This window comes from Methylobacterium sp. WSM2598 (genome assembly GCF_000379105.1).
Lineage (GTDB): Bacteria > Pseudomonadota > Alphaproteobacteria > Rhizobiales > Beijerinckiaceae > Methylobacterium.
This window is the reverse complement of record NZ_KB900609.1, coordinates 790,024-836,529: the sequence shown is the minus strand read 5'-3', so window position 1 is coordinate 836,529 and position 46,506 is coordinate 790,024. Positions and strand designations below refer to the sequence as shown.

At 67.3% G+C, this 46,506-nt stretch carries 38 protein-coding genes and 5 pseudogenes; 15 read left to right on the top strand and 28 right to left on the bottom strand.

Annotated features, from left to right (window positions below; all coding sequences use genetic code 11):
• Window positions 1–321: 321 nt before the first annotated feature.
• The 4 genes from MET2598_RS40700 (at window position 322) to MET2598_RS0104045 (ending at window position 2,381) form a co-directional block, all read left to right on the top strand.
• Entirely contained in the window at window positions 322–480 is a 159-nt protein-coding gene (locus tag MET2598_RS40700) for a hypothetical protein (RefSeq protein WP_018259947.1), read from the top strand.
• Window positions 477–773, top strand: coding sequence for a hypothetical protein (locus MET2598_RS35915; RefSeq protein WP_018259946.1), 297 nt, complete (start codon window positions 477–479; stop codon window positions 771–773). The genes MET2598_RS40700 and MET2598_RS35915 overlap by 4 nt, the downstream gene beginning before the upstream one ends.
• A gap of 139 nt (window positions 774–912) precedes the next feature.
• On the top strand, window positions 913–1,398 hold the full coding sequence (locus tag MET2598_RS40695; protein ID WP_157182081.1) for a hypothetical protein: 486 nt from the start codon (window positions 913–915) through the stop codon (window positions 1,396–1,398).
• A gap of 173 nt (window positions 1,399–1,571) precedes the next feature.
• Complete coding sequence (locus MET2598_RS0104045) at window positions 1,572–2,381, top strand: IS5-like element ISMtsp14 family transposase (protein WP_018259945.1); 810 nt, start codon at window positions 1,572–1,574, stop codon at window positions 2,379–2,381.
• 282 nt (window positions 2,382–2,663) lie between these two features.
• On the opposite strand, the gene MET2598_RS40690 is transcribed toward MET2598_RS0104045, so the two are convergent.
• The 13 genes from MET2598_RS40690 to MET2598_RS35910 all read right to left on the bottom strand — a co-directional run bounded on the left by MET2598_RS40690 (window position 2,664) and on the right by MET2598_RS35910 (window position 17,296).
• Complete coding sequence (locus MET2598_RS40690) at window positions 2,664–2,846, bottom strand: hypothetical protein (RefSeq protein WP_157182080.1); 183 nt, start codon at window positions 2,844–2,846, stop codon at window positions 2,664–2,666.
• Between the two features lie 690 nt (window positions 2,847–3,536).
• A complete protein-coding gene (locus MET2598_RS0104040; protein ID WP_018259944.1) occupies window positions 3,537–6,179 on the bottom strand; it encodes a hypothetical protein in 2,643 nt (880 codons plus the stop codon).
• Window positions 6,166–7,095 carry a hypothetical protein gene (locus MET2598_RS0104035; RefSeq protein WP_020493636.1) on the bottom strand — a complete coding sequence of 310 codons (930 nt, stop codon included), beginning with the start codon at window positions 7,093–7,095 and terminating at the stop codon, window positions 6,166–6,168. The genes MET2598_RS0104040 and MET2598_RS0104035 overlap by 14 nt, the downstream gene beginning before the upstream one ends.
• A gap of 309 nt (window positions 7,096–7,404) precedes the next feature.
• Window positions 7,405–7,698, bottom strand: coding sequence for a hypothetical protein (locus MET2598_RS40685; RefSeq protein WP_157182079.1), 294 nt, complete (start codon window positions 7,696–7,698; stop codon window positions 7,405–7,407).
• Between the two features lie 850 nt (window positions 7,699–8,548).
• Window positions 8,549–9,097, bottom strand: a complete 549-nt coding sequence (locus tag MET2598_RS0104025) for a peroxiredoxin (protein WP_018259942.1) — start codon at window positions 9,095–9,097, stop codon at window positions 8,549–8,551.
• 49 nt (window positions 9,098–9,146) lie between these two features.
• Complete coding sequence (locus tag MET2598_RS0104020; protein WP_018259941.1) at window positions 9,147–9,803, bottom strand: ABC transporter ATP-binding protein; 657 nt, start codon at window positions 9,801–9,803, stop codon at window positions 9,147–9,149.
• Window positions 9,790–10,560: an ABC transporter ATP-binding protein gene (locus MET2598_RS0104015; RefSeq protein ID WP_018259940.1), complete on the bottom strand. Its 771-nt coding sequence runs from the start codon at window positions 10,558–10,560 to the stop codon at window positions 9,790–9,792. The genes MET2598_RS0104020 and MET2598_RS0104015 overlap by 14 nt, the downstream gene beginning before the upstream one ends.
• Window positions 10,557–11,489, bottom strand: a complete 933-nt coding sequence (locus MET2598_RS0104010) for a branched-chain amino acid ABC transporter permease (RefSeq protein WP_018259939.1) — start codon at window positions 11,487–11,489, stop codon at window positions 10,557–10,559. Before MET2598_RS0104010 ends, MET2598_RS0104015 begins: the two co-directional genes overlap by 4 nt.
• Window positions 11,486–12,418: a branched-chain amino acid ABC transporter permease gene (locus tag MET2598_RS0104005; RefSeq protein WP_018259938.1), complete on the bottom strand. Its 933-nt coding sequence runs from the start codon at window positions 12,416–12,418 to the stop codon at window positions 11,486–11,488. Before MET2598_RS0104005 ends, MET2598_RS0104010 begins: the two co-directional genes overlap by 4 nt.
• 7 nt (window positions 12,419–12,425) lie before the next feature.
• Window positions 12,426–13,760 (bottom strand): ABC transporter substrate-binding protein, encoded by a 1,335-nt coding sequence (locus MET2598_RS0104000; protein ID WP_018259937.1) that lies wholly within the window; start codon window positions 13,758–13,760, stop codon window positions 12,426–12,428.
• A gap of 65 nt (window positions 13,761–13,825) precedes the next feature.
• The gene (gene citF / locus MET2598_RS0103995; protein WP_018259936.1) at window positions 13,826–15,355 is read right to left on the bottom strand and encodes a citrate lyase subunit alpha; all 1,530 of its coding nucleotides are present in this window, start codon (window positions 15,353–15,355) and stop codon (window positions 13,826–13,828) included.
• A 410-nt stretch (window positions 15,356–15,765) separates the two neighbouring features.
• Window positions 15,766–16,212, bottom strand: a complete 447-nt coding sequence (locus MET2598_RS0103990) for a hypothetical protein (RefSeq protein WP_018259935.1) — start codon at window positions 16,210–16,212, stop codon at window positions 15,766–15,768.
• Between the two features lie 154 nt (window positions 16,213–16,366).
• Complete coding sequence (locus MET2598_RS35910) at window positions 16,367–17,296, bottom strand: LysR family transcriptional regulator (protein WP_018259934.1); 930 nt, start codon at window positions 17,294–17,296, stop codon at window positions 16,367–16,369.
• Between the two features lie 187 nt (window positions 17,297–17,483).
• On the opposite strand from MET2598_RS35910, the gene MET2598_RS0103980 reads away from it, so the two are divergent.
• The 3 genes from MET2598_RS0103980 (at window position 17,484) to MET2598_RS0103970 (ending at window position 21,538) form a co-directional block, all read left to right on the top strand.
• A complete protein-coding gene (locus MET2598_RS0103980; protein WP_026190496.1) occupies window positions 17,484–18,926 on the top strand; it encodes an aldehyde dehydrogenase family protein in 1,443 nt (480 codons plus the stop codon).
• A 21-nt stretch (window positions 18,927–18,947) separates the two neighbouring features.
• Entirely contained in the window at window positions 18,948–19,694 is a 747-nt protein-coding gene (locus MET2598_RS0103975) for an SDR family oxidoreductase (RefSeq protein WP_026190495.1), read from the top strand.
• Window positions 19,695–20,026: 332 nt separating this feature from the next.
• Window positions 20,027–21,538 (top strand): fumarate hydratase, encoded by a 1,512-nt coding sequence (locus tag MET2598_RS0103970; protein WP_018259931.1) that lies wholly within the window; start codon window positions 20,027–20,029, stop codon window positions 21,536–21,538.
• 201 nt (window positions 21,539–21,739) lie between these two features.
• Here the strand turns inward: MET2598_RS0103970 and MET2598_RS35905 are convergent, their stop codons facing one another.
• Together MET2598_RS35905 and MET2598_RS35900 are read right to left on the bottom strand one after the other, a co-directional pair.
• On the bottom strand, window positions 21,740–22,327 hold the full coding sequence (locus tag MET2598_RS35905; protein WP_018259930.1) for a glutathione S-transferase family protein: 588 nt from the start codon (window positions 22,325–22,327) through the stop codon (window positions 21,740–21,742).
• Window positions 22,328–22,341: 14 nt separating this feature from the next.
• Window positions 22,342–22,908 carry an ABC transporter substrate-binding protein gene (locus MET2598_RS35900; RefSeq protein ID WP_442919002.1) on the bottom strand — a complete coding sequence of 189 codons (567 nt, stop codon included), beginning with the start codon at window positions 22,906–22,908 and terminating at the stop codon, window positions 22,342–22,344.
• Between the two features lie 95 nt (window positions 22,909–23,003).
• Between MET2598_RS35900 and MET2598_RS38560 the strand changes: the two are divergent.
• Window positions 23,004–24,174 (top strand): annotated as a pseudogene (locus tag MET2598_RS38560) (IS3 family transposase).
• Here the strand turns inward: MET2598_RS38560 and MET2598_RS35895 are convergent.
• Window positions 24,157–24,792: an ABC transporter substrate-binding protein gene (locus MET2598_RS35895; RefSeq protein WP_018259926.1), complete on the bottom strand. Its 636-nt coding sequence runs from the start codon at window positions 24,790–24,792 to the stop codon at window positions 24,157–24,159. The pseudogene MET2598_RS38560 and the gene MET2598_RS35895 overlap by 18 nt on opposite strands.
• A 407-nt stretch (window positions 24,793–25,199) precedes the next feature.
• On the opposite strand from MET2598_RS35895, the gene MET2598_RS0103935 reads away from it, so the two are divergent.
• The gene (locus MET2598_RS0103935; RefSeq protein ID WP_018259925.1) at window positions 25,200–26,402 is read left to right on the top strand and encodes an iron-containing alcohol dehydrogenase; all 1,203 of its coding nucleotides are present in this window, start codon (window positions 25,200–25,202) and stop codon (window positions 26,400–26,402) included.
• A 1,004-nt stretch (window positions 26,403–27,406) separates the two neighbouring features.
• Complete coding sequence (locus MET2598_RS0103930; protein WP_012333655.1) at window positions 27,407–28,600, top strand: oxidoreductase; 1,194 nt, start codon at window positions 27,407–27,409, stop codon at window positions 28,598–28,600.
• Window positions 28,601–28,661: 61 nt separating this feature from the next.
• Here the strand turns inward: MET2598_RS0103930 and MET2598_RS0103925 are convergent, their stop codons facing one another.
• The gene (locus tag MET2598_RS0103925; RefSeq protein ID WP_026190492.1) at window positions 28,662–29,882 is read right to left on the bottom strand and encodes an ABC transporter substrate-binding protein; all 1,221 of its coding nucleotides are present in this window, start codon (window positions 29,880–29,882) and stop codon (window positions 28,662–28,664) included.
• A gap of 562 nt (window positions 29,883–30,444) precedes the next feature.
• Window positions 30,445–31,203 carry a class II aldolase/adducin family protein gene (locus MET2598_RS35890; protein ID WP_269083036.1) on the bottom strand — a complete coding sequence of 253 codons (759 nt, stop codon included), beginning with the start codon at window positions 31,201–31,203 and terminating at the stop codon, window positions 30,445–30,447.
• A gap of 693 nt (window positions 31,204–31,896) precedes the next feature.
• On the opposite strand from MET2598_RS35890, the gene MET2598_RS0103915 reads away from it, so the two are divergent.
• Complete coding sequence (locus tag MET2598_RS0103915) at window positions 31,897–32,802, top strand: LysR family transcriptional regulator (RefSeq protein ID WP_018259921.1); 906 nt, start codon at window positions 31,897–31,899, stop codon at window positions 32,800–32,802.
• A 217-nt stretch (window positions 32,803–33,019) separates the two neighbouring features.
• Here MET2598_RS0103915 and MET2598_RS0103910 read toward each other — a convergent pair whose 3' ends face one another.
• From MET2598_RS0103910 to MET2598_RS42595, 9 genes and pseudogenes are all read right to left on the bottom strand, one after another.
• The gene (locus MET2598_RS0103910; RefSeq protein WP_012333659.1) at window positions 33,020–33,349 is read right to left on the bottom strand and encodes a cytochrome C oxidase subunit IV family protein; all 330 of its coding nucleotides are present in this window, start codon (window positions 33,347–33,349) and stop codon (window positions 33,020–33,022) included.
• 9 nt (window positions 33,350–33,358) lie between these two features.
• Window positions 33,359–34,057 (bottom strand): heme-copper oxidase subunit III family protein, encoded by a 699-nt coding sequence (locus MET2598_RS0103905; RefSeq protein ID WP_442919001.1) that lies wholly within the window; start codon window positions 34,055–34,057, stop codon window positions 33,359–33,361.
• 42 nt (window positions 34,058–34,099) lie between these two features.
• Complete coding sequence (locus MET2598_RS0103900; protein ID WP_018259919.1) at window positions 34,100–34,903, bottom strand: cytochrome c oxidase subunit 3; 804 nt, start codon at window positions 34,901–34,903, stop codon at window positions 34,100–34,102.
• Complete coding sequence (gene ctaD, locus MET2598_RS0103895; RefSeq protein WP_018259918.1) at window positions 34,900–36,669, bottom strand: cytochrome c oxidase subunit I; 1,770 nt, start codon at window positions 36,667–36,669, stop codon at window positions 34,900–34,902. Before ctaD ends, MET2598_RS0103900 begins: the two co-directional genes overlap by 4 nt.
• A gap of 11 nt (window positions 36,670–36,680) precedes the next feature.
• Window positions 36,681–37,529 carry a cytochrome c oxidase subunit II gene (locus MET2598_RS0103890; RefSeq protein ID WP_198293052.1) on the bottom strand — a complete coding sequence of 283 codons (849 nt, stop codon included), beginning with the start codon at window positions 37,527–37,529 and terminating at the stop codon, window positions 36,681–36,683.
• A 128-nt stretch (window positions 37,530–37,657) separates the two neighbouring features.
• Window positions 37,658–38,449 (bottom strand): DUF2189 domain-containing protein, encoded by a 792-nt coding sequence (locus MET2598_RS0103885; RefSeq protein ID WP_236728660.1) that lies wholly within the window; start codon window positions 38,447–38,449, stop codon window positions 37,658–37,660.
• A 462-nt stretch (window positions 38,450–38,911) separates the two neighbouring features.
• Window positions 38,912–39,109, bottom strand: coding sequence for a hypothetical protein (locus MET2598_RS0103880; RefSeq protein ID WP_018259917.1), 198 nt, complete (start codon window positions 39,107–39,109; stop codon window positions 38,912–38,914).
• Between the two features lie 445 nt (window positions 39,110–39,554).
• A pseudogene (locus MET2598_RS42600) lies at window positions 39,555–39,806 on the bottom strand (integrase core domain-containing protein); the annotation flags it as partial.
• Window positions 39,807–39,815: 9 nt separating this feature from the next.
• Window positions 39,816–40,439: pseudogene (locus tag MET2598_RS42595) on the bottom strand (cache domain-containing protein); the annotation flags it as partial.
• A 563-nt stretch (window positions 40,440–41,002) separates the two neighbouring features.
• Here MET2598_RS42595 and MET2598_RS0103870 point away from each other — a divergent pair.
• Together MET2598_RS0103870 and MET2598_RS0103865 are read left to right on the top strand one after the other, a co-directional pair.
• On the top strand, window positions 41,003–43,999 hold the full coding sequence (locus tag MET2598_RS0103870) for an EAL domain-containing protein (protein WP_018259915.1): 2,997 nt from the start codon (window positions 41,003–41,005) through the stop codon (window positions 43,997–43,999).
• Between the two features lie 68 nt (window positions 44,000–44,067).
• Window positions 44,068–44,652, top strand: coding sequence for an Hsp20/alpha crystallin family protein (locus MET2598_RS0103865; protein WP_012333667.1), 585 nt, complete (start codon window positions 44,068–44,070; stop codon window positions 44,650–44,652).
• A gap of 479 nt (window positions 44,653–45,131) precedes the next feature.
• On the opposite strand, the gene MET2598_RS0103860 is transcribed toward MET2598_RS0103865, so the two are convergent.
• The gene (locus MET2598_RS0103860; protein WP_236728659.1) at window positions 45,132–45,914 is read right to left on the bottom strand and encodes a DUF6629 family protein; all 783 of its coding nucleotides are present in this window, start codon (window positions 45,912–45,914) and stop codon (window positions 45,132–45,134) included.
• 95 nt (window positions 45,915–46,009) lie between these two features.
• On the opposite strand from MET2598_RS0103860, the pseudogene MET2598_RS38555 reads away from it, so the two are divergent.
• Together MET2598_RS38555 and MET2598_RS42505 are read left to right on the top strand one after the other, a co-directional pair.
• Window positions 46,010–46,198: pseudogene (locus tag MET2598_RS38555) on the top strand (ATP-binding protein); the annotation flags it as partial.
• 46 nt (window positions 46,199–46,244) lie between these two features.
• Window positions 46,245–46,506: pseudogene (locus MET2598_RS42505) on the top strand (hypothetical protein); the annotation flags it as partial.

Sequence of the window (46,506 nt, the reverse complement as noted above, 5' to 3'; positions counted from 1 at the left end):
CTGGTCCAAGATCGCATCAGGGATGCGGGGCGCTTTGCGTCGTGCCATCGGGAACCTCCTTCGGGTTCACTATGGCCGCCCCACACGAAATTCCTGACAGTCCCGGTGGGTGATCGCGATCCTCGGCACCGGCCCACTCCTCACCGCCCTGCGGGCGTGAGGGCACGCGGCACCGCGCGCGCCATCACCGCTGCATCGCGACACACCCAACCGCGTTCTCACACAGCCTCGACCCTGAGCAGCCCTCCAGCCGCGTTCCTGGCCGCAGGCCGCACCCGAGGACGTAATCGCTGCGCAATGGGACCCGTCTGCATCAGAGCCATGGACTCCCGCTGGCTCACCTACGGCGCCGTTAGCTCGACGGCCGCCGTCGCCGTGCTCGGCCTGTACCGCCTCGGCCTCCCGAACCCCGTCCTGCTCGTGTCGGTGTCGGGCCTCATAGCCGGCGGCATCGTCATGCTGATCAAGGACCGCCTGTGACCCAACGTCAACCGCGCCGCGCCTACGACGAGCAGGGCCGCGAGATCCCGCCGCCCACGCTGGCGGACCTCCGCGCCGAGGGCGACCGCACGGCGTTCGTCCACTGCGACGCCACCGGCTGCGGCCACGAGGCGACGATCAGCACGGACCAGTTCCCCGCCGAGATGCCGTTCCCGGACATCGCCCTGCCCCTGCGCTGCGCTGCGTGCGGGTCGAAGGAGGTCGGCGTCATGCGCGACGTCGTCGGGATCTACGCCCGCCCGCGCGAGCGCACCGGCTGGGGCATGACCTGATCAGGCCCGCTGCCGAGGCGGTACGGCGCTATCGAGCGGGATTTGTTGCAGCCATCTGATCACACGATAGACAAAACTAACGGAAAGCCTCACTCTGATACAGACCCGCAAAGGCGAAGGGTTGCAGGGGAGGATTAAGATGGTGCTCAGGACCGTCAGTGTTTTAGCTGGATTTCTAATTGCAAGCAACGCTCTTGCTGCCGAACTTCCGAGGGAAGGGAATGATAGTTATACTACGAATTATGTGAATATGTACTCGAATGTTATAAAACTCGGCGAGCGTACCGTTTCGATATATGAGAGCAACGGCGTTACGCGCAACGACAGTGGCGGACCAATGTTCAATGACATGGCCACACGCTGTCTTGGTATGCGCGAGGTTGTGGATGGGGTAGTCCTAAATCGCGGCAGTTGCATCGACATGGATAAAGAGGGCGATCAGATCTTCACGACGTACGAGTCGAAAGGGCCAAATGGAATTCACACTTTTGTTGGAGGAACGGGCAAATACACTGGCATTTCAGGGACTGCAGAATTTAACTACAATCCACTTAAAAGCCCTGAAAACGCACGAGGTATGGTGATCGTCCCCCATAAATCAAATTGGAAGCTGCCTGTGAAGTAGGGCGCGCGTATACGAAGCAAAAAGCCTCGCCGCGGCCGGAGCCGGGCGGGCCGAAGACGTCCCCACATGATCAAGGGCATCGTGCACCCGCACGCCCGGGGCGATCAAGCGCCGCCCTCCTGCGGGCCTAGAGCGTGTTATGAACCTACGATGTAGCGTGAGCGTTGAAGGGCATGAGCACCGATCGCGCCGCCTACCCGTCCGCCGTGTCCGATGAGGAGTGGGCGCTGGTGGCGCCCTACCTGGCGCTGCTGCGCGAGGACTCGGGCCAGCGTGACCACGATCTGCGCGAGGTGTTCAACGGCTTGCGTTACATCGTCAAGACCGGCGCGCCGTGGCGGTTCCTGCCCCACGACCTGCCGCCGTGGGCAGCGGTCTACCAGCAGACCCAGCGCTGGTTGGCCGCCGAGTGCTTCGCCGATGTGGCCGGCGACCTGCGTGCTGTGCTGCGGCAGGCGGCCGGGCGTGAGCCGGAGCCCTCGGCGGTGATCCTGGACAGCCGGACCCAGCGCTCCTCGCCCGAGAGCGGCGAGCGGGCCGGCTACGACGGGGCCAAGCGCATGCGCGGGTCGAAGGTGCATCTGGCGGTCGACACGCCCGGTCACGGGGTGGCGCTGCACGTCACGCCGGCGGATGGCGATGACCGCAGTCAGGTCGGCACGCTGACCTGCGTGGTCCAGGCGGAGACGGACGGGGGCGTGGAGAAGGCATTCGTCGACCAGGGCTACACAGGTGAGAAGGCAGCGACCGCAGCGCAGGCGAACGGGATCGCGTTGGAGGTGGTCAAGGCCCCGGAGGCCAAGCGCGGCTTCGTGTTGCTGCCGCGGCGTTGGGTGGTGGAGCGCTCGCTCGCCTGGGCGGTGCGCTGCCGCCGGCTGGTCAAGGACTACGAGCGTTATGCGAGCACACTGGCTGGAATGTACATGGTCGCCTTCGTCTGTGACATGCTCAGCAAGCTCGGACGCATAGTAGAAAGTTCATAACACGCTCTAGGCCTAGTGATAGTTGCCTATCAAAACCCCCGATTCAACCCTTGTGATCCGGGTTCCCGCGCTCCGAGGCACCGTGTCGCGAGGGTGTACCTATACGGACATGCTGCCATGCAACAAAAGCCAATTCACGTCCTCGCCGCGGGGCAGAGGAGTGGCGTCAGACCAATCCAATTGCTAAGGGGCCAAAGGTGAAATACCCATGGCCCCTCGGCCTCATCGATCACGAAACGCCTTAGTTCTCGTGATCACACGAGACAAATTATGTGTCACTGATTAAGTGCTAATAATGGCATCTTCCATAGTAACTTTCAAATATTCAAGTGGATCTTCGCCTATCTTTCCTCTTTTTGATGCTTTGTGAGACGTCCCACCAGTTACGGTTTCGAGCTCCCCATCTGAAAGGGCATCAACTTCGTGTTGCTTTTCGACTATGGTTTTTGGCTTGTTTGTCGGCATGTTAGATCTCCAGATCTGTGTGCCGGATGCCGTCATCTCATCTCGCGATAAGTATATAGGCCGTGCAGTTCATAGCATGTCTGACCCAACATATATGTGCTCGATCGCACAACGAGCGTGATGTGCACCTCAGCCATTAGTAGCGTCTCTCTGAGGTATACCCTAATGATCGCCCGACCGCGGGGTCGCGGACGGTTTGACGGATCAGAATAGGGTCGCGGGCCCAGCCTCCGGGCCGAGGTGCGGAGCCTACGCCTACGGCCACGCTCACACGGTAGGATCGATCATAATAGGGCTTCGGGACCGGCCGCCGGCTCGAGGTCGAACCGCGATGCGGCCCCGGCGCGGCTGAATGGCGAGACACCAGCATTGTCTAGTTGGGTAGACAACAAAACGCCGGCCATGTCGCCGGCCTCGGCGGTTCCCGTTGCTCGCTCCGCCCTCTCGGCCGGCAAGCTCGGCCTGCGGCTTGGCGTCAGCTAAGATTTTTCTCGACGTGAGGATGCGCGGACGTGCCGATTTCCCGCCCGGTGAGGCCCGATCCGACCGCCCGCGGAGGCCCCGCCGCCGGCCCAATGATTCATGTCACATGCGGGGGGTAGGGGGAGCGTGGCTGCTTTCACACGGTAGGATCGATCATATACATAGTTCTCTTATGATCGATCCTACCGTGTGACTTTGGCCGTGATCCTAGCTCATGGGGCCTCGTTCCGCGGCCAAGCTCGTATCGGCCAAGCTCAACGCGGCACCGCCGCGCGCATCCGGGCCAGGATCGCCGGCACGGTCGGGCCTGCCGCTCGCGGGCTCCGGGCTCGCCGGCCGCTCCGCCTCGATCACCTCGACCTTCGCCATCGGCCCCACTCTCGTTTCCAGCCAAGCTCTGATGTCCTTCACCACCGCCGGATCGTAGGCGCCGCATCTCCACTTCTGCCGGGCGCCTTGGTGTTGATACTTGAACAATAATACCCTGGGTACTTTCTTGGTAATTGCCGATATAAGATCGTCCTGAGATGGTTTTCTTACGTGCATCCAGTCTTTAGCCGACTGATTATCTTTCCACACATTAGGCCATGCTCTTGACATATCTGATGGGCTTGTCAGAACAACGCCGTCCGCCAGCATCTCGGTGTCCGCCTCCGGCGGTTCCCAATACACCACCTCATCAAAAATAATCGGTAAGCATAGATCGGCGAGTATATCGATGTTGAGAGGTTCACCTTCTGTTCTGTTGACGCCTCTCGCTCGCCCTATGGCCTGTAAGACTTCGGCGTCGCAGATAAGCGCGCGAAACATCTCGGCGACTCGGTTCGGGTGCATCGCGCACTCGACGCCGACGAAGCCGCCTCCGGCCAGCCGCAGCTTTCGGATTTGTCGCCCGTAGTTCGATCCGGCGCGCTCCGCATCGTCCTGGGGCTCGGCCTCGGTCCCCGCATCGGGCTCGTCCTCGGGCTCTCTCTTGGCCTCTTGCACAATGTCAGGGTCGGGCTCCGGCACCCGGCCGGTCAAGGCTGCGGCGAACGCTTCGACCGCGTGCGGCATCGGCATCGGCCGCCCGACCACGATCAAGCCTCTAACGTGCTTATAACTATCGGTGCCGGAGATGTTGTTGAAATGCTCCACGGAAATTTCGCTCGGAAGACCACGGCTTTTCAGCCAGTCCGCCATATGCTTCTGAGCAATAACAAGTAAAGGCTTCCTACCTAGCTCAACGAATCTGTTTCGAATATATCGTTCGATGTAGATGCGGTTTAAATTTCGCTTTATTTTTGTCTTCGTCTCGATCCTCTTCTTTTCACTCCTCTCCTCATCTATCTTCTTATGCTCTTCTGGGTCTTCCGATCGCTCGTCTTCGTCGTCATCTGCTTTTACGTTCGCCTTGTCTTCAAGCTTGCTCTTGGCGACCGGGGCGTCGAGAACCGCCCTGTAGCGGACGTGCGGGGTCGCGGCCTCGATCCGCACGGGGTTGGCGGCCTGCGGGAAGAACCCGCGCAGCACCTCGCCGGGCGGCATGGTGGCGTCGAGGATGATGGCGGGCACCTGCCACTTGGGCCGGATCTCGCGCAGGCCGCGGACCTTGACCGCCAGGGCGCCGCCGCGCTTGGCGCTCTGGCGCACCACCTCCACCCACCCCGTCACCTCGTGCCCGGCCCGCACGGCGGCCCGGAGGGCGCTCCACAGGCTGATCGCGCGCCGCGCGGTCCTGGCGTGCGGCACCGCCTTGCCGGCCGCCTCCACGGCCAGCGGCGACATGCCCGGGACCAGCTTGGGCGCGAACTCCTCGAACAGCTCCCACTCGCGCGAGAGGGCGTCCGTCAACCGCTCCTCGGTGAAGCCGTGGCGGGCGAGGATGTCGAGGCGCAGGTAGCTCGGCGCGCCGTGCGCCTCGGCCTGCTCCCGCATGGCCCTAGCGATCGCCTGCCGGTCCGGTTCCACGTCGTTGTGCAGAGTGTCATCCGCAACCCTGCCCGGCTTAGGCTTCGTGAGCGGCAGATATTCCGCCAACGTGTCAAGCGCAATGCCGCTATCACCAACCTTCAACCCCGCTTCCCAGAAGCTCTCATCGATCACAATAAGGTCAACTTCTTTGATCATCTCCATAGCCATGAACAGGTATTCATGAGAAACGATCCAGACTTGGGGCTTTGCTTTCTTCTGCTTCTGATACGCACAAGTCTCATAGAACTCGCATGTAATCGCGTCCTTTCCCTTCGGCTTATGTCGGCAGCAAGCCTCTTCGACACTCTTGACGTTCATCTCGATGGCGAGGCGCACCGCGTCGGGCTTGCGGCACATGGTGCCGGCCGGGGCGTCGGCGGTCGCGGGCTGCCCGGGGTCCTCCGCCTCCCGGCCTCGGAACACCCGGGCGGAAATGCCTTCGGCCGCGAAGTCCTCGGCGATGTGGTCCCCCAGCCGGTGCCGCGGCACGAAGTACATGATCGCGCGCGGCTTCTCGCCGGCCCCGATGCGGGCCCGCAGGTGGGCCGCGATCTCGCGGATGGCGATCGAGGTCTTGCCGACGCCCGTGGTCACCGCGATCGGCGTCACGGGCGGGTCGCCGCGCATCTGCGGGTCGGCCCGGCGCCACCCGTCCGCGCGGGCCAGCGCGGCGCGGATCTCCCGCGTGACGTGATCCCGGGCCACGGCGACGGGCACAGGCGGGGCGGTCGGGGGCGGCTCGGCCCGCGGGTCGTCGAGCTGGTCCCGCAGGCGGTCCTGTGCCTTGCCCCAGGATCGGGCCGCCTCCGCGTCTAGGCGGTCGGTCGGGTCCAGGTACTTCCCGGCCGGGCCCTCCGGGTTGTCTCTGCACTCGGCCGTGAACTCATCCAGGGTCATCCCGGCGCGCACCGCGAGGCTGGCGGCCTTCTGGAATACTTCCGATCGCGACCCGACCGGGGCGGGGCTCGCCAGGACGCGCCGCACCTTGGTAATGCCGTGGCTGTTGCGGAGGAACGCGGCCCATGGGTTCGCGCCGTCCGCGATGCCGGTCCCGGCCGCCAAGCAGGCCGTGGACGGCCGATCGGGCTTCGCCGGGTCCGGGAGCCCGCCGAAGCTCCTCGGCGCTGTAGACGCCCCCTGTGACCTTCAGGATCGGGGTCGGGCAGGGCTCGGGGCTGCGGCCCCGCTCGTACACCTTGGCCGGTGTCGGGTAGTTCGGCGTGCCGGCAACCCGGAAGGGCTGTGTCTGATTGCCGGTTGCGGTGTCGGTGCCGACACGGGCCCGGATGGTGGCGCCGAGGGCTTGTGCCTCGGGGCCGGCCATCGCCTTGTCGAGGAACACCCATAGGTGGCGGTTCTCGCCGCTTGAGGCGACTTCCAAGCTCGGCGCGATCGGGAGCGGCGCCGCCAACCCCTTGGCGTTGTCGGTGTCGGCGTCGATGACGAAGGCAAACACGGCCCGGGTCGCGGGGGTCTTGCCGCGCTCCCCGCCGCGCACCTTGGTCGGATCGACCGTGCGCGGTTCGATGTAGACGTTGTTCCGGGCCCTGGCCTGCCGGATCGCCTCCGCGGCCATGCCCTCAACGTCGCCGATCGCGAACCGGCGCGGAAACATGGACCCATCCGCGCCATAGATCGCCAACTGCAACAGCCCTGGACGATCGGCGCCGGCCAGCGCGCGGGTCGCCGCGTCGTGAACGATCGCGACGAACTCGCGGACCTGGGCCGGGTCGAGGGCGTCGCCGGGGTCCGGCCGCGGCAACGGGGGGTAATTCGAGCGCGAGGCTGCTCCCCGCTTCGCGGGGCCGCTCATTGCGTAGCAGCCTCCTGCTGCGTGGTATGAAACAGATCGGCCTTGGGGGCGTGCCTCTGAATGTAATTAGTACCCAGCTCGTCGATCACTGCCGCAAGCTCGCGGCTGATCCGAAACGAACGAAGCAAGCGGAGGCGACTTGGCTCAACAGGGTTGCCAGCGACCGCGACGACGACCAGGCGCGGTTGTAACGCTGCCTCGTGAGAGTTATACGGAGGCATGGCACAATTCCGTACTTTAGGCCTCTGCCGTGGTAGTATATGACGAGGCATTTACTATTAACGCTGAAATTTATCTTGAAAGATCACTTTATTTCTGACGCATCTGGCAAATGGAGCACTTGTCGTGCGACATGGGCCGGCACAGTATGTTTTTTCCGAATTTTGTTGTCTTGAGTTTGCCCTCTTTTGCTGCCCGAAGGATTGTGTTCATCGAGAGTTCGGCCATGAAGGCGATTTCGTCGAGGGTAAGGGGACGCCCGTCGGCCAGCTTAGCGAGGATCGCAGCCCTGTTGAGCGGGGCAGTGCCGCGCGTCCTGATTTTAGGGGCGTGAGATGACGGTCCGCTGGTCGGATTTTGGGTTGTAACCGCTTGATAATTCATGGCCGTTTTTCTCCATGGTCGGAGAAAATTCATAGAAAAATCAATGCAGCTGGGCGGACTCTGGCTCCGTTAGTCGTGGTTCGAATCCACGTCCCCCAGCCAATCGATATCACCCGCGATCTCAAGAGGTTGGCGGGTTTTTGTTGTCTGATCCTGTTCCACAACGTGTTGCTGGGGGCTGCGACGCGGACCCTGAATTGACAATGGGTTACACGCGGGTGCAGGCTTTTCCGCGCAACACGGATGCAACACGAAACGGGCTTTTGTCGCGCGCGAGCAGGGGACGTCCGCCAAGCAGGGCAGGGCTGCCCAATATGTATTTCACTGCCTCAGGAGCACTCTGAAACCGCGAGCTTGGCGTGGCTTCAAGCCGGAGCGTAAGCTTTAGGAGCCCTCCGAATCTGGGGAGGATGCTTAAACTACCTCTACTTCCTCGATCTTCCCTGTTGCGGCCGGGCGTCGCGGCGCGCCCTCCTTGGCCCCCGGCGATGCTGAATCAACAAGGGAGGGTGCGCAGCACGTCACCCGCTGAGATGAGTATGGCCACCGCTCATGGTGGTTTGGTGAGCAAGTTGGTATGCGAGAGTGGGACCGCTTAGGCCTACAAATTTTCAATCTGTAGGTCCTGGGTTCGAGTCCCAGCGCGCTCACCAATAAAGTCAGGCACTTAGGAATGGTTTCCGGCTCCGCATGAAGGCCCGTTGTTGAACCGGGTAGCTGTACGGATAACCGTGAACCGCCGGCGGATCGCGGGGCGGCAATCCTGCCCAGAGTGCATTCTCGCCCACCTTGCCGGGGAAAGTACCTCTGCATGGGCGAGAGCGGGGAGCCCCTCGCCTGATACGCCGGCTCAGCGGCCGCCCGGCTCCGCGCCGCGCGCTCGCAGGTAGGCGAGCATGGTACCCGCGTCGGAGACCTGGAGGCCGACGCCCGGCGGGTCGTCGCGAAAGCCCGGCTCCACGAACATCTTCCTGATCGCGCCGTCCACGACGTGCATGGAGTAGCGCCAGCTGCGCAAGCCCATGCCCTGTGCCCCGCGCCTCACCAGCATGCCCATCAGGCGCGTGAAGTCGCTGTTGCCGTCCGGCAGCATGAACACCTTCTCGATGTTCCGGCTGCGCGCCCACTGGAACATCACGAAGGCGTCGTTAACCGCGAGACAGATCACTTGGTCGATGCCCAGCGCCGCGAAGTCGTCGGCGTGGCGCTCGTAGCCCGGCAGGTGCTCGTCCGAGCAGGCCGGCGTGAAGGCGCCGGGCAGCGCGAAGAGGACGATGTTGCGGCCCCCGAACACCTCGGTGGTGGTGAGGGCCTTCCACTCGAAGGGGTTCGGTCCGGGCAGCGCGTCGTTGCGCACGCGGGTGTGGAAAATGACGTCCGGGACGGTGGCGGGCGGCATGGGACTTGAGGCCTCGCGGGGATGCGGGAGAAGAAGCAAAGGATCGGCGTCAGGCCACCGACACCTCGCCGCGCTCGATCTGGATGGTGCTGTCGACGAGCGCCCGCAGAAGGTCGGGGCTGCTCTCCGTGATGAGGATCGCGACGTCGGGGAGGGCCGCGCGCAACCGCGCCAGCGCCTCGGCGTAGCGTAGCGCCAGCGCCGGGGCGAGGCCCTGGAAGGGCTCGTCGAGCAGCACCGCGCGCGTACCCACCATCAGGGCGCGGCCGAGCGCCACCATCTTGCCCTGCCCGCCCGACAGGCCCGCGGCCTTGCGCGGCCCGAAATCCCTGAGTTCGGGCAGGAGCGTGTAGACGGCGTCCAGCCGCCGCACGATCTCGGGCCGGGGCAGGCCGAGTACCTGGGCGGGCAGCAGCATGTTGTCGCGCACGGTGAAGCTGCCGAAGAGCTTGCGCTCCTCGGGCGCGTAGCCGATGCCGAGCCGCGCCCGGTGGTGAGCCGGGACCGCGGTGGCGTCCTGCCCGTCGAGGACGACCCGCCCGGCCCGCATCGGCAGCAGGCCCATCAGGGTGCGCAGAGTCGTGGTCTTGCCCGCCCCGTTGCGTCCGATCAGGGCGACGCGCCCGCCCGGCGGGATCGTGAAGGAGACGCCGCGCAGCACCGGCACCCCGGCGATCTCGACCGCGGCCTGCTCAAGCCGGAGCATGCCCACCTCCCGCCGGCACGATCCCGATCACGGTGCGCTGCACCTCCGGGTCGTTGAGGATCACCTGCGGCGGTCCGAGCGCCGCGATGCGCCCCTGGCCCCACACCGCCACCCGGTCGGCGAAGCGGCCGACCACCTCCATGTCGTGCTCGACGAACACCGCCGTCACGCCGGCCCCGCGCAGCACCCGCACCAGGGTCTCGACGATCCCCATCTTCTCGGCTGCCGCGACGCCGCTCGTCGGCTCGTCCATCATGATCAGCCGCGGGCGCAGGGCGACCGCCATCGCGATGTCGACGAGCTTGCGCGTGCCCTCGTTGAGGGCGTCGGCCCGCACCCCGGCGAGGTCCGAGAGGCCGAAGCGCTCGATCAGGTCGGCCGCCTCGTCCCGGATGCCGGGGCGCAGGAGCGGCGCGAACAGCGGCAGCGTCCCCGACCGGGAGGCCACCGCGAGCGCCACGTTCTGCAGCACCGTGTGCTCGGCGAAGAGCTGCGGCAGCTGGAAGCTGCGGACGACGCCGAGACCCACGATCCGCCGCGGCGAGAGGCCGAGGATCGGCTGTCCCTCGAAAGCGATGCTCCCGCCCTGCGGCTTGAGGTAGCCGGTCGTCATGTTGATGAAGGTGGTCTTGCCCGCCCCGTTCGGGCCGATGATGGCCAGGAACTCGCCGGCCTCGACGTCGAGGTCGATGCCGTCGGCGGCCTTGAGGCCCCCGAAAGCGAGGCGCAGGCCTTTGGCCGAGAGAAGATGGGTCATGCCGCCCTCCTGCGCCGCGCGATCAGGCCCCACAGGCCGCCGGGCGCGAACACGATCACGGCGAGCAGCACCACGCCGAGCACCGCCTGCCACGCGTTGGCGACGAGGGCCGCGGCGTAGACGCGGGTGAGTTCGTAGGCCGCCGCCCCGAGGAAGGGGCCGATCACGCTGCCCGCCCCGCCCAGGATCGCGATGAAGACGAGTTCGCCCGACGTGGTCCAGTAGGCGAGCGCGGGCGTGACGTGGCGGGTGGTGAGCGCGATGAGCGCGCCGCCGCACCCCGCCATCACGGCGGAGGCCGCGTAGGCGATCAGCAGCACACGCTTCGGGGACACGCCCATGAAGTCGAGGCGGGTCTCGCGGGTCTTGATGCCGGCGAGCGCCTCGCCCCAGGGGGAGTGCTGCGCCACCCGCACCAGGGCGCCGAAGCCGAGCGCGAGGACGAGGGCGAGACCGAGCACCGCCCATTCCCCCGCCTCGCCGGAGAGGCGCTGGCCGAGGAAGGTGGTGGGGCCGAGCCGGATGCCGTCCGCCCCGTGCGTGATCGCGTAGAACTTTTCCAGCACCGAGTAGAACACCATGCTCAAGGCGAGGTTGAGCATGCCGAAGAAGATCTCGCGGTAGCGCACCACGAACAGGCCGATCAGGAGGCCGACGAGACCGGCGACGATCGCGGCGAGCGGCACCAGGAGCAGCGCCTCCGGCACGACGGTGCCCGCGAAGGCCACCGTGTAGGCCGCGAGCGCAAGGTAGAGGGCGTGGCCGAAGCTCACCTGTCCGGCGCGCAACAGGAGCAGGATGCCGAGCACCGCGAGCCCCTTGGCGAGCGCGATGGTGAGCACGAAGCGCAGCCAGGGCACCGCGTAGGCGAGGCCGAGCACCAGGGCGGCGCCGAGGAGCGCCAGGAGGGTTTCGCCGCGCCGGCTCATATCCGCCTCGTCTCCGCCACGCCGAACAGGCCCTGCGGCCGCACCAGCAACACCGCCACCATGATGGCGTAGGGCACCACCACCTCGAATTCCGGGGCGACGTAGACCGCGAAGGAGCGGCCGAGCCCGATCAGCAGGGCCGCCACGGCCGCCCCCTCGATCTGGCCGAGGCCGGCCGTCGCCACCACCGCGAAGGAGAGCACGATGGTCGAGGCCCCGACCCCCGGCACCAGGGAGACGGTGGGGGCGGCGAGCGCGCCGCCGAGCGCAGCGAGGATCGTGCCCACCGTGAAGGTGAGGAGCGTCACCTTCGCGGCGTCGATGCCGAGCGCCCGCGCGGCCTCCCGGTCCACCGTGACCGCCACCACCATGCGCCCGATCAGCGTGTAGCGCAGCACGAAGGCCAGGATAGCCAGCGTCGCCAGCGCCACGCCCGGCAGGACGTAGAGCTGGTAGGCCGTGAAGGGGATCGCGTCGGCCCCGAAGGGCACGTCGACGGTGCCGAGCCACTTCAGCGGCGCGTCGAACACCACCGGCTGCACCCCGAAGACGAGCTTCTGCAGGTCTTCGAGGATCATGAACAGCGCGAAGGTGACGAGGAGCTGCAGCACCGGCTCCTGGTCCTGCATCCGGCGCAGCAGCAGCCGCTCGATCAGCGGCCCGAGCACGATCCCGACCAGGATCGCGGCCGCGAGCAGCACCGGCAGCCCCGCCCAGGGCGGGGCGCCGAGCGAAGTGAGGAAGAGCCCGAGCGCCGCCGCCACGTAGCCGCCGATGGCGTAGAGGCTGCCGTGGGCGACGTTGAGCACCCTCAGCACCCCGAAGACGAGGTTGAGCCCCACCGCCACCATGAACACGGCGGCGGCGTAGGACAGCCCGTCGAGGAGGGCGAGGCCGACGAGGAGGCCGTTCTCGGAGAGCCAGGACATCGCTGGCCTACTTGAAGGCCAGCGCCTGCGGCACCTTGGCCACTACGTCGGGGGTCAGGGTCTTGAGCCAGTCCGCGCTTTTCTGGCCGACCGGCGTGGTGACGGTGTCGGCCGGGAACACCACCATGTCGGTGAGCACCGGGAACGGGTAGCGGTCGGAATGCAGCGTCGTGCCGATGAGCTGGTTCTCCAGCCCCTGCCCGTCCTCGCGGATGCGCACGCTCGCGGTCGGCGAGGGGAATTCGAGGCCCTTGAAGGCGGCGGCGAGTTCGGCGTCGGTGGGCCAGCCGCCGCCCTTGGCGGCGAGCGCCTTCTCGAGGCCGGCCTTCATGGCGGAGACGGCCTGCGCCATGTGGAAGCACGGATAGATCGGGTAGGCGTTGAAGCGGGTGCGGTAGCTCTCGGTGAAGCGCTTCAGGCGCTCCGGATCGCTCGGCGAGGGGTGCAGGAACCAGTGGTCGCCGCGGGCGCCGACGATCTGGCCGGCGGGCAGCGCCTTGCCGACCCGCTGCAGCGAGGATTCGGCGAGCGGCATCACGAAGGTCGAGCGCTCGAACAGCTTGCGGTCCGAGGCCTGCCGGATGAGGGCGTCGAGGTCGCCGCCCCAGGAGGTGGACAGCACGACCTCCGGCCGCAGGGCCAGCACGCGGGTGATCTCGGTCGAGAAGTCCGTGGCGCCGAAGCGCGGGAAGAGTTCGGCCGCGACCTTCACCCCCGGCTTCAGGGTGTTCATCGCCGTGCGGAAGATGTCCCAGGAATCGCGGCCCCAGGCATAGTCCTGGTTGATGACGGCGATCGACTTGAAGTCGGGCTTCACCTTCAGGAGGTAGAGGAGCGCGGACAGGATCTCCGGCGTCGCGTTGGCCTGGGTGCGGAAGGCGAAATTGTAGCGGTTGTCCTCGAAGATGCGCTGGGTGCCGCAATCCCACAGCAGGGTCGGCCGCTTCAGTTCGTCGGCGAGCGGCGCGCAGGCGATGCAGTCCGCCGACGAGATCGCCGCGAAGACGACGTGCACGCCCTCGCTCTGCACGAGGCGGCGGTACTCGCCGACCACGTGGTCGACGCCCGGGCCCTCGTCCACAAAGATCGGCCGCACCTTGATCCCGGCGATGCCGCCGGCCGCGTTGATCTCGTCGAACAGCATCTCGGCCGTCTGCCGGCCGGGCACGCCGAACACGCTCGCGGGGCCCGACAGGTAGGTGGCGATGCCGACCTTGATCTCGGCGGGCGGGGCGCCCTGCGCCTGCACGCTGCGGCCCGCGAGAACGAGGCCGCCCGCACCGATCGCCCCGAGCGCCGCCCGCCGCGTCAGCGACGCGCGCGCGTTGTCGCTACCCACCATCGCATCCTCCCTCTCGTCTTGTCTTTCACGCGGCGGTCCTCGGGACCGCCGTCGCCCACGCTATGTCAGTTGCGGCGCTGGCGCACGACGTCAGTCACCGTGCCGTCGCGGTATTCCACCAGCGCCACGATCCGCCCCTGCGGATCGACCTGCGGGCGCGGCGCCCCCTTCGTCCTGTCCGCCGCGAGGTCGCGCAACCGCGCGATGTCCACGAGGGGCAGGCCCGCGGCGGCGAGGCGCTCAGAGAGGTCCGCGCGCCGCGGGTTGACCGCCACGCCCGCCTCCGTGACGACGGCGTCCACCGTCTCGCCCGGCGTCGTCACGCACTCGACCGCGTCGACGATCTTCGGCGCGCCGCCCGCGGCGAGCTTGGTCGTGACGAGGGCGAGCTTGGCGCCGGCCGCCGTGTCGGCATGGCCGCCCGATCCGCCGATGATCGCGCCGCCGTTCACCGCCGTGACGTTGACGTTGAAGGCGAGGTCGATCTCGGCCGCGCCCATCACCATGCAGTCGAGGTGGTTGACGAGCGCCCCCTTCGAGGCCGGGTTGGCGTAGAGCGAGGCCGACATCGCCACGTGACCCCTGTCCTCCCGGTAGGAGGCGACCGCCGCGAGGTCGAAGCACTGCACGTCGAACAGCGTGCGGAAAAGGCCCTGTCGGAACATTGACACGATGCCCTGATGCACCCCGCCCGCCGCGAAGCTGCCGACCACGCCCTTGTCGCGCATGATCGCTGCGACGTCCTGCGCGACGGCGAGCGAGATCCCGCCCGCCCCGGTCTGGAACGAGAAGCCGTCGACGAGCAGGCCCGCGGCGTCGATGACCTTCGCGGCCGTCGCCGCGATGGAGAGCCCGACCGGATCCTCGGTGACGCGGGTCGTGCCCGACACGATCTTGGAGGCGTCCCCGATAGAGTCGACCGGCACGACGTAGTCGACGAGGTCCTGGGCGATGTCGATCGACGCGAGCGGATAGGGCGAGAGCGCGTCGGTGATCGCCACCACGCGGCCGGCGTGGCGGGCATCGACCATCGGGTAGCCGAGCGGCCCGCAGGCGGAGGGGCCATCGACCCCGTTGAGGTTGCCGTAGACGTCCGCGGCCGGCGCCGCCACGAAGGCGACGTCGATGGGGAGTTCGCCCGCCTCGATCGCGCGCGCCCGGCCGCCATGGGTCTGGAGGACCGCCGGGTTCGGCAATTCGCCCGCCGCGATCGCCTCGGCCACCGGACCGGTGACGTAGTTCGTCGCAAGGCGGGTGACGACGCCGCTGCGGATGTGCGCGACGAGGGGCGCGTGCACCGGAAACAGCGAACTCGCCGCCACCTGGATGTCGCGAAGGCCCAGGGCCGCGATCTCCTGCATCACCGCGCGCAGCACGTCGTCGCCGTTGCGCAGGTGGTGGTGGAACGAGACGGTCGCCCCGTCCTTCAGGCCGCAGGCGCGGATCGCCTCGCGGATCGAGGGCAGCACCTTGCCCTCGCCGGGGTGCTGGGCGCGGATGCGGGCGGCCGCGCGCAGGCTGTCGCGCGGGGCCGCGAAGGCGCCGCGGAACGGCCTGACCTTGCCGTAGCCTGCGATGAAGGAGGGTATCGACATCGGCTGATCCGTGCGGACGCGCGCGCTCGGAGCGCGGGAAGATCGAGGCTTGAGGGCGCCGCGTCCGGTGCGCTCGGAGCGCGGAACCTCCGCGCCGAATAGACGCGAGGGCGGGCCATCCGTCCAATACGCGGATCGGCGGCGCGCGATAACGACGGCTTATCAACCATCGCGGGGGCGGACGCCGATCGCGTGGCGATCAGGGGGCGCACCGCGGTCGAAGCTCGCCCGTCATGGCCGTTCCAATCGTGGCTTTCGCCCCTTCTCGGACCTTGAGAGCGTCTGCTTCCGGGGCATCGCGCTGAGGGCTGGAGCATCGTCCGACGAAGTGGATGCCGGCTCGGCGTAGAAAATGCCGCAACATCAACAACCTCGAGCAGGGTTCGGTTGCGGCTCGATCGAACCCCGCTCTAGAACTGGCCCACCGCCTCCGCGATGGCGCGGAACGGCAGCGGCTTCTGCAAACGGGCGGGGTCGGCCAAGTCCCCCGGGATCACGGCGGGATCGTACCCGGTCAGGAAGGGGGGCACGCCGCGCGCCTTGAGGACGTGTGCGGTCTCGCAGCTGGTCGCCGGCTGCGGTGCGTCCGTCTCCAGGATGCTCTCGCCCTCCTTGAGCGGGAACTCCAGGCGGCAGCGCGCACCCTCAGGGCCGATGGTGATCGTGCCGCGGCCGCTCAGTCCATAGGGGATGCGAGCCTCGATCAGCGCGCTGCCGAAGCCCCGGCGCGTCGAGGGATCTCGCGGCGGCGCCCCTTCCTCGATCCAGTCCAGGGCCAGCCACGGCCTGCTTTTCGATGGGCGTCGAACCGACTGATCCGGGATCCGCTGTGATCGAGCGGATCCCGGATCGGGCATGGATCATCGTGTCGCGAAATCGGGAGGTCCGCTTCCGGGCTCGGTGATCAGGGCGGCTCCCCACCCTCGGCAGCCCATCGCACGGTCGGGCTGAGCGGGTCCAGATCCCGACGCAATGTCCGACGACCCGGCCACCGCTGCATCGGCCGCCGCGCTACGTCCGCGCCGCGGCGACGATCTCGGCCGAGAGGGGATCGCGCATCGCCTCCTCCAGGCAGCGGATGAAGTTGCGCACCGCGGCGGTCATCAGGAGGTCGGGTCCGCGCACCAGGGCGAGGGAGGCCGTGGGGGCTGGCTCGGCGAGCCGCAGGTAGACGACGCCGGGCGCCCGGATCTGCCGCATCGAGGCGGGCACGAGGGCGACCCCGACGCCGGCCGCCACGAGGTTCACGGTCGAGGCCATCTGCGGGGCCTCCTGGACGATGCGCGGGCTGAAGCCCGCCCGGCCGCAGGCCGCCACGATGGCGTCGTAGAGGAGCCGCCCGTTCGCCCGCGGGTAGACGATGAATCGGTCGGCCGCGAGATCCGCGAGGTCGATGCGCCCCGCCCCGGCGAGGCGGTGCTTGGCCGGGAGCGCCGCCCAGAGCGGCTCCTCCGGGAGCGCCGTGCGGCGCAGGCCCTCGGTCTCGTCCTCCGCGGCGCGGATGAAGGCGAGCTGGATCACGCCCTCGCGCAGGCCGCGCAGGAGGACCGTGGTGACCTGCTCCTGCAGCGCGAGGTCCATGCCCGGATAGGCGTCGCGGAAACGCCCGATGGTGCCGGTCACGATCGGGTTGAACGAGGCCGAGGAGGTGAAGCCGATGCGCAGTTGCCCGAGTTCGCCCTTGGCGGCGCGCTTGGCCGCTGCGGCCCCCTCGTCGGCGGCGGCCAGCGCCGCCCGGGCATAGGGCAGGAAGGCGCGCCCCGCCTCCGTCAGTTCCACCCCGCGGGTCAGCCGGCGGAACAGCGGCGTGCCGAGTTCCTCCTCCAGCTGGCGGATCTGCTGGCTGAGCGCCGGCTCGGCGATGCCGAGCCGCTGGGCGGCCCGGGTGAAGTGGAGGTCCTCGGCGGCGGCGAGGACGGTGCGGATGTGCCGGAATTCCATAAGCCGGATGCATGGGCTCGGGACGCACGCCTTATTAGACCGTATCGCCCGACCGGGCTATGGTTCCCCTAAAGAGAGCCGCCGCAGACGGCACCCGGAGGAAACGCCGCCGTCCGCGTCGCCCCGACAGGCGCGCGGAGGGCGGGCGCCCGCCCGGCAAGGCTCTCGCCGCGAAGGAGCATCTGCCATGTCGAGACCCATGAACTTCATCGGTGGCGAGTGGACCCGCTCGTCCGGCGGGGCGGCCCTCGACGTCTTCGAGCCGGCGACCGGCGCGGTCATCGGCACGATCGCCGACAGCACGCCGGAGGATGTCGACCGCGCCGTCTCGGCGGCCCGCGAGGCCTTCGACCACGGCGCCTGGGGCCGGACCTCGGCCCTCGACCGCAGCCGCCTGCTGATCCGCCTCGGCACCCTGATCCAGCGCGACGCCGAGCGTCTCGCGGCCATCGAGGCGCGCGACACCGGCAAGCCCGCGAGCGTCGCCAAGGCCGACATCGCGGCGCTCGCCCGCTACTTCGAGTTCTACGGCGGGGCCGCCGACAAGCTGCACGGCGAGACCATCCCCTACCTCAACGGCTACTTCGTCACGGTCACGCACGAGCCGCACGGCGTCACCGGCCACATCCTGCCCTGGAACTATCCCGCGCAGATGTTCGGGCGGACGCTGGCCCCCGCGCTCGCGGTCGGCAACGCCACGGTGCTCAAGCCCGCGGAGGATGCCTGCGCGACGGCGCTCGCCCTCGCCGACCTCGTGACGGAAGCCGGCTTCCCGAAGGGGGCCGTCAACATCGTGACCGGCCGCGGGGCCGGCGCGGGCGCCGCGCTCGCCGCGCATCCGGGCGTCGACTTCGTGTCCTTCACGGGCTCGCCGGAGGTGGGGCAGATCATCCAGAAGCTCTGCGCCGACCACTTCATCACCTGCACGCTCGAACTCGGCGGCAAGTCGCCCCAGATCGTGTTCGCGGATGCCGACCTCGACGCGGCAATCCCGGTGATCGTCAAGGCGATCATCCAGAACAGCGGCCAGACCTGCTCGGCCGGCAGCCGTATCCTGATCGAGCGCAGCGCCTACGACGCGGTGGTCGGCCGGCTGAAGACCGCCTTCTCGGCGGTGCGGGTCGGCCCGCCCGAGATGGATCCCGATTGCGGCCCGATCATCACCGAGAAGCAGCGCAAGCGCGTCCAGGGCTTCATCGACCGCGCGGTGGCGGACGGCATCCCGGTGCTGGCGCAGGCCCAGATCGCCGAGGGCTCGCCGGCCGGCGGCTACTACGTGCGCCCGACCCTGTTCGGGCCGACCCCGCGCGACAACGCCATCGCCCGCGAGGAGGTGTTCGGGCCCGTCCTCGTGGCGCTGCCCTTCGACGACGAGGAGGACGCGGTGGCGCTCGCCAACGGCACCGATTACGGCCTCGTCGCCGCGGTCTGGACCCGCGATGGCGGGCGCCAGATGCGGCTGTCGAGGCGCGTGCGCACCGGCCAGATGTTCGTCAACTGCTACGGCGCGGGGGCGGGCATCGAACTGCCCTTCGGCGGCTCGGGCAAGAGCGGCCACGGGCGTGAGAAGGGCTTGGCGGCGCTGCACGACTTCAGCAAGACGAAGACGACCGTGTTCAACCACGGCTGAGGCATGAGGGAGGACGCGACCATGAGGCTTGGGAACAGAATCGCCGTGGTGACGGGCGCGGCGAGCGGGTTCGGCGAGGCGATCGCGCGCCTCTTCGTGGAGAACGGCGCGCGCGTCGCCATCGCCGACCTCAACGGCGAGAAGGCGGAGGCGGTGGCGCGCGCGCTCGACGAGGACCGGGCGATCGCGGTAAAGACCGATGTCTCGTCGCGGCCCGACATCGACCGGCTGCTGGGCGAGGTCTCCCGCCGCTTCGGCACGCCCGACATCATCGTCAACAACGCCGGCTACACGCACCGCAACCGGCCGCTCTTGGAGATCGACGAGGACACGTTCGACCGGGTCTTCGACGTCAACGTCAAGTCGATCTACCACATGGTCCAGGCGGCCGCGGGGGCGATGCGCGACAACGGCGGCGGGGTGATCCTCAACGTCGGCTCGACGGCGGGGATCCGGCCGCGGCCGGGCCTGACCTGGTACAACGCCTCGAAGGGCGCCGTGAACCTGATGTCGAAGTCGCTGGCGGTCGAACTCGCGCCCTGGAAGATCCGGGTCAACGCGATCTGCCCGGTGATGGGCGTGACCGGTATGCTGGAGGACTTCATGGGCGTGCCCGATACCCCTGAGAACCGCGCCAAGTTCATCGCCACGGTGCCGCTCGGGCGCCTCTGCGAGGCGCAGGACGTGGCCGAGGCCGCGCTCTACCTCGCGACGGCCGAGTTCATCACGGGCGTGGAACTGCCGGTGGACGGCGGGCGCACGGTGTGAGGCGCGCGCCAACCCTCCCCCTCGGCGGGGAGGGTGGCAAACGTGCGTGATCCGGGATCCGCTTGAACGAAGCGGGTCCCGGATCGCGAGCCCGCGCGGCGCCTGAGCGAAGCCGACATCCGCCTTGCCGAAAGGGGAGATGGCGAAGCCATCAACCGGATGTCGGATAAGCCGGGAGAGGGGCGGCGCGACGCCTCAGAACCCAGCGCCCATCATCGGCGCGTCCTGTCCGGAAACGTGGTTCTCCTCTCCCGCCCCGCCTCCGCGGGGCACCCTCCCCCCCTCGGTGGGGAGGGTCAGGCGCGGGTCCCGAAGACAGGAGAGCACCACCCATGCCCGTGATCCAGGCGGCCGATCTCACCGAGAGCGTGGCCGATGCGCTGCAATACATCAGCTATTACCACCCCCTCGACTACATCCAGGCGCTCGCCGAGGCCTACGGGCGCGAGGAATCGCCCGCCGCCCGGGACGCGATCGCGCAGATCCTGACGAACAGCCGGATGTCGGCGCAAGGCCACCGACCGGTCTGCCAGGACACCGGCATCGTCACGGTGTTCGTGAAGTGGGGCCAGGGCTGCACGCTCGCCGGCGGCGAGAGCCTTCAGGCGGTGATCGACGAGGGCGTGCGCCGCGCCTACCTCGACCCGGCGAATCCGTTGCGCGCCTCCATCGTCTCCGACCCGGCCTTCGGGCGGAAGAACACCCGCGACAACACCCCGAGCGTGCTCCACGTCGAGATGGTCCCGGGCGATCACGTCGAGGTGACGGTCGCGGCCAAGGGCGGCGGCTCGGAGAACAAGGCCAAGTTCAAGATGCTCAACCCGTCCGACTCGCTGGTCGAGTGGGTGCTGGAGACCGTGCCGACCATGGGCGCCGGCTGGTGCCCGCCGGGGATGCTGGGGATCGGGATCGGCGGCACGGCCGAGAAGGCCATGGTGATGGCCAAGGAATCGCTGATGGCGCCGATCGACATGGCGCAGCTCAAGGCGCGCGGTCCCGAAAACGACATCGAGGCCCTGCGCATCGAACTGCACGACAAGGTCAACGCGCTCGGCATCGGCGCGCAAGGGCTCGGCGGCCTCACCACCGTGCTCGACATCAAGATCCTCGACTGGCCGACCCACGCGGCCTCGAAGCCCGTGGCGATGATCCCGAACTGCGCGGCGACGCGCCACGCGCATGTCGTCCTCGACGGCTCCGGGCCGTCCTTCCTGCCGGCGCCCGACCTCGCCGCGTGGCCCGACGTCGAGTGGGCGCCCGACGCCAACGCGCGGCGCGTCGACCTCGACGCCCTCGACCCCGCCGAGGTCGCGACCTGGAAGGCGGGCGATCGGCTGCTCCTGTCCGGGCGCATGCTCACGGGCCGGGACGCGGCGCACAAGCGCATCCAGGACATGCTCAACCGCGGCGAGCCGCTGCCGGTCTCCTTCGAGAACCGCGTGATCTACTACGTCGGGCCGGTCGACCCGGTGGGCGACGAGGCAGTGGGTCCGTCCGGTCCGACAACCGCGACCCGCATGGACAAGTTCACCGACACGATGCTCGGCCTCGGGCTGCTGGCCATGATCGGCAAGGCCGAGCGCGGGCCGACCGCGATCGCGGCGATCAAGGCGCACCGGCGCGCCTACCTGAGCGCGGTCGGAGGGGCTGCCTACCTCGTCTCGCGGGCGATCCGTTCGAGCCGGGTGCTGGCCTTCGAGGATCTCGGCATGGAGGCAATCTACGAATTCGAGGTCAAGGACATGCCGGTGACCGTAGCGGTGACCGCGGACGGCGACAGCGTCCACGCCTCCGGTCCGCAGGCGTGGCGACGCCCGCCGATCCGGGCGATCGGCGCGGCGTGACGGACGGCTTGCGCGACAGGTGTTTCAAATCCCGCCCTCTGTGGGGGCGGGCTCATCGGCTGGACCGAACGGGAAGCGCCCGCGACCCTGGTGCTCGTCAATCGCCGGGTCGGCGAAAACGTCTCGTCAATGCGGAAGCCCGGCAGATCGGCGCGAAGCCGATCTGCCGGGCTTCTGCTTGTGACCGTCAGGAGGTTCGGCTCAAGCGCGGGGCGCCGTCTCCCGGACCGAGGGGCGGTCGGCATTCGCGTCGCGCAACGCCGCGAGCCGCGGGGCGAGGGCGCGCCACTCCTCGTTGGGGAAGCGGAACATGAGGTAGTCGAGGGCCGTCACCGCCGCGATGGCGGAGAGGTCGAACGGGCCCGAGGCGGGCAGCGCCGCGTCGAGCCGCTTCAGCCCCTCGCGCATGGTGCGGTAGCGCTTGATCCCGACCATCCCGGTATCGAAGTCCGGCGCGGACTTGCGGCCGATGATCACCGCCACGGCGGCGTCGAACACGCCCACCGCGAGCCCGGCGCAGGACAGGATCTCCGCCTCGACCGTGAACACGGCCGGCTCGGGGCGGATCGCGTCGAGGTGGCGCAGGATCAGGAGCGCCTCGGTGAGCCGCACGCCCTCGCGGGTGACGAGGGCCGGCACGCGGCCGGCCGGGTTGGCGTCGAGGTGGGCGGGATCGTCCGCCCAGGCGTCCACGAAGACGGTCTCGACCGTCTCCGCGAGGCCCTTCTCGATCAGGGCCATGCGCACGATGCGCACGAAGGGCGAGGTCGGGTTGGCGTAGAGCTTCATGACGTCTCTCCCGGTCAGCCGGTGGTCAGGGGGCAGCCGCTCTTCTCGGCGGGAGTGAACAGCGTCTCGCCGGGAATGGACTCGATGATCCGGTAGAGGTCGGCCTTCCCCTTCGACTCCTTGGGGCTCTTCACCTCGACGAGCTGCATGTCCATCACCACGCGGCCGTTCGCCTGGATGCGCGGGTTGCCGTAGAAGCCGTCGTCGATCGGAAGCTCCTTCATCACCTTGTTGACGACGGCGGCGTCGTCGGTCCCGGCCTTCTCGACCGCCCGGAGATAGTGGCGCACCGAGGAGTAGGCGGCGGCGTGGCCCATGGTCGGCACCACGTCGCCGTTGCGGGCCATCAGGCGCTTGGCCCAGGCGCGGCTCGCCTCGTTGGCGTCCCAGTAGAAGTTCACTGCCATGCGGATGCCCTGGGCCACGTCGAGGCCGAGCGCCACCGTGTTGTTGGTGAAGACCAGCATCGCCACCACCTTCGAGGTGATGCCGAATTCCCGCGCCTGCTTGATCGTGTTGACGAGGTCCGGCCCCGCATTGGCGAGCCCGATCACGTCCGCGCCGGAGGCCTGCGCCTGGATGAGCTGCGAGGAGAGGTCGGTGGCGCCGAGCGGGTGGCGGATTGGACTTGCTTCGGGAAAGTGGAGAGCTCTTTCCGTGAGGGAGGAGGTTCCCGATGCGAGAACCGAAGAAGCGCTTCACCCCTGAGTTTCGCGCCGAAGCCGTGCGCCTTGCTCACACGAGCGGGCGCAGCCGCCGAGAGGTCGCCGAGGATCTCGGCATCGGCCTCTCGACGTTGCGCCACTGGATCGACGGACAGCGCGATCGCGAGATGGAGGCGCCGCCCTCCGACCGCCAGGAGGACATGGCCGCCGAGCTGAAGCGGCTGCGGCGGGAGAACGAGGTGTTGCGCCAGGAACGCGAGATCCTGAAGCGGGCCACGGCTTTTTTCGCCAAGGAGGGAAGTCGATGAGGTTCCAGCTCATCGATGCGGCGAAGAAGGACTTCCCGGTCGCGCGTCTGTGCAAGCTCCTGGATGTCAGCCCGAGCGGCTACTTCGCCTGGAAGAACCGGCCCGCGTCGCGCCGTCAGCGCGAGGACCTCGTGCTGCTCGCCCACGTCCGCTCGGCCTTCGCGCTCTCACACGAGACCTATGGCAGCCCGCGCATGACGCACGAGCTGCGCGAGCAAGGGCTTGGCGTGGGCCGGCGCCGCACGGCGCGGCTGATGCGGGAGAGCGGGCTCAAGGCTCGCCAGCCGCGCCGCTTTCGGCGCACCACCGACAGCCAGCATGCCTTCCCGGTCGCGCCCAACCGGCTCGACCAGGATTTCACCGCCGCAGAGCCCGACGAGAAGTGGGGGGCTGACATCTCCTACATCTGGACACGGGAGGGGCTGGCTTTATCTGGCGGGTGGTGATCGATCTTTATGCCCGGCGGGTCGTCGGCTGGGCAGCTGGCGACCGGCTGCACAAGGAATTGGCCCTGACTGCCTTGCGTCGCGCTTTGGTTGTGCGACGGCCGGCAGCTGGTCTGGTGCATCATTCGGATCGAGGTAGTCAGTATTGCTCGAACGAGTACCAGGCTGAACTACGAAGCCGCGGGATCACCATTTCGATGTCTGGCAAGGGCAACTGTTATGACAATGCGATGGTCGAGAAGTTCTTCAAGACGCTGAAAAGCGAGATGGTCTGGCGCACCGTCTTCTACACGCGTGCCGAGGCGACCGAAGCCCTGGCCCGCTACATCGATGGCTTCTACAATCCCTGCCGGCGCCATTCCGCGCTCGGCTTCGTCAGCCCTGTCCGGTTCGAGAGGCGGGGCACCTGTTCAACCGCTCTCTACTAAACCGAAGCAAGTCCAGATCTCGCCGACGACGGTGCCGCCCGCGGCCTTCACGGCCTTGCCCGCATCGGCCGCGAGACCCTGGCCGAACACGTAGTCGGCGGTGATGAAGTACCAGCTCTTGCCGCCGACCTGCACCACGGCGCCCGCGACCGCCTTGGCGAGTTCGCCCGTCGAGGGCACCCACTGCGTGCCGTAGGGCGAGCAGCCCGCGCCCGAGAATTGCGAGGCGTAGCCGCCGGTCACGAGCGTCGTGATCCTGCGGTCCTTGGCGTAGGACTGGACGGCGAGGCCCACCGAACTCGCGCCCCCGAGCACGAAGGCCGTGACGCCGCGCTGGTCGACGAGCTGCCGGGCGAGGCCGGAGCCGATGTCGGGCTTGTTCTGATGGTCGACGCCGATCACCTCGATCGGCCGCCCGAGCACCTTCCCGCCGAAATCCTCCGCCGCCATCTGGGCGGCCAGCACCATGTTCGGGCCGCCGTTGCCGGAATACATCCCCGACAGGTCCTCGATCACGCCGATGCGCAGGGGCGTCTCGGCGGCGACGGCCGGTGCGGCGAGGAGCGTGGCGAACAGGCCGGCGACGGCGAGGCGTCGCGTGACGGGCGGGCAAGGCATCGGGGTTTCCTCGGGGTCGGCATCGGCCGTTGCGAGCCCGGTGCGGGCGTCGGAGCGATGCTCGTGGATCGCAGCGATGATCGCCGCGCGGCGCCATCCGCGTCCAATAGCGCTCACCCCGGTCTTCCATCGTTGCTGCTTATGGCGCCGCGTGATCTTGGCGTGTGATCTTGGCGTGTGATCTTGGCGTGTGATCTTGGCCTGTGATCTCGGCCCGAGATCTCGACCGCGGCTCAGATCCGGGCACCGGCGCCCCATAGGCCCCGATTATGGATTTATCCTGCGGTTACTATTGGACGCGGCGCCCGCGGGCCGTCACCACCGGAGGGGCGCCGGCCGGTCCGGACCGCGCCGCGAGGGTGCGAAGCGCCCCGCCCCCGAGGAGACGCCCCCGAGGAGACGCCCGCATGATCACCAGCTTCTACATGCCGACCCGGATCGTGGCCGGCCAAGGCGCGCTCGCGACCGTCGGCAGTCTCGCCCGCGACCTCGAGATGACGCGGGTGCTCGTGGTGTCCGATCCCGTCATCTCGGCGCAGGGCTTCCACGCCGACGCCCTCGCGGCCCTGGCGCAGGCGGGAATCGCGATCGAGCGCTTCGACGAATGCGGCATCGACGCGCGCTGCTCGCACATCGACCAGCAGGGCGAGCGGGTGCGCCGCGCCGGCATCGACGGGGTCGTGTGCATCGGCGGCGGCTCGGTGATGTGCACCGGCAAGGGCATCGCCATCGTGGCGACGAACCGCAAGCCGATGGCGGAATGCACCGGCATCGGCCGCTTCGACCGCAAGGCGCTCCCGATGATCATGGTGCCGACCACGGCGGGCTCGGGGTCGGAGGTCTCACAATGGACCATCGTCAAGGACGAAGAGCGCCACCTCAAGCTCCTCGGCGGCGGCCCCCTGAGCTTCCCGGACGCGGCGATCCTCGATCCCGTGACCTTACGCTCGCTGCCGATGCACGTGGCGGCGCTGCCCGCGGTCGACGCGCTCACCCACGGGGTCGAGGCGTACCTCAGCGGCATCGCTTCGCCGCTCACCGACGCGGTGGCGCTCGCCGCCGTGCGGCTGCAGCACGGCTCCCTGCGCGCCTCGATCAACGCCGACGACGACCGCGCCCGCGAGGACAACCTCGTGTCCTCCTGCATGGCCAACATCGCCTGCGGCAATGCCCGGCTCGGCCACGGCCACGCGCTGTCGCTGCCGCTCGAAGGCCATCTCGACCTGCCCCACCCCTACGGCGTGGGCGTGTTGCTGCCGCACGTGATCACCTTCAACCTCGCGGTGCTGCCCGCCAAGGTGAAGCCGCTCGCCGAGGCACTGGAGGTCGAGACCGCGGGGCTCTCCCGCCAAGAGACGATCGCGGCCTGTGCCGACGCGGTCCGCGCGCTCTACGCCGATATCGGCTTCCCGGAGCGCTTCACGCCCGCGCAGCTGCCGCGGGAGCGGGTGCGCGAGATGGCGCTCCGCGCCGTGCCGGGCCTCTATGCCGGCATCGCCGCCAAGGACTTCGACCCGGCGAGCGCGAGCGACCGCACACTCATCGCGAGCCCGGCGGCCCGGCGGATGACGGTCCGCCAAGCCGAGGAGATCCTGGAGCGCTGCCTGTAGCGCGGGCCGCCGCCGGGGACGCGGCGCGCCGTCAGCGCGCCACGGTCGTGCGGCCGCCCGCCCCTGCCGGCGCCGGTCGCCGGGGTGGCGTTCCAGAACAAGGCCGTGGTCTAGAGCAGCACCCGATCACGTTGCAATCGGGGACTGCTCTCGGTCTTTGATCTTGCCGCATTTTCTGCGACGAACCGGCATCCACTTCGTCGGAAAATGCTCTAGTCCGCTGTTCGCCTCGAAGCGGACCCACGAGGCGGGCCTGCGGAATGCCGGCAAGCGTCACGTGCTCCCGTAAGCCGCGATGATGTCGGAGAGCCGTGCTTCCGGCGGGCCTGAGCTTTGGAAGGGGAGGGGAGGTCCTCGGGTCGACCGGGTGCAGCCGAGAATGAGAGCTGCGCCCAGCACTCGCCGGTTCGGCAACGCGCCTTCCCGGACCTTCGACCCATGCCGCCGGAATGGCCGCTCGACAGCTGACAACGGACCTTCGTGGTGCCTTCGTGGTGATCGCCCCGCTGGCGCTCCCGCCGATCCGCGAAGGCGGGGGTTATGAAACCAGCTCCCAGGTCGGCTGGCTCACAGAAAGGGGTATTGCGGCTGAATTGTCGAAGCGTCCGCCGCTCTCCAAGTGATTTTATCTGCCCAGAGACCGGAGCAGATCATCGAACGTATGTGCGGTGCCGGCATGGACGTTGGCTTCTCCGAAACGCTCAAAATGCTCAGTTGAAGGACTGCTGATCTCCACCAGCGGCCGGCTGTCGCCGCCATACGTGCCGATCTGCACATGGACTCAGGCCGGCGCGTAACCCTCATCGCCAGCGCCCTCCAGACCTCACCAGCACGCCACTGTATACCTGCAGAAATGGCAGCAGTGCTAATCCTGCATTGTGTTTCGTCTCGACAGTTCATGTGATGGAAGCGATACAGGCAGGACACGACGAGGGACGAGTTTCGCTATCACTCCGTGCCTGCTCGGGTATAACTCGGGCGCTGATCCGTCGGACGGAGTTCTCATGCCTGACCTCTTTTCGCCGTTCATGCTCAAGGATGTCACGCTGCGCAACCGCATCGTCATGTCTCCCATGACGATGTACCGCTCGCCGCCTGACGGCACGGTGACGGACTTCCACCTCATGCTGATCGGCTCGCGGGCCGCGGGCGGCTTCGGGTTGGTGTTTCCGGAACAGATCGCCATTCAGCCCGACGGCCGCACGTCGACGCACTGCGCCGGCCTGTGGGACGATGCACAGATCGACGGCCTGCGGCGCATCAACCGTCTCGTCAAGGACATGGGCGCGGTGCCTGCGATCCAGCTCGGGCATACCGGCCGCAAGGGCAGCGAGAACCGGCCCTGGGACAAACCCCGCCAGCAATACGCCCCCGATCATCCCGAGGGGTGGCAGGTGCGCGGCCCCTCCGCCGTGCCCTACGGCGGCCGCTTCCACCACCCCGTGCAGGAAATGTCCGTGGCCGAGATCCACGAAGTCCATGCGAGCTACGCGTCCGCCGCGCGCCGCGCCGCCGAGGCGGGATTCGAGTGGCTCGAGCTGCACTTCGCGCACGGCTATCTCGGCGCGAGCTTCTTCTCGCCCATCGCGAACAAGCGGACCGACGCCTATGGCGGATCGCTCGAGAACCGCGTCCGCTTCCACCTCGAAGCGATCGACGCGGTCAAGGCGGTCTGGCCGGAGCGCTTGCCCTTGACGATGCGCCTCGGCTCCGACGACCTGAACGAAGAGGGCGTTCAGTTCGACGAGTCCGTCGTCGCGGTGGGCTGGATGAAGGAGCGCGGGCTCGACTTCGCGGACCTGTCCATCGGTCTCAACACGGATGACATGAGGGCGCCGCCGTTCAAGCAACTCGCTTTCATGGTGGAGCGTGGCGCGCGCGTTCGACGCGAGTGCGGCATCCCCGTGGGCGTGAGCTGGAACCTCGGCGTTCCCGCGGAGGCCGACCGCGTGATCCGCGACGACCTGATCGACCTCGTGTTCATCGGGCGCCCGGCACTCGCCAACCCCCACTGGCCGGTCTGGGCCGCGCGCGAACTGGGACACCCCGATCCGTTCTCGCTCGTGCCGGAGGATTGGGCGTGGTGGCTGCGGAACTTCCGCGCGAGTTCCGAGGCCATCGGTTGGCCGCCCTTACCGAGCCCTCCCGTCGATCCGACGTCTCCCGCTCAGCGCGGCTCCGTCGCGCGCTCCGAGTAATCCGTCAGTCTCGGACGGCCGCGCCGCCCCTGGCGCCGATGGCGCCCGTCCGGACGGGACCTTACGGCTTCGTCACGAGCGGGCACTTGCTCTTGGAGAGGGGCTGGAAGGCTTCGTCGCCCGGAATCGTGGCCAGCACCTTGTAGTAGTCCCACGGAGCCTTGGACTCGCCCGGCTTCTTCACCTGGACCAGGTACATGTCGTGCACCATGCGCCCGTCGGCGCGGACCTTGCCGCTCTCCGTGAACATGTCCGCGATCGGAAGCTCCTTCATCTTGGCGGCGACGGCCTTGCCTGCATCCGTGCCGGCGGCCTCGACCGCTTTCAGGTAGTTGGTGACCGCGGAATACGCGCCCGCCTGAATCTGAGACGGCATCTGCTTCGTGCGCTCGAAGAAGCGTTTCGACCAAGCGCGCGTCTCTGGCGTGCGGTCCCAATAGAACCCGGTGACGAAGGTGAGATTCTGCGCCTCCTGCAGGCCGAGCGAATGGACGTCTTGGATGTACATCAGGAGCGGCACCACGCTTTGAGTCGTGGTCAGCCCGAACTCGCGCGCTGCTTTGATGGAGTTCACCGTGTCCGAGCTGGCATTGCCCAGCGCGATCACGTCCGCCTTCGAGGCCTGGGCCTGCAGCAGAAACGACGAGAAATCAGGGGAATTGAGCGGGTGAAAGACTGTGCCGACGAGCTTCGCGCCCGCCTCTTCGGTAAACTCCTTGAGCGCGCCGGCCACCCCTTTGCCGTAGGCGTAGTCAGCGGCGAGAACGAACCACTTCTTCTTCCCGAGTTCGCTCATCGACTTCACGACGCCATGCGCTGCCGAATACGTGTCGTAAACGTAGTGGATCGAATTGGGCGTGCAATTCTCGTTCGTCATGATCAACGAGGCGGTGCCCGTCATCAGGGTCAGCCGATTTCGTTCTACGGCCAAATTGTTAACGGCGAGTGCCACGGACGTGTTGTTGAGGTCGACGACGGCATCAACCCCCTCGCGGTCGAACCAGTTGCGAGCGATGCCCGCGCCGGTGTCCGCCTTGTGCTGATGATCGGCCGATACGATCTCGATAGGCCTGCCGAGAACCTTGCCGCCGAAGTCTTCGACAGCCATGCGGGTCGCCTCGACGGAGCCCTTCCCGCCCACGTCGGCATACGGACCGGACATGTCGGTAAGGACGCCAATCACGACCTTGCCGTCTGTCAAATCCGCGGCGAGGGCCGGTGCGCTTGCGAGCGGGTTCAACGCCAGGCACAGCGCGCTGGCGACCAGTCCTGCGGTTTTCATCGAGGTGCCCCTGTCATTTGGCGTGAAACCGCCTTGGTCGACATCGCGCGCCGCGCGTTGGCTGTCGCGAGGGTGGCGAGCACGTCCGAGTGCGCTCCCACATCTTGTATGTTGCAAATCAGTGATCGCACCCAGAGGCGAGATCCGGGGCTGGCCGACATGCGCGATCTCGATCCGAAAGGATCCGCTTCCCCCCCTCTTGCGGCGCTTCGTGTTGTCCGACTCACGTTGGCTGCCTGCTCAATCACGTTCACCTCCGCGAGCCGAACGCCGCGGTCTTCGTCACTGGAATTTATCGTCGAGCCACTCCGTGCACTCGGGCGCGTTGCACTTGACGCAGCCAAACCAAGCATTCGTCAGGACCGTCAGTCAGAAAATTCTGGCAGCTACTCATTTCAGTATTTTCCAAGGATTTAAATTCTCGGATGACCAGCAGATTTTATCCCGAAGCCGTATGCATTACATTTTTGGTGTACTTCCAACTGTGAAACTGGGATCGGTCCGCAGACCGATCCCATGGCTTCATCATCGAGGCAGTTCGGAGTGCGCCGTGCCGCGCCCCTCACTCGAACATATCTGGCTGCGTCTCGGCGATGTGGCTGTACAGCGTCTGGAAATGCAGCCAGCCAATGTAGTCGCTCCCGACGTGCTCACGGCTATAGCGGGCGGTCTTCTCCGACAGCACCTGCGGCTTGATCCCGGTGGCTTCGATCAGGAGTTGCTGCTGACAGGCCCGCTCCAAGGCGATGAACCAGAAGGCCGCATCATCGATGCTGTGGCGACTGCAGGTGAGCAGGCCATGGTTCTGATGCAGCACGCCACGATTGAGCCCGATTTGCTGAGCAACCGAAAGTCCACTCTTCTCTTCAACCGCTACAGCGCCCGCCGAAGCGCCGATCACCGCGTGGCTGTTGTAGAAAGCAGCCGCATCTTGGCTGATCATATCCAGCGGGCGGCCCGTGGCGCACCAAGCCGTGCCGTAGGTCGTGTGCGCGTGGCACATCGCCATCACGTCGGGATACTCTTCGTGCACGGCGGCGTGCAGGACAAAACCGGCGCGGTTGATCGCGTGGCGGCCTTCGACGACGCGGCCCTTGTGGTCGGCCAGGATGAGGTTGGACATCCTCACCTGGGAGAAGTGCACGCACATCGGGTTGGTCCAGTACAACTCCGGGCGCTCGGGGTCGCGGACCGTGAGGTGCCCGGCGAAGCCGTAGTCGAAGCCGTGCATCGCGAAAGCGCGGCAGGCTGCAACGAGGTGTTTCTTGCGGTACTCGCGCTCCTCAGCGTAGCTGGCGAATTCCGGCACATCCGGAAAGATCAGGTCGGCCTGCTCAGGCTAATAGATCGAGGTTCTCTTGCGGCCGGCGCTGTCGTTCGGCAGATCGATGGCGATGTTTTGGTCGGAATGATCGTCAAGCATGAGAAATCCTTTCGTCGGTGTATGGGAGAGGGATCGGCATCAGCGGTTGGCGGGGCGCTAATCGCGCAATACAGAAATATCTCTGGCCCGCGGAAATCCTATCCGAGAGCCGCGACGGCTTTGACCGTTACTCCGTCGGTGTGAAGCGAGAAGACTCTTCGCCTCTGCTTCTTTGAGATCCTCCTTGGCGAACAGCCCGGTCGACAGGAGGTGAAGGTGATGGTGACGAACAAGGGCGGATGCAGGTGTGATTGATCCCAGCCGAGGCAGGCATACGCCTCGGCAGCATCACCGGGATGCCCGTGGCGCGGGCGATCAGCCCACCAAGTGCATGGAGCCACACGTGCCGGCGCCGATCAGGCCGACCCGGACAGCCCGGCCTTCGCTGGCACGCCACTGCGGCTTGAAGAACGAAGCCATGTCGCGACGTCCCTGAGGGGCGCGGTCGGTCCGATCTCGGGTCCGGTCCCCGCCGCGGTTGCATTCTTTCGCGAGATCGTCGTTAGCATTCGATTCCGTGCACGCCCATGCGAAGAAACGCAAAGGCGCCGTGCACGAATGCGCATTCCTCGACGCGGCGGTCCGAGAGCGATGTCCGACTTCGACTGGAACGACCTGCGGGCCTTTCTGGCGGTTGGCCGGGCAGGGCGACTGACGGTCGCCGCGCAGCGCATGGGGATTGATCACTCGACCCTGAGCCGCCGCCTCTCCGCCCTGGAGAGCGCCCTCGGTACGCGCCTGTTCGAACGCCGCCCGTCAGGCTTCGTCCTGACCAGTGACGGCGAGCGGCTGCTCGGCGATGCGGAGCGGATTGAGAATGTGGCGATCACCCTGCGCTCGCGCCTGGACGAGGCCTCTCACCAGGTGAGTGGCACCGTGCGGGTCGGCACCCCCGAGGCCTTCGGAACCACCTTCCTCGCGCCACGCCTCGCCCAGCTCTCCGCCTCCCAGCCGACGCTCGAGATCGAACTCGTGGCCAATCCGCGGAGCTTCAGCCTGTCGAAGCGCGAAGCCGATCTCGCCGTCACCCTGACTCGACCGGAGACCGGCCGGCACTTCGCCCGCAAACTCGTCGATTACGCGCTCGGCCTCTACGCGGCGCGCAGCTACGCGGAGGCTGCGGAGGCGATCCGCACGGTGGACGACCTGCATCGCCACCGCTGGGTCGGGTACGTCGAGGATCTGCTCTGGACGAGTGAACTCAACTATCTCCCACAGGTCTCGTCCGCGATCCACCCGCAGGCGCGGATCTCGAATGTCATTACTCAGATGGAGGCGGTGCGCGGGGGAGCGGGCCTTGGCATCCTGCCGCACTTCCTGGCCCGCGGCCACCCGGACCTCATCGCCGTCCTTCCGCAGGAGGTGCGGATCGTTCGGGCCTACTGGCTCATCGCTCATGCGGATACTCGCGACCTTCCGCGAGTCAGGCTGGTCTCGGAGTTCCTGACTCGGCAGGCCGAGGCCGCTGGCGATGCCTTCTGGCTGGCCGCACCATAGGGCCAAGCCTAGGCAGGCGTTGGGCAGGGATCTCCACCGACTGCGCTCGGCTCTCCTCCACGCCCATGAGCCATCGGCGGTAGGCCTGGATCGTCTGCCGCGCACCACCGACGCGCCGGACGCCAGAGACCCGCCAGGTGCCCGGTGACGGGGAACCAAAGCCATACTTCAGGGCGGACCACTCCGATGGGGGCTGATCAAGACGGCATCAACACGATCAATGTCCAGAATACGCGATCCGCGTGAACAGCGTGTAGTTCGACTCGAAGCTCATGATTGTGACGAAGATCAGGATCGCAGTCGGTGGCACTAGGATCGCGTAGATCAAGGCCAATCGCTCCCAGGCAAGATGCATGAACACGGCCACGATGAGCCCTGCCTTGACGATCATGAACAGGAGGATCAGCGACCAGCGCAGGGCGCCCTCGAGATGAAAATAATCGACCAGATAGGAGCAGGCGCTCAGCACGAACAGCCAGCCCCAGACGAGGAAATAGAGCCGGATCGAGTGGCTCTCGCCCGTGCCCTGGCTTCCAGCCGCGTGCATCGGATCCTCCTACCAGAGATAGAACAGGGCGAAAATGAAAACCCAGACGAGGTCGACGAAGTGCCAGTACAAGCCGACGATCTCAACGTTCTCGTAGCGCCCGCGCTGGCTCGTGAAGAAACCGCGTCGACCGGTGTCGAAATCACCCCGCCAGACCTTCCGGGCGATGATCAACAGCACGATGACGCCGATGGTCACGTGGGTGCCGTGGAACCCGGTAATCATGAAGAATGTCGAGCCGAACTGATGCGCTCCCCAGGGGTTGGTCCAGGGGCGCACGCCCTCGCGGATCAGCTTCGTCCACTCGAAAGCCTGCATGCCCACGAAGGTGGCGCCGAGCAGCGCGGTGACTCCCATGAGCAGTGCCGTTGTCCGGCGGTCACGCCGATAGCCATACGCGACCGCCATTGCCATGGTGCCGCTGCTGGAGATCAGCACAAAGGTCATGATAGCGATCAGAAGCAGGGGCAGCTTCGCATGCCCGATCTCAAGCGAGAAGACCTCGCTCGAATTCGGCCAGGGCACCATCGTCGACATGCGGACCGTCATGTAGCCGACGAGAAAGCAGCCAAAGACGAAGGTGTCGCTGAGGAGGAAGATCCACATCATGGCCTTGCGCCACGAGGCGCCGGTGAAGGCCTGGCGGTCGGCTCCCCACTCGTCCGAGAGGCGCTGCCGCCGGGTCGGCGGGCTCTCCGCGGAACTCATCGATCGTAGGAGCGTGTCGGTCATGGCGGCCTCTCGCGGCGGTCAGACGGGGCGGCACACGGCGTCGATCAGACCCGACCACGGTGTCCTGAACAGGAATCCGAAAACGACGAGCCAGATCGCCAGGAGCGCGTCCCAGTAGAGGATGCAGAGGTCGATTCTCCCGCTCACCCGCGCCCGCGATCCGGCCCGTTGAGCGGCGAGCGTGATCAACCCGAGGGCGGCGATGCCGCCTGCGAGGTGCAGGCCGTGCAGGGCTGTGATCAGGTAGAAGAAGGATCCCGCGGCATCTGCCGTGCGCCCGAGCCCCGCCTCCCAGAGCAGCCTCCATGCGAGGCCCTGTCCGCCGAGAAACATGACACCTGCCACCGCCGCGACGCGGAGCGCGACTTGCGCCCCGTCCGAGTCGCCTCGCCGCTCTGCCGCTCCTGCCCCGTGGAGCGCGAGGCTCGCGACGGCCAGGAGGCCTGTACTGAGCCAGAGAAGGCGCGGATCGACCGGGATGCGCGCGCTTCCGGGCGGCACCCGCATTCCGTAGGCCGCGATCAGCAGCGCGAAGAGCAGACCCACCGCAGCCAGGAAGACCCCGAGACCCAGCTTGGCGGCTCCCATCTCTCGTCCCGGCGCCAGGACCGCGGGCGGGCCGGCCCCCGGACGATGTCCGGTTGCTTGCTTCGCCATGCGGAGATCGGCTTCGCTCAGGCGCCGCGCCGGCTCGCTGATCCCGGATCCGCCTGGATCGACCGGATCCGAGATCAGCCAGGGCTTGGCGGTGAGCTGCTGCCGCGCCAGCCACCGCGCCGCGATGGCGCCGAGCCCCGCGAGATAGAGGAGCACCAGGGTCACGGCGCCGCTCCCCCCGGAAGTGGGCCGGGCTGGTTCTGCGGCACGAAATCCTGGTCGGCGCCGGGCACGCTGTAATCGTAGGGCCAGCGATACACGACGGGCAGCTGCGCGCCCCAATTGCCGTGCGCGGGCGGGGTCTCGGGTGTCTGCCACTCCAGGGTCGTGGCGCGCCAGGGATTGCTTCCGGCGGGCGCCCCGTGCGTGAGGCTCCGGATCAGATTGCCCAGGAACACGACCTGCGCGGCTCCGACCAGGAAGGCCGCCACGCTGATGAAGGCGTTGAGCGAGGCGACCGAGTCGGGGACGAAGCCGAGCCCCGTGATCTCGAAGTAGCGTCGCGGCACGCCGAGCAGTCCGAGATAATGCATCGGAAAGAAGATCGCGTAGGCACCCAGGAACGTGACCCAGAAGTGCACACGGCCGAGCCGCTCGTCGAGCATCCGCCCGGTCACCTTGGGGTACCAATGATAAATTCCGCCGAAGATCACGAGGATCGGCGCGACGCCCATCACCATGTGAAAATGGGCGACCACGAACAGGGTGTCCGAGAGCGGGACATCAACGACGACGTTGCCGAGGAACAGGCCGGTGAGGCCGCCGTTCAGGAACGTCACGATGAACGCGATCGCGAACAGCATTGGGACCGTAAGGTGAATGTCACCCTGCCACAGCGTCAAGATCCAGTTGTAGACCTTGATGGCGGTCGGCACCGCGATAATGAGCGTGGTCGTCGCGAAGAAGAATCCGAAATACGGGTTCATGCCGCTCACGTACATATGGTGCGCCCAGACCACGAAGCTGAGAGCGCCGATCGCGACGATCGCCCAAACCATCATTCTATAGCCGAATATGTTCTTTCGGGCATGCGTGCTGATGAGGTCGGAGACGATGCCGAAGGCCGGCAGAGCCACGATGTAGACCTCGGGATGGCCGAAGAACCAGAACAGGTGCTGGAACAGAATCGGCGTGCCGCCGCCGTACTTGAGGCGCTGCCCGGCCTCGATGATGGCGGGCATGAAGAAGCTTGTCCCGAGGAGGCGATCGAGAAGCATCATCACGGCCCCGACAAACAGGGCCGGGAAGGCGAGCAGGGCCAGGACCGTCGCCGTGAAGATGCCCCAGATCGTGAGTGGCATGCGCATCAGCGTCATTCCGGGTGCCCGCGCCTGCAGCACCGTCACGACGTAGTTCACCCCGCCCATCGTGAAGCCGATGATGAACAGGATGAGCGAGGCGAGCATCAGCACGATGCCCCATTCCTGCCCGGGCGTGCCCGAGAGGATGGCCTGGGGCGGATAGAGGGTCCATCCGGCGCCGGTCGGCCCGCCAGGCGCGAAGAAGCTGGCCACCAGCACCAGCACGGCAAGCAGGTAAATCCAGTAGCTCAGCATATTTACGTAAGGAAATGCCATGTCCCGTGCGCCGAGCATCAGTGGGATCAGGTAATTGCCGAAGCCGCCGAGGAACAGGGCCGTCAGCAGGTACACCACCATGATCATTCCGTGCATGGTAATGAACTGGTAGTACTCGGAGGGTCCGATGAAAGAGAGGAGGCCCGGGAAGCCGAGCTGGAGCCGGATGAGCCAGGACAAGACGAGGGCCACGAGGCCGATCGCCATGGCGGTGCCGGCATACTGGACGGCGATGACCTTGGCATCCTGACTGAAGACGTAGCGCGTGAGCCAGCTGTGCGGGTGATACAGCTCGACCTCATCCAGTTCCGAACCCGGGAAGGGACCTGCGGTCCCGACAGGCGTATCGGCCATGGCACGTCCTCTCAGTGGTCCTCGGCCATCCGTCGTCGGAGGCCGGCGTCGCGTGGTTCCCTGGTGGGTCGGGCGGCGAAGTTCGAGAAAGTCTTCTGCTGGTCGAGCCAAGTCCGGTAAGCGGGCTCCGCGTCCACAACCACGCGTCCGCGCATGGCGTAATGGTTGACGCCGCAGACCTCGTTGCAGATCGCGTCGAAAGCGCCCGTCCGGGTCGGCGTGAACCAGAAATAGGTCACCGTCCCGGGGATCACGTCCATCTTGGCCCGGAATTCCGGAACGTAGAAGTCGTGTACCACGTCGAACGAGCGGAGCAGCAGCTTCACGGGCCGCCCGAGCGGGAGGTGCAGGTCGCCCTCGTCGATCACGACGTCGTCCTGCCCGGCCGGGTCGTCCGGATCGAGGCCGAGCGGATTCGTGTCGCTGACGAACTGGATCCCGGCGGCACCCAAGCGCCCATCGGCGCCGGGCAGGCGGTAGCTCCAGCGCCATTGCTGGGCGACGACCTCGACCTGGGAGGCCGAGTCCGGGACTCGCACGAACTGCGCCCAGACCGCGAGACCCGGGGCCAGCATCGCCGCCACGCCGAGCGCCGTGACCGCCGTGAGCCAGCCCTCGAGACGCCGGCTCTCCGGCTCATAGGCCGCCCGTTGCCCGGGGCGATGGCGGAAGCGGGCAAGACAATAGGCGATGAACAGCACGATCAGCGTAAAGACGGTGCCCGTGATCCAGAACGTGATGATGAGCGTCGTGTCTATGTAGCCCCAGTTGGATGCGATCGGCGTCCACCACCATGGGCTGAGGAGATGGAAGGCGACCGAGCCGAGGGCGATAAGCACGAGAACCAGCGGCATGGCCAGCTCCTGCATCCGTCTCAAGGGCCGGGACAGGATCCGCGCGGCCCATCGTGACGAGGCGACGACTCCTGGAGCGCTCCTCGCCAGCGGGGAGACCGGTTCGGCGTAACGGAGCGCGAACACTCACGGCTTCAGGGAAGCACGGCACGCCGGTAGAGGTGCCACGTTGCGTGCCCTAGGATCGGCAGAACGAGTGCGAGCCCGACGAAGAGCGGCACCATGCCGATGACCAGCAGGCCCGCAACGATGAGGCCCCAGAGGATCATCACGAGCGGGTTCTCCTGCAACAGCGCCACCGACGTCTCGATCGCCGTCCCGGCATCGGCTCCTCGGTCGATGATCAGCGGGAACGACACCGCGCTGACCGCGAGCGCGACAAGCGAGAAGGCTGCGCCGACGAGGTTGCCGAACACGATCAGCATCCAGCCCCTCGGGGTTGTCAGCACCTCCTCGGCGAACGCGAACACCGAGTCGTGCGTCGCTCGGCCGAAGAGAGCCCAATACAGCCCCATCGCAGCGATGAGCCAAGCGATGAGAATCAACATCAGAAGGAACCCGACCGCCGCGATCGCTCCGCCGTTCCGGCCGGTCAGGAGCTCGTAGGCATGGGTCCAAGCGGTGTCGAGGCCCTGCTCCCGCCGCCGGCTCAGCTCGTAGAGCCCGACCGCCGCGAAGGGGCCGATCAACGCGAAACCGGAGGCGAGCGGGAAGAGGATCGGGATGAGATCATACTCGAAGATCACGGCCGCGATGATGATGCCCGCTATGGGGTAAATGGCGATGAGGAAGATCACATGCGTCGGCATTGCCACGAAATCTTCAAATCCTCTTGCCAGGGCCGTCAGAAGGTCCTGGCGAGTGATCGAGCGCAGGCGCGGACGCACGAATGTCTGGTGTGAGTACTCGGCATGAAGCATCGTCATCGCCTCGCCCTCCATATGGAAGACTCGAACTGCGTCAGGTCGTGAATTCGTCCTTATCTCGTAAATACTGCCAAGCTTTCGCGCGCGAACCCGGACGCGCGAACCCGGACCTTATACGATTAATTTTTGCCGCTGTCGCGAAATTTCCATTGGTGAGTGGAGGCCCCTGTCGGCCCGACGTGGCCTTTCGATCGTCAGGCGTCCTCGCGCGCGCTTTCTGATCGTGTGCTTGCCGCCGAGCCGTCATGCCACGCTGCGTCTCGCATCGAGACGACCGATGATGCCGCGGATCATGGGCATACGCCCGGTTGGGTGGCGGCCTCGTGCTTCTGAAGGAGTCATCAGGTGATCGCCCTGCGCGGCTCCGCCGTCGTGGCGCAGGGGGCCATCGACCGAAGACTGTCGTGCACTTCTCCGCCCTCCTGTCGCGGCTTCGCCCGCGGCAGCAGGGGTTCAGGCCCCTCAGGCTTCCTCCGTGCTGCGCGCGTGCTGCGCGCGAGCCCCGATCGCGAACAGGTGGGCCCACACCGCACGCTCCCGCGTGAGCCGCGGAAACACTTTCTCGAACGTCGCGATACACTCCTCTGCCGACGGATCGTGGAGCCGCCTCACGATCTCGATCGAGCGCTCATGGCCAGAGGTCTTCACGCCCGCCAGCATCTGCACGTCATATCAAGGCTTATCACGATCCTCTTCGATCGGTCTCTCCAACTGTATGAACGGAATGTCGAGCACCTGTTCCAGTGAAAACGCCGATCGGCCGCCGAGCATTGCGCCAAGATTCTGCTTCCGTCACTGAAGAATGACTTTCACGCGACGCTCGAAGGCAGCCTCTTAGGGAGACAAGTTCTCGCGGCCGAGGCATGTGGGCTGACAGAGTCCGAGTGGGCGGACGAACTCGCCGGCCTCGGCTGCCGACGATCCGTCGCGGTCGCGATGGCGGCTCGTGCCTGGCGTTCTGTCCTGGCGACGCCCCGACGAGTTGCACGGCCCGCCTGCGCCGCACGATCAACGGTACCGCGTTCGGCCAGGAGGTTGATCCACGCCTCCTGCGCGTTGACGGTCCCCCGGATCTTGGTCCGGCCGAAGGGTGAGCCCCCGGGTCTCATTCGGCGGCCTCTAGGGCCGCCGCCAAGGCGAATTCCTGGGGCGTCCGCCACCCCAGGGCTGTGTGAGGACGGCTCTCGTTGGACTGCCGTCGCCACGCCTCGATCTTGGCCCGGGCATCGGCCAACGACGAGAACCAGTTCGCTTTCAGGCACTCGTCGCGCAGGCGACCGTTGAACGACGCGACCAGCGCATTGTCGGTCGGCTTGCCAGGACGCGAGAAGTCCAGCGTGACGCCGGTCTCGTACGCCCCGATCTCGTCCTGCCGGGCCACGGAGGGGACGTCTCGCGCAAGGTCGCCGGCAGCCAGGTCGCGCGTCACGGCCGTGAGGGCCCCCACGCGCCGGGCGACCGCCCGACCGATCAGCGCGGCCAGGAGGGCGACCATGCCGGCGGCCGCAACGACACGCTCGAGGAGGCTGAGCCGGGCGGCCCTCACCTGGCCGGCCGTGTCGTCGGCGTAGACGCCCGATCCGATGATCCAGCCCCAGGGCTCGAAGCCCTGCACGTAGGAGATCTTGTCGACCGGCCGGCGCTCGCCCGGCTTCGCCCGAAGGTACGGCACGAACCCTGCTCCGGCCTTGCGGACCGTGTCCACCATGTCGCGGAACAGCGCCTTGCCGGTCGGGTCGAGGGTCTTGGTGAGGTCGGCTCCGTCCAGGTCGGGCCTGAGGGGATGCGCGATCATGCGGGGGTGCATGTCTTTGATCCAGAAATACTCCTTGCCGTCGCAGCGCATGGCCCCGAGGGCCGCCACGGCGAGAGCCTGGGCCTGCTCGCGGGTCATCTTGCCGGCCCTCTCCTGGTCCGCGAAGCCGGCGACGGCGCCGTGGGCCGCCTCGACCAGCTGGCGCGCCTCGACCAGCTGGCGCGCCTTGGCCATCCGGGCCTCGACGACGCTGTCGCGCAGGGCGAGCCCGGCGAGGGCGATGACGACGCCGATCCCGACGAGAGCGGCGGCGGGAATGGCGTGGAGCTGTGCCCTGATCCCGAGCTGCACCGGATCCTCCCCTGAATGCCCGCCTTTGCGACGGATGCAGGCCTGAGAAGATGCCGTGTCTACACTTATATCTTCTTGGCAGGGCGCTTTCTCATTTAATGCAGGGCGCAAACACACAGCACATCCGAAGCCCTGAAGGAATTTCGGCTTATGTCATTCGGACGAGACTGGCGCAAACGCGGCCGCACCAGCGGATGTGGGCCGTTGGATCCACGCGCCCGGCTCGCCGCTGCGGCTCCGGGATGCGGTGAGAACCACCATCGCGGCCCATCGTTGCTCCAGCGCTCAATGGGATCGCAGAAATCCAGCTTAGATAGATTGTTCTAACTCTTTCTGCGGCCAAAGATCGAATTAGAAGGCAAATATGAGCTGAAGGACAGTCACGATTTAGGCAAAGTTTACGTTCTCCTGCTCTGACAAGGGTCGGAACGGCAAGACAGAGTACGATGATATTCGAAAAGGCGGCGGCCATGCTCCTTGAGGATGACGAGGCGCGCGACGCCTGCGACGATGGGACGGGGACGGAACAGGGCAATGCTGCCCTCCTCCCGGCCGTCCTGGAGACCATGGATCAGGGTCTCATGATGATCGACGCCGAGGGTGTCGTGCGCGTCTGCAACGGCCGCGTCATCGAGATGCTCGATCTGCCTCCCGAGATGATGCGGGCGCAGCCCAGCTTCGACCAGGTGCGCCAGTACCAGCTCGGTCGGGATGAGTTCCGCCGCTCTCCGAAGGAATTCCGCCAGTGGGTCGCGGATACCGGATTGAGGCCGCGCCACCACGTCTACGAGCGGGAGCGACCCAACGGCCGCATCCTGGAAATCCGCACCGTGCCCCTCCCCGGGGGCGGCGCCGTCCGCACCTACACCGACATCACCGACCGCAAGCGCGCCGAGCAGCAGGTCGCCGCCAGCGAGGCCCGCTACCGCGCCCTCGCCGACGGCCTGCCGCAGATGGTCTGGGTCATGCGCGCCAGCGACGGCGAGTTGCTCTACCGCAACGCGCGCTTCGCGCACTACTACGGCGAGATCGGCACCGCGCGGGGGGAGCGCGTGGAGCGCAGCCACCCCGACGACGCCGCGCGGGTCGCGGCGGAGTGGGCGCGGTGCCGGGCCGAGGGCTGCCCCTTCGAGATCGAGGTGCGCCTGCGCCGCCACGACGGCGTCCATCGCTGGCACAAGCTCGTCAAGATCCCGGTGCGCCACGCGGGCGAGACGGTGGAGTTCCTCGGCACCGCCCTCGACATCGAGGAGATCGTCGCTGGTCGCGAGGCCCTGCGGGTCACGACCGACCGGCTGCGCCTCGCCCAGGAGGCGGCCGGTGCTGGCCTGTTCGACTGGAGCCTGATCGACGGCAGCGCCCTGCTCTCGCCGGAGACGCTGCGGCTGTTCAACCTGCCCGAGGACCGCGCGACGCGGGTCACGCAGGCGGAGTGGGCTGCCGCCATGCACCCGGACGACCTGCCGGTGCTGGCGGCCGAGACCCGGCGGGCGGTCGCCACCGGCACGACCCTGCGAGTCGAGTTCCGAATTCCCCTGCCGGACGGGTCCGATCGCTGGATCATGGGCACGGGCCGGGTGATGGCGGACGGGGATGGGCGCGCCGTCCGCGTAGTCGGCATCAGCATCGACGTCACGGACCGCAAGAGGGCCGAGCAGGCGCGGCAGGCCAGCGAGGCCGCGCTGCGGGTCAGCGAGGAGCGCCTCGCCCTCGCCCTGGAGAGCGGCAGCGACGGCCTGTGGGACTGCGACCTCACCACCGGCACGTCCTGGGTCTCCGACCAGTGGCTGACGATGCTCGGGTACCGGAAGGGTGAGCTCGACGCGGGCTACGAGACGTGGCTGCGCCTGCTGCACCCGGACGACAGGGAGGCGGTGCTGGCGCGCGTGCGCGACCACCTGGAGGGCCGCACACCGAGCTACGAGTGCGAGCAGCGCATGCGCCGCAAGGACGGCGGCTGGGCCTGGATCCTGGAACGCGGCAAGGTCGTCTCGCGGGCGCCGGACGGCACCGCCCGGAGGGTGGTGGGCACCCACATCGACATCACCGCGCGCAAGGAGGCCGAGGCGCGGGTCACCCACATGGCCCGCCACGACACCCTCACGGACCTGCCCAACCGGGCGCTCTTCCGCGAGCGCCTGGAGCAGCGGCTGGCCGAGATCCGCCGCCACGGCGGGCACTGCGTGCTGCTGGCGCTCGACCTCGACGCCTTCAAGGCCGTGAACGACAGCCTCGGTCACCTCGCGGGCGACGCCCTGCTGCGCGAGATCGCCCGGCGGTTTCGGTCGGTGCTGCGCGCGGAGGACACCGTCGCCCGCCTCGGCGGCGACGAGTTCGCGATCCTTCTCGGCGGCACGCCCCGCCTGGAGAGCGTCATGGACTTCGCCGAGCGGCTGGTCGCGTCCGTGCGGGAGCCGGTCACGCTGGAGGGGCAGCAGGTCGGCGTCGGCGTGAGCATCGGCATCGCGATCGGCCCCGAGCACGGGGAGGATGCCGACACGCTGTTCCGGCACGCCGACCGCGCGCTCTACCGCGCGAAGAGCGACGGGCGGAACACCTTCCGGTTCTTCGAGCCCGCGATGGACAGGGCGGCCGAGGAGCGCCGCCGGCTCGAACTCGACCTGCAGCTCGCCCTGCGGCGCGGCGAGTTCGTGCTGCACTACCAGCCGGTCCTCGACGTCGCCTCCCGGGCGATCGTCGCGGTCGAGGCGCTGGTGCGCTGGAACCACCCGACCCGTGGCCAGCTCGGCCCGGGCGTGTTCATCCCCCTCGCGGAGGAGACGGGTCTGATCGTGGCGCTCGGCGAGTGGGTGCTGCGGACCGCCACCCGGGACGCGCGGCACCTGCCGGAGCACGTGCGGGTGGCGGTCAACATCTCCGCAGTCCAGGTCCGGCACGCCAGCCTCGGGCAGACCGTGCGGGCGGCCCTCGACGCCGCCGCGCTCTCTCCGGACCGACTGGAGCTCGAGATCACCGAGAGCGTGCTGATGGGCGACAGCAGCCTGGTGCGGGACGCGCTGTCCGGGCTGCGCGAGCTCGGGACCCATCTGGCGCTGGACGATTTCGGGACGGGGTACTCGTCCCTGAGCTACTTGCGGCAGTACCCGTTCGATCGGCTCAAGGTGGACCGCTCGTTCATCGCCTCGATCCCGGACCAGGGGACGGTGACGATCCTGCGGGCGATCGTCGGCCTGGGCACGGGGCTCGGCATGACCGTGACGGCCGAGGGTGTGGAGACGCCCGCGCAGTTCGCCTTCGTGGAGGCCGAGGGCTGCGCGCAGGTGCAGGGCTACCTGACCGGCAAGCCGCAGCCCCTCCCTGACCTGCTGGCGACCCTTGAGGGACGCAACGACCAGCCTCCTCTGCAGGACACCTTTCCGCCCTCGCCGACACTGAAACCTCGCTCGCCGAAAGCCGTTGAGCCACTGACCCGCAGGCCGTGAGCATGCGTCAGCGTCGGTCGCCTCGCGGCTTGCAGGAGATCATCCTCAACAGCTGGAGGACTTCGAGCATGGCGCGCAATCCTCTCACTCCCTTCTCCGGCGGCCTGATCGGGGGCGGTGACCCCTTCCTGTCTCTCCACCGCGAGATGAACCGGCTGTTCGACGACGTCTTTCGCGGCGCCAGCCTGCCGGCCTCCGGAGGTCAGGGCACGGGCGCGGGCGGCTTCATCGCCGCCCACATCAACGTGTCGGAGACCGACAAGGAGATCCGGGTGACCGCCGAGCTGCCCGGCGTGACGGACAAGGACATCGACGTCAGCCTCGATGACAACGTGCTGACGATCCGGGGCGAGAAGAAGTTCGAGCAGAGTCAGGGTGGCGAGAAGGAGAACTTCCATTTCGTCGAGCGCTCCTACGGCACCTTCCAGCGCTCGCTGCGGCTGCCCTTCCCTGTTGATCCGGAGCAGGTCAAGGCCAGCTTCGAGCACGGCGTGCTCACGATTGCTCTGCCCAAGACCGCGCAACAGGAGCGCTCGCGCAGGATCCAGGTCCAGAGTGCCGGAGGCCCGCAGGGCGGCGGGTCGGGCGGCCAGGGCATGAGCGAGGCCCAGGGCACCTCCCCGCAGAGCAGCCAGGGCGGATCCGGAGCCTAGAGCCGTGGCCGGCCCGCGCGGTGCGGGCCGGTAAGGCCACGCCGAAGACCTGATCCGCTGTCCGGACGATCACGTCCGGACAGCGGATGATCCGGGATCCGCTTGATCGAAGCGGATCCCGGATCACAAGCCCGCGCGGCGCCTGAGCGCGGCGCCTGAGCGAAGCCCACATCCGCATGGCGACGCAATCCGTCGGATGTCGGATGATAGTGTGAACGGCTCCTGCCACACGTGCCGAAGTGCCGGGGTAAGATCGTTCGTTCGGATCTCAGGAGCCGTTCATGGTACATGTTGAGCACTGCCGGCCTCGGTCCGACGAACAAGGTCATGCAGATCCACGGCATCAATGATCACGGCGGCGTCGCCCTCAAGATCGACTTGAATTCGCTGAAACCGATGGCGATCGCGAGGAATACGGCTGTGATCGGATGCTCTGCGAGCCGAGCATCTCACTCCCGAAGGGGCCGGATCGAGACCGATCAAGAGCGATGGGTCACTCGGTCCCGGGTGGCGGCCTGCGAGCCCGACGGCCTCCTCGAACGCGCTGTCGCGATGGCGCGGAAGTGCTGATATATCAAAATGCTCGCAACCGCGGCGAAGAAGCACCACACTGATATATAAGTTAATGGATAGAAATATTTTGAACCAATAAGGATTAGCACGTTGACGAGGCCCATCATAATGATCATTCGATGACTGGAAAGGAGCAACGGAATGCTGATCCCGGCCAAGTAGATGTATTCGATCCCGGCGATCCGACTGAAGTCGCTGTGGTAGAAAATGCTGTGACCGAGGACGTTGGCCCGGTAGGGTGAACTGATCATGCCGAACAAGAGATAGGCCGCCACGGCCAGCCCATACGGAATGAAGAGGCTGATGAACCTGCGGCGGCGAAAGTCTACCTCTGCGAGAGATGCGCTGATCGGGATGAGCACCGGCCATATCACCTCCGCGAAGGCCAGGAAGGCATGGGTCAAGGCTGCGGTGATCAAACCACCTGTCTGAGTTTCAAGCCGAAGCCAAAGGGCGCCTTCAACCCACTGTTGGAGTCCGAAGGCGAGGGGAATGGCCGCGAGCGGCACTTGCCGCCACGCCTGCGCCCGCGCCAATGTCACGGCACCGAGGGAAATCAGGGCCGCACCGGCCGTAAAGCTTGCTGTTGCCGAAAAGCACATCCGGAGGGCCGCCTCTGCCGTACATCTGGCGCCATGCTCGCGGGATCCTCCGAGCTGGCATTGATTTCGATTAATGGCGGTGATCAAGCGCTGCGGGCGGTGCAAGGAGGCCGAACAGGTCGTGGCCCTGCCCCGGTTCGTGGTCCGGGGCCTGTGCAAGTTCTCGGGCGAAACAGGGCCGTCCCCACGTCGCGGATCTGCCCAGGGAGCGTCGCCGAGACGCGCAGACGGGGGTGGGGCTATCGATCTGCCGGACCATCGCGGAGGCCCATGGTGGGCCTCTCACGGCCGAGCGCAACAGAGCCGGCGGGGCGACGTTCCGGTTGGCGCTGCCGGCCGTGACCGAACGAGAGCTGATCGATGCCGGTTAGAGCGGTCGTGCACGCCGTCGATGGCCCGGAGGCGATGCGGGAGTGCGTGGCGTTCCTGCTCGCCGCGCAAGGGTTTGCGGCAGGCAACGCGACGGCGCGGAGCTGGTGCTTGCCGCCCCACCGGATTGATGATCGGCTGCATGGTTTCCGGCATTCGCCCGCTCGCTCCGCGAGGGGGCCGGTTCCTCATGGCGTCATACGCCATCCGGTTGATGGCTTCGCCATCTCCGATGTCGGCCATGCGGATGTCGGCTTCGCTCAGGCGCCGCGCGGGCTTGGCATACGCCATCCAGTTGATGGCTTCGCCA

Excerpts from the sequence above, each read along its gene's own strand:
- MET2598_RS0104025 (WP_018259942.1), bottom strand. The coding sequence starts at position 9,097 with ATGCCGCCCGCCACCGTCCCGGACGTCATTTTCCACACCCGCGTGCGC.
- citF (WP_018259936.1), bottom strand. The coding sequence starts at position 15,355 with ATGTCGATACCCTCCTTCATCGCAGGCTACGGCAAGGTCAGGCCGTTC.
- MET2598_RS0103925 (WP_026190492.1), bottom strand. The coding sequence starts at position 29,882 with ATGAAAACCGCAGGACTGGTCGCCAGCGCGCTGTGCCTGGCGTTGAAC.
- MET2598_RS0104020 (WP_018259941.1), bottom strand. The coding sequence starts at position 9,803 with ATGCTCCGGCTTGAGCAGGCCGCGGTCGAGATCGCCGGGGTGCCGGTG.
- MET2598_RS0103885 (WP_236728660.1), bottom strand. The coding sequence starts at position 38,449 with ATGACGATGCTTCATGCCGAGTACTCACACCAGACATTCGTGCGTCCG.
- MET2598_RS0104010 (WP_018259939.1), bottom strand. The coding sequence starts at position 11,489 with ATGAGCCGGCGCGGCGAAACCCTCCTGGCGCTCCTCGGCGCCGCCCTG.
- MET2598_RS35905 (WP_018259930.1), bottom strand. The coding sequence starts at position 22,327 with ATGAAGCTCTACGCCAACCCGACCTCGCCCTTCGTGCGCATCGTGCGC.
- MET2598_RS0103930 (WP_012333655.1), top strand. The coding sequence starts at position 27,407 with ATGCCTGACCTCTTTTCGCCGTTCATGCTCAAGGATGTCACGCTGCGC.
- MET2598_RS0103915 (WP_018259921.1), top strand. The coding sequence starts at position 31,897 with ATGTCCGACTTCGACTGGAACGACCTGCGGGCCTTTCTGGCGGTTGGC.
- MET2598_RS0104015 (WP_018259940.1), bottom strand. The coding sequence starts at position 10,560 with ATGACCCATCTTCTCTCGGCCAAAGGCCTGCGCCTCGCTTTCGGGGGC.
- ctaD (WP_018259918.1), bottom strand. The coding sequence starts at position 36,669 with ATGGCCGATACGCCTGTCGGGACCGCAGGTCCCTTCCCGGGTTCGGAA.
- MET2598_RS0103870 (WP_018259915.1), top strand. The coding sequence starts at position 41,003 with ATGATATTCGAAAAGGCGGCGGCCATGCTCCTTGAGGATGACGAGGCG.
- MET2598_RS0103880 (WP_018259917.1), bottom strand. The coding sequence starts at position 39,109 with ATGCTGGCGGGCGTGAAGACCTCTGGCCATGAGCGCTCGATCGAGATC.
- MET2598_RS0103990 (WP_018259935.1), bottom strand. The coding sequence starts at position 16,212 with ATGCCCGATCCGGGATCCGCTCGATCACAGCGGATCCCGGATCAGTCG.
- MET2598_RS0104005 (WP_018259938.1), bottom strand. The coding sequence starts at position 12,418 with ATGTCCTGGCTCTCCGAGAACGGCCTCCTCGTCGGCCTCGCCCTCCTC.
- MET2598_RS0104000 (WP_018259937.1), bottom strand. The coding sequence starts at position 13,760 with ATGGTGGGTAGCGACAACGCGCGCGCGTCGCTGACGCGGCGGGCGGCG.
- MET2598_RS0103970 (WP_018259931.1), top strand. The coding sequence starts at position 20,027 with ATGCCCGTGATCCAGGCGGCCGATCTCACCGAGAGCGTGGCCGATGCG.
- MET2598_RS40690 (WP_157182080.1), bottom strand. The coding sequence starts at position 2,846 with ATGCCGACAAACAAGCCAAAAACCATAGTCGAAAAGCAACACGAAGTT.
- MET2598_RS0103980 (WP_026190496.1), top strand. The coding sequence starts at position 17,484 with ATGTCGAGACCCATGAACTTCATCGGTGGCGAGTGGACCCGCTCGTCC.
- MET2598_RS0103935 (WP_018259925.1), top strand. The coding sequence starts at position 25,200 with ATGATCACCAGCTTCTACATGCCGACCCGGATCGTGGCCGGCCAAGGC.
- MET2598_RS35910 (WP_018259934.1), bottom strand. The coding sequence starts at position 17,296 with ATGGAATTCCGGCACATCCGCACCGTCCTCGCCGCCGCCGAGGACCTC.
- MET2598_RS0103905 (WP_442919001.1), bottom strand. The coding sequence starts at position 34,057 with ATGAGTTCCGCGGAGAGCCCGCCGACCCGGCGGCAGCGCCTCTCGGAC.
- MET2598_RS35895 (WP_018259926.1), bottom strand. The coding sequence starts at position 24,792 with ATGCCTTGCCCGCCCGTCACGCGACGCCTCGCCGTCGCCGGCCTGTTC.
- MET2598_RS0103975 (WP_026190495.1), top strand. The coding sequence starts at position 18,948 with ATGAGGCTTGGGAACAGAATCGCCGTGGTGACGGGCGCGGCGAGCGGG.
- MET2598_RS0103865 (WP_012333667.1), top strand. The coding sequence starts at position 44,068 with ATGGCGCGCAATCCTCTCACTCCCTTCTCCGGCGGCCTGATCGGGGGC.
- MET2598_RS40685 (WP_157182079.1), bottom strand. The coding sequence starts at position 7,698 with ATGAATTATCAAGCGGTTACAACCCAAAATCCGACCAGCGGACCGTCA.
- MET2598_RS0104040 (WP_018259944.1), bottom strand. The coding sequence starts at position 6,179 with ATGACCCTGGATGAGTTCACGGCCGAGTGCAGAGACAACCCGGAGGGC.
- MET2598_RS0104045 (WP_018259945.1), top strand. The coding sequence starts at position 1,572 with ATGAGCACCGATCGCGCCGCCTACCCGTCCGCCGTGTCCGATGAGGAG.
- MET2598_RS0103910 (WP_012333659.1), bottom strand. The coding sequence starts at position 33,349 with ATGCACGCGGCTGGAAGCCAGGGCACGGGCGAGAGCCACTCGATCCGG.
- MET2598_RS40700 (WP_018259947.1), top strand. The coding sequence starts at position 322 with ATGGACTCCCGCTGGCTCACCTACGGCGCCGTTAGCTCGACGGCCGCC.
- MET2598_RS40695 (WP_157182081.1), top strand. The coding sequence starts at position 913 with ATGGTGCTCAGGACCGTCAGTGTTTTAGCTGGATTTCTAATTGCAAGC.
- MET2598_RS0104035 (WP_020493636.1), bottom strand. The coding sequence starts at position 7,095 with ATGAGCGGCCCCGCGAAGCGGGGAGCAGCCTCGCGCTCGAATTACCCC.